Annotated in this window: 52 protein-coding genes and 1 pseudogene (2 of these 53 only partly in view); 28 read left to right on the forward strand and 25 right to left on the reverse strand. The window is 71.0% G+C overall.

Going from position 1 to position 56,949, the window contains the following annotated elements:
• On the forward strand, positions 1-1,150 hold the 3' portion of the coding sequence (locus tag QFZ82_RS09410; RefSeq protein ID WP_307711945.1) for an IS1380 family transposase. 227 nt of this gene lie to the left of the window's left edge; the window shows 1,150 of its 1,377 coding nt (coding positions 228-1,377); the start codon falls outside the window, past its left edge; it ends in the stop codon at positions 1,148-1,150.
• A gap of 358 nt (positions 1,151-1,508) precedes the next feature.
• Entirely contained in the window at positions 1,509-2,999 is a 1,491-nt protein-coding gene (locus tag QFZ82_RS09415; RefSeq protein WP_307712722.1) for a carboxylesterase/lipase family protein, read from the forward strand.
• A gap of 568 nt (positions 3,000-3,567) precedes the next feature.
• Here the strand turns inward: QFZ82_RS09415 and QFZ82_RS09420 are convergent.
• The gene (locus QFZ82_RS09420; RefSeq protein ID WP_307712723.1) at positions 3,568-5,733 is read right to left on the reverse strand and encodes a hypothetical protein; all 2,166 of its coding nucleotides are present in this window, start codon (positions 5,731-5,733) and stop codon (positions 3,568-3,570) included.
• A gap of 158 nt (positions 5,734-5,891) precedes the next feature.
• Between QFZ82_RS09420 and QFZ82_RS09425 the strand changes: the two genes are divergently transcribed.
• The 3 genes from QFZ82_RS09425 (at position 5,892) to QFZ82_RS09435 (ending at position 8,276) form a co-directional block, all read left to right on the forward strand.
• Positions 5,892-6,518, forward strand: coding sequence for a TIGR03086 family metal-binding protein (locus QFZ82_RS09425; RefSeq protein WP_307712724.1), 627 nt, complete (start codon positions 5,892-5,894; stop codon positions 6,516-6,518).
• A gap of 100 nt (positions 6,519-6,618) precedes the next feature.
• A complete protein-coding gene (locus QFZ82_RS09430) occupies positions 6,619-7,275 on the forward strand; it encodes an exonuclease (protein ID WP_307712725.1) in 657 nt (218 codons plus the stop codon).
• A gap of 143 nt (positions 7,276-7,418) precedes the next feature.
• Positions 7,419-8,276: a chitosanase gene (locus tag QFZ82_RS09435; protein WP_373429260.1), complete on the forward strand. Its 858-nt coding sequence runs from the start codon at positions 7,419-7,421 to the stop codon at positions 8,274-8,276.
• Between the two features lie 72 nt (positions 8,277-8,348).
• Here QFZ82_RS09435 and QFZ82_RS09440 read toward each other — a convergent pair whose 3' ends face one another.
• From QFZ82_RS09440 to QFZ82_RS09475, 8 genes and pseudogenes are all read right to left on the reverse strand, one after another.
• Entirely contained in the window at positions 8,349-9,776 is a 1,428-nt protein-coding gene (locus tag QFZ82_RS09440; protein ID WP_307717673.1) for a nucleobase:cation symporter-2 family protein, read from the reverse strand.
• A gap of 248 nt (positions 9,777-10,024) precedes the next feature.
• Positions 10,025-11,425 (reverse strand): 8-oxoguanine deaminase, encoded by a 1,401-nt coding sequence (locus tag QFZ82_RS09445; RefSeq protein ID WP_307712726.1) that lies wholly within the window; start codon positions 11,423-11,425, stop codon positions 10,025-10,027.
• Between the two features lie 62 nt (positions 11,426-11,487).
• Positions 11,488-11,790, reverse strand: a pseudogene (locus QFZ82_RS09450) (purine permease); the annotation flags it as partial.
• Positions 11,791-11,913: 123 nt separating this feature from the next.
• Positions 11,914-12,837, reverse strand: coding sequence for a factor-independent urate hydroxylase (gene pucL / locus QFZ82_RS09455; protein WP_307712727.1), 924 nt, complete (start codon positions 12,835-12,837; stop codon positions 11,914-11,916).
• A 5-nt stretch (positions 12,838-12,842) separates the two neighbouring features.
• A complete protein-coding gene (uraH, locus tag QFZ82_RS09460) occupies positions 12,843-13,235 on the reverse strand; it encodes a hydroxyisourate hydrolase (protein WP_307712728.1) in 393 nt (130 codons plus the stop codon).
• Complete coding sequence (uraD, locus tag QFZ82_RS09465) at positions 13,232-13,753, reverse strand: 2-oxo-4-hydroxy-4-carboxy-5-ureidoimidazoline decarboxylase (RefSeq protein WP_307712729.1); 522 nt, start codon at positions 13,751-13,753, stop codon at positions 13,232-13,234. The genes uraH and uraD overlap by 4 nt, the downstream gene beginning before the upstream one ends.
• Before the next feature lie 151 nt (positions 13,754-13,904).
• Positions 13,905-14,282: a helix-turn-helix domain-containing protein gene (locus QFZ82_RS09470; protein ID WP_307712730.1), complete on the reverse strand. Its 378-nt coding sequence runs from the start codon at positions 14,280-14,282 to the stop codon at positions 13,905-13,907.
• Positions 14,279-14,527 carry a hypothetical protein gene (locus tag QFZ82_RS09475; RefSeq protein ID WP_307717674.1) on the reverse strand — a complete coding sequence of 83 codons (249 nt, stop codon included), beginning with the start codon at positions 14,525-14,527 and terminating at the stop codon, positions 14,279-14,281. Before QFZ82_RS09475 ends, QFZ82_RS09470 begins: the two co-directional genes overlap by 4 nt.
• Positions 14,528-14,728: 201 nt before the next feature.
• Here QFZ82_RS09475 and QFZ82_RS09480 point away from each other — a divergent pair, with 201 nt between their 5' ends.
• The 18 genes from QFZ82_RS09480 (at position 14,729) to QFZ82_RS09565 (ending at position 34,287) form a co-directional block, all read left to right on the forward strand.
• Positions 14,729-15,772, forward strand: coding sequence for a lytic transglycosylase domain-containing protein (locus tag QFZ82_RS09480; RefSeq protein WP_307712731.1), 1,044 nt, complete (start codon positions 14,729-14,731; stop codon positions 15,770-15,772).
• Positions 15,773-15,902: 130 nt separating this feature from the next.
• Positions 15,903-16,922 (forward strand): RNA polymerase sigma factor, encoded by a 1,020-nt coding sequence (locus tag QFZ82_RS09485; RefSeq protein WP_307712732.1) that lies wholly within the window; start codon positions 15,903-15,905, stop codon positions 16,920-16,922.
• Between the two features lie 844 nt (positions 16,923-17,766).
• Positions 17,767-18,723: an ABC transporter ATP-binding protein gene (locus QFZ82_RS09490; protein WP_307712733.1), complete on the forward strand. Its 957-nt coding sequence runs from the start codon at positions 17,767-17,769 to the stop codon at positions 18,721-18,723.
• Entirely contained in the window at positions 18,720-19,490 is a 771-nt protein-coding gene (locus QFZ82_RS09495) for an ABC transporter permease (RefSeq protein ID WP_307712734.1), read from the forward strand. The genes QFZ82_RS09490 and QFZ82_RS09495 overlap by 4 nt, the downstream gene beginning before the upstream one ends.
• A gap of 3 nt (positions 19,491-19,493) precedes the next feature.
• Complete coding sequence (locus tag QFZ82_RS09500; protein ID WP_307712735.1) at positions 19,494-20,312, forward strand: ABC transporter permease; 819 nt, start codon at positions 19,494-19,496, stop codon at positions 20,310-20,312.
• A 6-nt stretch (positions 20,313-20,318) separates the two neighbouring features.
• Positions 20,319-21,587: an MCE family protein gene (locus tag QFZ82_RS09505; protein ID WP_307712736.1), complete on the forward strand. Its 1,269-nt coding sequence runs from the start codon at positions 20,319-20,321 to the stop codon at positions 21,585-21,587.
• Positions 21,584-22,621, forward strand: a complete 1,038-nt coding sequence (locus QFZ82_RS09510; RefSeq protein WP_307712737.1) for an MCE family protein — start codon at positions 21,584-21,586, stop codon at positions 22,619-22,621. Before QFZ82_RS09505 ends, QFZ82_RS09510 begins: the two co-directional genes overlap by 4 nt.
• Positions 22,618-23,622, forward strand: coding sequence for an MCE family protein (locus tag QFZ82_RS09515; protein WP_307712738.1), 1,005 nt, complete (start codon positions 22,618-22,620; stop codon positions 23,620-23,622). The genes QFZ82_RS09510 and QFZ82_RS09515 overlap by 4 nt, the downstream gene beginning before the upstream one ends.
• Positions 23,619-24,776 carry an MCE family protein gene (locus QFZ82_RS09520; RefSeq protein WP_307712739.1) on the forward strand — a complete coding sequence of 386 codons (1,158 nt, stop codon included), beginning with the start codon at positions 23,619-23,621 and terminating at the stop codon, positions 24,774-24,776. The genes QFZ82_RS09515 and QFZ82_RS09520 overlap by 4 nt, the downstream gene beginning before the upstream one ends.
• A complete protein-coding gene (locus QFZ82_RS09525) occupies positions 24,773-26,065 on the forward strand; it encodes an MCE family protein (RefSeq protein ID WP_307712740.1) in 1,293 nt (430 codons plus the stop codon). Before QFZ82_RS09520 ends, QFZ82_RS09525 begins: the two co-directional genes overlap by 4 nt.
• Positions 26,062-27,336, forward strand: coding sequence for an MCE family protein (locus tag QFZ82_RS09530; RefSeq protein WP_307712741.1), 1,275 nt, complete (start codon positions 26,062-26,064; stop codon positions 27,334-27,336). Before QFZ82_RS09525 ends, QFZ82_RS09530 begins: the two co-directional genes overlap by 4 nt.
• Complete coding sequence (locus QFZ82_RS09535; RefSeq protein WP_307712742.1) at positions 27,333-28,109, forward strand: hypothetical protein; 777 nt, start codon at positions 27,333-27,335, stop codon at positions 28,107-28,109. Before QFZ82_RS09530 ends, QFZ82_RS09535 begins: the two co-directional genes overlap by 4 nt.
• 46 nt (positions 28,110-28,155) lie before the next feature.
• The gene (locus QFZ82_RS09540; protein WP_307712743.1) at positions 28,156-28,938 is read left to right on the forward strand and encodes a hypothetical protein; all 783 of its coding nucleotides are present in this window, start codon (positions 28,156-28,158) and stop codon (positions 28,936-28,938) included.
• 117 nt (positions 28,939-29,055) lie between these two features.
• Positions 29,056-30,063, forward strand: a complete 1,008-nt coding sequence (locus tag QFZ82_RS09545) for an IS4 family transposase (RefSeq protein ID WP_307712744.1) — start codon at positions 29,056-29,058, stop codon at positions 30,061-30,063.
• Between the two features lie 26 nt (positions 30,064-30,089).
• Positions 30,090-30,392 (forward strand): hypothetical protein, encoded by a 303-nt coding sequence (locus tag QFZ82_RS09550; protein WP_307712745.1) that lies wholly within the window; start codon positions 30,090-30,092, stop codon positions 30,390-30,392.
• 218 nt (positions 30,393-30,610) lie between these two features.
• A complete protein-coding gene (locus QFZ82_RS09555; protein ID WP_307712746.1) occupies positions 30,611-31,450 on the forward strand; it encodes a TIM barrel protein in 840 nt (279 codons plus the stop codon).
• A 34-nt stretch (positions 31,451-31,484) separates the two neighbouring features.
• On the forward strand, positions 31,485-32,399 hold the full coding sequence (locus tag QFZ82_RS09560; protein ID WP_307712747.1) for a 2-hydroxy-3-oxopropionate reductase: 915 nt from the start codon (positions 31,485-31,487) through the stop codon (positions 32,397-32,399).
• A gap of 430 nt (positions 32,400-32,829) precedes the next feature.
• Positions 32,830-34,287 carry a catalase gene (locus QFZ82_RS09565; protein WP_177149046.1) on the forward strand — a complete coding sequence of 486 codons (1,458 nt, stop codon included), beginning with the start codon at positions 32,830-32,832 and terminating at the stop codon, positions 34,285-34,287.
• Positions 34,288-34,656: 369 nt separating this feature from the next.
• On the opposite strand, the gene QFZ82_RS09570 is transcribed toward QFZ82_RS09565, so the two are convergent.
• The gene (locus QFZ82_RS09570) at positions 34,657-34,899 is read right to left on the reverse strand and encodes a hypothetical protein (RefSeq protein ID WP_307712748.1); all 243 of its coding nucleotides are present in this window, start codon (positions 34,897-34,899) and stop codon (positions 34,657-34,659) included.
• Positions 34,900-35,209: 310 nt separating this feature from the next.
• A complete protein-coding gene (gcl, locus tag QFZ82_RS09575) occupies positions 35,210-36,997 on the reverse strand; it encodes a glyoxylate carboligase (RefSeq protein WP_307712749.1) in 1,788 nt (595 codons plus the stop codon).
• A gap of 268 nt (positions 36,998-37,265) precedes the next feature.
• On the opposite strand from gcl, the gene QFZ82_RS09580 reads away from it, so the two are divergent.
• Positions 37,266-38,003, forward strand: coding sequence for a hypothetical protein (locus QFZ82_RS09580; RefSeq protein ID WP_307717675.1), 738 nt, complete (start codon positions 37,266-37,268; stop codon positions 38,001-38,003).
• Between the two features lie 122 nt (positions 38,004-38,125).
• Entirely contained in the window at positions 38,126-38,923 is a 798-nt protein-coding gene (locus tag QFZ82_RS09585) for a TIGR04222 domain-containing membrane protein (protein WP_307712750.1), read from the forward strand.
• 74 nt (positions 38,924-38,997) lie between these two features.
• Here the strand turns inward: QFZ82_RS09585 and QFZ82_RS09590 are convergent, their stop codons facing one another.
• The gene (locus QFZ82_RS09590; protein WP_307712751.1) at positions 38,998-40,599 is read right to left on the reverse strand and encodes an AMP-binding protein; all 1,602 of its coding nucleotides are present in this window, start codon (positions 40,597-40,599) and stop codon (positions 38,998-39,000) included.
• The gene (locus tag QFZ82_RS09595) at positions 40,596-42,272 is read right to left on the reverse strand and encodes an AMP-binding protein (RefSeq protein WP_307712752.1); all 1,677 of its coding nucleotides are present in this window, start codon (positions 42,270-42,272) and stop codon (positions 40,596-40,598) included. The genes QFZ82_RS09590 and QFZ82_RS09595 overlap by 4 nt, the downstream gene beginning before the upstream one ends.
• A 142-nt stretch (positions 42,273-42,414) precedes the next feature.
• Between QFZ82_RS09595 and QFZ82_RS09600 the strand changes: the two genes are divergently transcribed.
• Positions 42,415-43,236, forward strand: coding sequence for a helix-turn-helix transcriptional regulator (locus tag QFZ82_RS09600; RefSeq protein ID WP_307717676.1), 822 nt, complete (start codon positions 42,415-42,417; stop codon positions 43,234-43,236).
• 35 nt (positions 43,237-43,271) lie between these two features.
• On the opposite strand, the gene QFZ82_RS09605 is transcribed toward QFZ82_RS09600, so the two are convergent.
• Complete coding sequence (locus QFZ82_RS09605; protein ID WP_307712753.1) at positions 43,272-44,408, reverse strand: winged helix DNA-binding domain-containing protein; 1,137 nt, start codon at positions 44,406-44,408, stop codon at positions 43,272-43,274.
• A gap of 20 nt (positions 44,409-44,428) precedes the next feature.
• On the opposite strand from QFZ82_RS09605, the gene QFZ82_RS09610 reads away from it, so the two are divergent.
• Positions 44,429-45,370, forward strand: coding sequence for a magnesium and cobalt transport protein CorA (locus tag QFZ82_RS09610; protein ID WP_307712754.1), 942 nt, complete (start codon positions 44,429-44,431; stop codon positions 45,368-45,370).
• Positions 45,371-45,491: 121 nt separating this feature from the next.
• Here the strand turns inward: QFZ82_RS09610 and QFZ82_RS09615 are convergent, their stop codons facing one another.
• The 6 genes from QFZ82_RS09615 to QFZ82_RS09640 form a co-directional block, all read right to left on the reverse strand.
• Positions 45,492-46,214: a hypothetical protein gene (locus QFZ82_RS09615; protein ID WP_307712755.1), complete on the reverse strand. Its 723-nt coding sequence runs from the start codon at positions 46,212-46,214 to the stop codon at positions 45,492-45,494.
• 858 nt (positions 46,215-47,072) lie between these two features.
• Positions 47,073-47,378, reverse strand: coding sequence for a cupin domain-containing protein (locus QFZ82_RS09620; RefSeq protein ID WP_307712756.1), 306 nt, complete (start codon positions 47,376-47,378; stop codon positions 47,073-47,075).
• Between the two features lie 236 nt (positions 47,379-47,614).
• Entirely contained in the window at positions 47,615-47,956 is a 342-nt protein-coding gene (locus QFZ82_RS09625; RefSeq protein WP_307712757.1) for a VOC family protein, read from the reverse strand.
• Positions 47,957-48,084: 128 nt separating this feature from the next.
• Complete coding sequence (locus QFZ82_RS09630; RefSeq protein ID WP_307712758.1) at positions 48,085-48,453, reverse strand: hypothetical protein; 369 nt, start codon at positions 48,451-48,453, stop codon at positions 48,085-48,087.
• A 175-nt stretch (positions 48,454-48,628) separates the two neighbouring features.
• Complete coding sequence (locus tag QFZ82_RS09635) at positions 48,629-49,168, reverse strand: GNAT family N-acetyltransferase (RefSeq protein ID WP_307712759.1); 540 nt, start codon at positions 49,166-49,168, stop codon at positions 48,629-48,631.
• 128 nt (positions 49,169-49,296) lie between these two features.
• Positions 49,297-49,935 carry a TetR/AcrR family transcriptional regulator gene (locus QFZ82_RS09640; RefSeq protein WP_307712760.1) on the reverse strand — a complete coding sequence of 213 codons (639 nt, stop codon included), beginning with the start codon at positions 49,933-49,935 and terminating at the stop codon, positions 49,297-49,299.
• 113 nt (positions 49,936-50,048) lie between these two features.
• Between QFZ82_RS09640 and QFZ82_RS09645 the strand changes: the two genes are divergently transcribed.
• Entirely contained in the window at positions 50,049-50,960 is a 912-nt protein-coding gene (locus QFZ82_RS09645) for an alpha/beta fold hydrolase (RefSeq protein WP_373429261.1), read from the forward strand.
• A gap of 149 nt (positions 50,961-51,109) precedes the next feature.
• Here the strand turns inward: QFZ82_RS09645 and QFZ82_RS09650 are convergent, their stop codons facing one another.
• From QFZ82_RS09650 to QFZ82_RS09670, 5 genes are all read right to left on the reverse strand, one after another.
• Positions 51,110-52,468 carry an alkaline phosphatase PhoX gene (locus QFZ82_RS09650; RefSeq protein ID WP_307712762.1) on the reverse strand — a complete coding sequence of 453 codons (1,359 nt, stop codon included), beginning with the start codon at positions 52,466-52,468 and terminating at the stop codon, positions 51,110-51,112.
• A gap of 174 nt (positions 52,469-52,642) precedes the next feature.
• Positions 52,643-53,350 (reverse strand): response regulator transcription factor, encoded by a 708-nt coding sequence (locus QFZ82_RS09655; protein WP_307712763.1) that lies wholly within the window; start codon positions 53,348-53,350, stop codon positions 52,643-52,645.
• A complete protein-coding gene (locus QFZ82_RS09660; protein WP_307712764.1) occupies positions 53,347-54,828 on the reverse strand; it encodes a HAMP domain-containing sensor histidine kinase in 1,482 nt (493 codons plus the stop codon). Before QFZ82_RS09660 ends, QFZ82_RS09655 begins: the two co-directional genes overlap by 4 nt.
• Positions 54,815-55,300: a hypothetical protein gene (locus tag QFZ82_RS09665; protein ID WP_307712765.1), complete on the reverse strand. Its 486-nt coding sequence runs from the start codon at positions 55,298-55,300 to the stop codon at positions 54,815-54,817. Before QFZ82_RS09665 ends, QFZ82_RS09660 begins: the two co-directional genes overlap by 14 nt.
• A 188-nt stretch (positions 55,301-55,488) precedes the next feature.
• On the reverse strand, positions 55,489-56,949 hold the 3' portion of the coding sequence (locus QFZ82_RS09670) for a SulP family inorganic anion transporter (RefSeq protein ID WP_307712766.1). It continues 12 nt past the right edge of the window; the window shows 1,461 of its 1,473 coding nt (coding positions 13-1,473); its start codon lies off the right edge, out of view; it ends in the stop codon at positions 55,489-55,491.

Consider the following 56,949-nt stretch of genomic DNA (forward strand, 5'->3'; position numbering starts at 1 on the left):
GGCCGATGTGGGCATGCTGCGGGCCGAGCCGGCCGTGTTCGGTCCGGTGGCCTCCGATCCCACCGTCTCCCGCCTCATCGATGTCCTCGCCTCGGCCGGGCCGAAGGCCCTGGCGGCGATCCGCTCCGCACGGGCCCATGTCCGCGACCGTGTCTGGAAGTTGGCCGGGGAAGCGGGACCGGATGCCGGCGGACAGGTGATCGTGGACATCGACGGGGTGCTCGTGCTGGCCCACTCCGAGAAACAGGACGCCGCCGCTACCTGGAAGAAGACGTTCGGACACCACCCGCTGATGGCCTTCGTCGACCACGGCCGAGGCGGCAGCGGGGAGCCGGTCGCGGGCTTGCTGCGGCCCGGCAACGCGGGCAGCAACACCGCCGTCGACCACATCACCACCGCCCAACTCGCCCTGGCCCAGCTGCCGAAGAAGTACCGGAGCGGGCGTCAGACACTGATCCGGACCGATTCCGGCGGCGGCACCCACGAGTTCGTGGCCTGGCTGGCCAGGCGCGGCAGGTGGCTGTCGTACTCGGTCGGCATGACCATCACCGAGCAGATCCACCACGCCGTCCTGAAGGTTCCCGCCTCGGCCTGGACCGCCGCCACCGAACCCGACGGAGAGATCCGTGACGGCGCCTGGGTCGCCGAGCTCGACGGCGACTGCCTCAAGGGCTGGCCGAAGGGAATGCGGCTGATCGTCCGCAAAGAACGTCCGCACCCCGGCGCCCAGTTGCGCTTCACCGACGCCGACGGACTGCGGCTGACCTGCTTCGCCACCAACACCACCGGCACGGCGATCGCCGCCCTCGAACTGCGCCACCGCCAGCGGGCGAGAGCCGAGGACCGCATTCGAGGAGCCCGTGCCACCGGCCTGCGCAACCTGCCCCTCCACGACACCGCGCAGAACCAGATCTGGCTGGAGATCGTCCAGCTCGCCCTGGACCTGCTCGCCTGGATGCCGATGCTCGCCCTGACCGGCCGGGCCCGGCTCTGGGAGCCCCGCCGCCTGCGGCTCCGCCTGTTCTCCGCCGCCGCCCAGCTCGTCACCACAGCCCGCCGCCGGCACCTGAAATTCGCGACGCACTGGCCCTGGACCGACGTGATCACCGACGCGATCGAACGACTGCAGGCCCTCCCGAACCCTGGCTGACCAGCAGCGACAACCCACCCCCACGACCAGAACCCGCACGCCGGAGCAGTGGAACCCGGCGCCCACCCGACGCGACAGCCGGGCCACTGGCCTGCCCGCACCCCACCCAACAAGCTGAAACGGCCCACCAGATGAACCGGCAAGCCGTCACGAAAGATCGAGGCTAGGGCCGGCGCAGGCGGTCCGGCATGAGCGGTGCAGCGCGGGCGACACGACGCCGGCGTGCTTTGCCCCCTCGATCGACAACACGGTTGCGTCAATCGCGGCGATCTTGGTGTTGGTGTCCGCTGCCGGTGCACGGGCATGCTGGCCGCCGGGGTCGCGGTCGGCGCGGCGGCGAGATCGTGGAGGTGCTTCGGTGGATGTCTTCCGGACGATGAGCGGGCCGGTACGGGGACGGCGCGTCGCGGACGGTGTGGTGGCGGTGCTCGGGGTGCCGTATGCCGCGCCGCCGTTCGGTGCCCGCCGGTTCCGGGAGCCTCAGGCCGTGGAGCCCTGGGTGGGGGTGCGGAAGTGTGTGCGCTTCGGGGCCGTCGCCCCGCAGTCGGCCGAGCTGCCGGGAGCGCCGTCGTGGTCGCCGGGCGACGAGGACATCCTGACGCTCAACGTCTGGGCACCGGTGGGCGCTTCCGCGCTGCCCGTGCTGGTGTGGATCCACGGCGGGGCGTACACCTTCGGGTCCTCGGCGCAGCCCGACTTCGACGGCACCGCCCTCGCCCGTGACGGCCGGCTGGTCGTGGTGACGGTCAACTACCGGCTCGGCTTCGAGGGCTTCGGGCACATCCCCCCGGCTCCCGACAACCGCGGCCTGCTCGACCAGGTCGCCGCGCTGCGCTGGGTACGGAAGAACATCGGCGCGTTCGGCGGCGACGCCGGCAACGTCACCGTGGCCGGGCAGTCCGCCGGAGCGACCTCCGTAGCCTGTCTGATGGCGATGGACCAGGCCCGGGGCCTGTTCCGGCGCGCGATCGCCCACAGTGCCGCGAGTCCCTGCTACTCCACCGTGCTCGCGCAGGAGATCACCGAGAGGGTCGCCGCCGCGGCGGGCGTGCCGCCGACGGCCGACGCCCTGGCCGCCGCCGCCCCGGAGGCGCTGGTAGCGGCCTCCGACGAGGTGGTCGACGGCTACCGTCGCGACCCGGCGTCGGGGCACCTCCACTACGACCCGGTGATCTACGGACCGGTCGCCGACGGTGTCGTCCTGCCCATGGAACCGCTGGCAGCGGTGGCGGCGGGTGCCGCACCGGACGTGGACCTGCTCGTGTGCCACACCACGCAGGAGTACTGGCTGATGGACGCCGTCGGCAGCAGTGCGAAGGTCACGACGGAGGACCGACTGCGGGAGTTCGCGGCCGACTTCGCACTGCCGGACGGCCTGGTGGCCGGATACCGGGAGCTCATGCCGGACGCCTCCGTGCTCGATGTCTACCTCTCCGTCTTCGGCGACCTGCTGTTCGCCGAGTACAGCAGCCGGCTCGGCGAGTCGCACGCGCAGGCAGGAGGGCGGGCGTTCATGTCCCGCTTCGACCGGCGGCGCACCGGCCCCCAGGGCGAGGTGAAGGCCTGGCACTGTGCCGACATACCCTTCGCGTTCGGCAATCCGGCCCTGCCCGCCGTCGAGTTCCTCATCGGCGGCCCGCCTTCCCCTGCGGATCACCGTCTGTCACGGCGCATGGTCGCGGCCTGGGCGGCGTTCGCCCGGTCCGGCGATCCCGGCTGGCGGCCTCTCGACGCGACCGGCGCAGGACCGGTCCACGTCTGGACGCCGGACGACGACCAGGCCCGTTCGCCGCTGCCGGACACACGGGCGCTGTGGCGGGGCATCGGCCATCTGCCGCTGCGGCCTTGAAACGAACGGGGGCGCGGCCTGCTGCAGCCCGCGAAGTACAGCCGGCGCTTCAGAGCTCGAGTGCCTTCGGCCAGAAATCCATCACGTACCGCTCCACCCCGTACGCGCCGCCCTCCGTGCGTGTTCACTCTCTCGACCTCCGCACGGCCGCTACACCCGACTCGGACCCTCCACATACCCGCCGAACCCAGGCGGATCAACTGCTGCGAGCGACCGAGAGTCGTCGTCCACACTGCGACATCGCCGGTGGTCGACTCGAAGTCAACCTCTCCCTGCTCGTCCCAGTCGGCCTTCTCCGCCTCCGGCTCGCCATCCCAGATGCGAACCGTCACCGCGGCCGTGTGGGTGTGCCCTGCGCTGAAGAGATCGAACCGGCGCACATGCCGGTTCAGGAACATCCCCCATTCGTAGTCGTGCCCGGATGGCACAGGTACCGCGCTGTCATCGGACTCCTGGAACCCGAACCCTCGGAACGCGACTTCGACATCCAACTGTTCCTGCCTCAACAACTCGGCCCATGAACGCGGACATGACGCCACGGTATCCGCAACTCCGTGGCGCCACGGGGTCAGCGGCGGCCGCGCCCGGCTGCCCGGTGTGCGGGCTTCAGGGCGTGCGCCGCGGCGTCCGACACCCGCTTGTCGGGGTGGTGGTCCCGCAGTGCGGTCAGGACGCGGTGGGCGGTGCCGGGGTCCTCGGCGGCGAGGGCCCGGATCAGGGCGGGAGCGCCTCCGGGCCAGGCGGCCGCCTCCTCGTCGAAGGAGGGGAGCAGGGTGGTGGGCGGGATCTCGTCCGGCCCGGGGACGCGGGCGCCGCCGTTCTCGTGCCGCTCCGCCACATGCGCGCGCATGTCGTCCGTCCACCGTGCGTCCAGCTCCTCCGCGAGCAGCGTCGCCCGGGCACTCGGCGGAACGCTCTCCCCGGGGACGTCCTCGCCGCGCGCGAGCAGGAGGCGGCGCGCCTCGGCGCCGGTCACCGGGTCGGTGAGCACGGCGCGCAGGGCCGCGTTCGGGATGCCGGCCCGGTCGAGGAGGGCGAAGCACTCGCGCACACGGGTCCCTTGGCGGTCGGCCGCCTTCGCCTCGGAGACCGCGGTGAGCAGCGGGACCCAGGCCGCGCCGCTCTCCTTGTCCGCGCCTTCCCGGCGGTCGGCCCAGGCGGCGAGCGTCCGTGCCGCGATGCGCGGGGGCCAGTTGCGGACCGCGGCGACGGTGTGCGCCGCGTCCCACCCGGCGACCGTGCCGGCGTCGGGCGCGGCGACCTGTCCCGCGGCCATCACGTGCCGCATGACCGCGCCGCCGAGCGGCGTCAGGCCGAAGGTGTCGCCCCGGCGGAACACGCAGCCGGTCTCGGCCAGGCGGTCGACGAGCGCGGCCAGGGGGCGGGCTGTGGCGTCGATCGCGTCGCGGTCGGCCTCGGTCCGGCCGGGCAGCCCGAGCAGCACCGACAGCTCCTCGGGGGACGGGGTCTCGTAGGCCGCCGGTGCGATGGCGGGGACCTGCGTCGGGGCGTCCTCCAGCTCGGGCGGGATCTCCGCGACGTCGGTGTCGGAGGCCTTGCGGGCCACCGAGTCCGGTGTGCTGCCGCGTTCGTAGAGGGAGTAGAGGATGTGGGCGCCGTCCAGGGACCAGTTGTCCTGCGGACCGCTCACGGTGGGCAGCATCTCGACCTGGGCGGCGAGGATGTCGGCGGCCAGCTCGACGAGCTCCTGCGGTGTGCCCTCGTCCCATACGGGGGTCGCGGGCCCGGGGAGGCCGCAGCGTTCGGAGATCTCCCGCCGTTCGTCGTCCAGGTCGCCGCCCGCGGCCAGGGCGGCGGGGAGCGGGGCGGCGTGCAGCAGGGCCCGGATGTCCCCGGGGGCGGGCACGCGGGCCGGGGGTGGCAGGGGGACCGACGACGCGCCGTAGTAGTCGAGGTGTTCGTCGAGCATGCGGTCCGCGAGTGCGGCGTGGGGCAGTGTCTCCGGGCTCGGCGCCAGGCCGGCGTGGGGCCCGGCGAGCGCCTCGGTCAGCCCGGCGGCGGTCCAGCGGCTGGTCAACGCGTCCGCGATGCGTTCCAGTTCGGCACCGAGCGCGTCGTCGGGCCGGTCGGCGTCGAGGGGCGGGGCCGGGAGCAGCGGACCGGCCGGAGAGGTCCCGGCGGTGTCCCGTGCGAAGGCCCCGAGCAGCGCCTCCGCGAGCCGTGCGCGGGTGGCGAAGGTGCGGCCGGCGATCTCGAAGCGGTGCAGCGGCTCGGGGAGCGCGGGCCGGTCGGCCCGCGGGGTGCGCTCGTTCGCGTCGAGCCAGGCCCGTACGGCGTGGGCGTCGTCCGGGTCCGTGCCGTCGGCCCTCAGGAGCGAGGCGTACCAGCGCGGCCACGTCAGGCCGGCGGGGTCGGCCATGGCGGCGCGGAAGCCGGGCACGGCGTCGTCGATCGCCGCGAGCAGCCGGGCGTGCCGCTTGGCGTTGAGACGGCCCGCCACGCGGACACGGTCCGCGAGCGCCGTCAGCACGGCCGGCACGGCGGCCAGCTCCTCGTCGGACGCCCACAGCAGCCCGGGCAGGTCCTCGTGGAGCACCTGGGCGACCAGCTGCGGTGTCGGTTCGGGCACGCCGCTCCTGCGGTCCGCGCCGCGCAGCGCGAGCAGGGTCAGCACCGCGTCCGCGGGGCGCGCGGGCAGGGCGGTGCCCCGCTCCCTGGCGGCCCAGGCGAGGAAGTCGTCGAGTCCGGTGTTCAGCGCAGTGGTACGAGTCACGCGGGGAGCGTATGAAACCGGGCAGGCCGTAGGCGGCTCCACCGGACGCGGGGTAGCCCGATCGAGCGAGCGACCGGCTCACCTGCGCCTCCTGCGGGGCGGACGGACTCCCCGGCGGTGCGCCGATGAGTTCCGGGGCCGCGGCCGGTCATCCCTGCATGACTGCCTCTGCCACACCTGCTGCCTCCGGGACGACACCCGTACCCGACCTCCGGTCCGCCGCCGACGGCATCGTGAGACTGCTCCCCCACATCGGCGACGAGAAGCTGGGCGACCCGACGCCGTGTCCCGCGTACGCCGTGCGGGAGATCCTGGCCCACATCCACGGGCTGGCCACGGCCTTCCGGGACGCCGCGCGCAAGGATCTCGGCCCGACCACCGCGGGCAGCCCGGACGACGAGCGTCCGGTGCTGGCCGACGACTGGCGCACCGCGATTCCGCAGCGCCTGGACGAGCTGGTCGAGGCCTGGAGGGGGCCGGACGCGTGGGAGGGCATGACCCAGGCCGGGGGCGTCACGCTGCCCGGGGCCGTGGCGGGCCGGGTCGCGCTGAACGAGCTCGTCATCCACGGCTGGGACCTGGCCCGCGCCACGGGCCTGCCGTACGCGCCCGACGAGGCGAGCATGGCCGTGTCGCGGGAGATGCTGACCCCGACGGGCGACGACGCGTTGCGGGAGGGCATCTTCGGTCCGGTGGTGGCGGTGCCGGACGGCGCACCGCTGCTGGACCGGATCGTGGGCCTGAGCGGCCGTCGCCCCGACTGGACGCCGGCGGACGCCCGCTGACCCCGTGCGGCAGGGTCCGGGCCCTGGCCCGGACCCTCCCGGCCTGCGGCTGCGCCGAAATCCGCGGGAGACGCCGGCCCGGCCCTGCCATGCTCCCTCCATGTCGCATACGTCACGCAGTTCACGCACGTCGCGCGCGTCGCGCCGTCCGGATCCGAAGCCCTCGCTCTACATCTCCGTCGACGTGGAGGCCGACGGCCCGATCCCGGGCCCGTACTCGATGATCAGCTTCGGCGCGGCCGTCGCGGGCCGTCAGGACGCGGACGGCTACGTGCCGGCCGATCCCGAGGCACGCACCTTCTACCGCGAACTGCGTCCCATCAGCGACGACTTCGTGCCCGAGGCCCTCGCTGTCAGCGGTCTTGACCGCGAGCGTCTGCTGCGCGAGGGCGGCGAACCGGAGGCGGTGATGGCCCAGTTCGCCGCCTGGGTGCGCGAGGCCGCTCGTGAGGCGGGTGCGCAGCCGGTGATGTGCGGGTATCCGGCGTCGTACGACTGGACGTTCCTCTACTGGTACCTGATCCGGTTCACCGGCGGGAGCCCGTTCGGCCACTCCGGCTGCCTGGACATGAAGACCCTGTACGCGACGAAGGCCCGCCTGCCGCTCCGTGCCGTGGCCAAGGGCACGATGCCGCCGGCGCTGCTGTCCGCGCGCCGGCACACCCACCACGCCCTGGACGACGCCGTCGAGCAGGCGGAGCTGTTCAGCAACCTCATGCTCTGGGAGCCGGAGACGAAAGCGGCGGAGGCTGACTGAGGCTCCTCCCGTCACCCGGACCTCCCACGCTCCGAACGATCGGCCGCAACCGGACCGCCCGCGGGGGTGTACGCGACCCGGTGCAGGCTGGTAGGAAAGTTTCCTAACAGAGCACTCCCCGGCGAACTCCCCCTGGAGGCACGGTGCCCACCCCCCACAAGCGCACCCGCAACCGGCTCGGACTCCTCCCACGCGTGGTACTCGGGGCGATTCTCGTCGCCCTTCCCGCCACCGCCGTCGCGGCGGTGGCCGCCGAACCGGAGCAGCACAGCAGTCCGGCGGCGGTGGCCGCCGTCGGTCTGGACGACCCGGCGAAGAAGGACATCGCCATGCGGATCGTCTCCAGTGCGGAGAACTCCTCGCTCGACTGGAAGGCCCAGTACACGTACATCGAGGACATCGGGGACGGCCGCGGCTACACCGCCGGCATCATCGGCTTCTGCTCCGGCACCGGGGACATGCTCGACCTCGTCGAGCTCTACACCCAGCGCAAACCCGGCAACGTACTGGCGAAGTACCTGCCCGCGCTGCGGAAGGTCGACGGCACCGACTCGCACGAGGGACTCGACCCGGGCTTCACCCGCGACTGGCGCAAGGCGGCCGAGGACCCGGCGTTCAAGAAGGCCCAGAACGACGAGCGCGACCGCGTGTACTTCGACCCGGCCGTGAAGCGGGGCAAGCAGGACGGCCTCGGTGTGCTCGGTCAGTTCGTCTACTACGACGCCATCGTGATGCACGGCGACGGCGGCGACAGCACGAGCTTCGGCAGCATCCGCAGGAAGGCGCTGGCGAAGGCCAGGCCACCGGCCCGGGGCGGCGACGAGAAGGCGTACCTGCACGCGTTCCTCGACGCCCGCGTCCGGGCGATGAAGCAGGAGGAGGCGCACGAGGACACCAGCCGCGTGGACACCGCGCAGCGGGTCTTCCTGAACAAGGGCAACCTCCGCCTGGACACGCCGCTGGACTGGAAGGTCTACGGCGACAGCTACCACATCGGCTGACGCCGCCCCCGAACGACGCGGCGGGCGGCCCGGGAACAGTCCCGGGCCGCCCGCCGCGTCGTGTCCGCGCGCTCAGTGCACGGCGGCCTGCGCCGGGACCTTGCCCGGCTCCGACGAGGCGTCCTCCGGCAACGTCTCCTTCTTACCCAGGTGGTTGAAGGCCAGGTTGAGCGCGATCGCCACGATGCACCCGGTGGAGATGCCCGAGTCCAGCACCACCAGCAGGTCCTTGGGGAAGGCGTGGTAGAACTCGGGCGCCGCGATCGGGATCAGCCCGACACCGACGGCGGCGGCCACGATCAGCGCGTTCTCGCCCTTCTCCAGGGCCGCCGTCGCCAGCGTCTGGATACCGCTCGACGCGACCGTGCCGAAGAGCACGATGCCCGCGCCGCCGAGAACCGGCAGCGGCACCAAGGCGATCACCGAGGCGGCCACCGGGCACAGGCCCAGCAGGATCAGGATGCCGCCGCCCGCGGCGACGACGAAGCGGCTGCGGACCTTCGTCATCGCGACGAGCCCGATGTTCTGGGCGAAGGCGCTGCACATGAAGCCGTTGAAGAGCGGGCTGATGGCCGAGCCGAGCGTGTCGGCGCGCAGGCCGCCCTCGATGGTGCGTTCGTCCGCGGGGCGTTCCACGATCCGGCCGAGCGCCAGCATGTCGGCGGTGGACTCGGTCATGCACACCAGCATCACGATGCACATGGAGACGATGGCGGCGATCTCGAACTGCGGTGCGCCGAAGTGGAACGGCGTCGGGAAGCCGACGAGGCCGGCGTCCTTGATGGCGTCGAGGTTCGTCATGCCGAGCGGCAGGGCGACGAGCGTGCCGACGACCAGGCCCAGCAGGATCGCGATCTGCTGGAGGAAGCCGCGCAGCAGTTTGCGCAGGGCCAGCACGACGACGAACGTGAGCGCCGCCATGCCGATGTTCTTCATCGAACCGTAGTCGTCGGCGGCGGGGTTGCCGCCCTGCGACCAGTTGAAGGCGACAGGCAGCAGCGAGACGCCGATCAGGGTGATGACCGTGCCGGTGACGACGGGCGGGAAGAAGCGGACGAGTTTCGAGAAGTACGGGGTCAGGACGAAGCCCAGGACGCTGGCGACGATGATCGCGCCGAAGATGACGGCGATCCCGTCGTATCCGCGGTCGCGGCCTATCGCGACCATCGGCGTCACACCGGCGAACGAGACGCCGTTGACGAACGGCAGCCGGGCGCCGACGCGCCAGAAGCCGAGCGTCTGCAGCAAGGTCGCGATTCCGGCGGTGAACAGACTCGCGCCCATGAGGAACGCGGTGTCCTTGGCGTCGAGGCCCACAGCGGGACCGACGATCATCGGCGGGGCCACCACACCCGCGTACATGGCGGCCACGTGCTGCAGCCCGGTGGTGAACATCTTGAACGGCGGAAGGGTCTCGTCGACCGGATGCTTCCGGTCTGGTGCCTCGGCGGTCGAGGTGTGCGCGGCCACGGCGGTGCCTCCGGTCGGGTAACACGTCATCGGGGACATGGGTGTCATGGAGGTGGTGCAGGTGATGCGGTCGTTGCTCTGATGCGGCGTGCACATACCGGATCGCCCAGACCGGTGGTGCGGAAGGTGACCGTGCCGGAACCTGTTGGCACGAGTCACCTTCGCCGAGGGGTACGCGCCTTTGTCGCGCGCACCCCCCGGCGAGGGCTGCCGTGGACCCCGCTCGGGTCCGCGGCCGCCGGCCGGGGGCCGTCCCCCCCGGCCGGACTTCCCTGGGGTCAGTCCTGCGCGGCGATCCGCGCGAGGCGCTGCGCCTCGTCCCGCGTGGTGCGGGCGATGGCGTCCTCGTCCACCGTGGTCAGGTGGCCGTTCTCGACGACGGTCCTGCCGTCGACGAGCGAGAGCGTGACGGGCGCCGCGGCGCCGAAGACGAGCGCGACGACCGGGTCGGCGATGGAGGAGTGCGCGAGCGTGTCGAGCTTCCACAGCACGAGGTCGGCGAGCTTTCCGGACTCCAGCGAACCGGTCTCGGTGGCGCGGCCGAGGACCTGGGCGCCGCCGTAGGTGCCGAGCCGCAGCGCCTGGCGGGCGTTGAGGGCGGCCTCGCGGTGGGCGCCGAGCCGGTTGATCAGCAGCGCGTTGCGCAGCTCGGTGTGGAGTTCGCCGGACTCGTTGGAAGCGGTGCCGTCGACACCGAGGCCGACCGGGACACCCGCCTTGAGCATGTCGGGGACGCGGGCGATGCCGGCGGCGAGGCGCGCGTTGGACGACGGGCAGTGCGCGACACCGGTCTTCGTGCGGGCGAAGGCCTCGATGTCGGAGTCGTTCATGTGGACGCAGTGCGCCATCCACACGTCCTCGCCGAGCCAGCCGGTCGACTCGAAGTAGTCGGTGGGGCCCATGCCGAAGAGCTCCTTGCAGAACTCCTCCTCCTCGACCGTCTCCGAGCCGTGGGTGTGCATGCGCACGCCCTTGCGGCGGGCCAGTTCGGCACCCTGGCGCAGCAGTTCGGTGGAGACGGAGAACGGGGAGCAGGGCGCGACGGCGATCTGCGTCATCGCGTCGAAGGAGGCGTCGTGGTGCTTGTCGATGGTCTCCTCGGTACCGGCGAGGGCGCCCTCGAGGGACTCGACGGCGAAGTCCGGCGGCAGGCCGCCGTCCGACTTCCCGCGGTCCATGGAGCCGCGGGCGAGGGTGAACCGTACGCCCATGTCGCGTGCGGCGCCGATGATCGCGCCGGACAGGTCGCCGGATCCCCGCGGGTAGACGTAGTGGTGGTCCATGGCGGTGGTGACGCCGCCGCGGGCCATCATCGCGAGCGAGCCCTGGGCGGCCGCGCGGACCATGGGCTCGTCGATGCGGGCCCAGGTCGGGTAGAGGGCGACCAGCCAGTTGAAGAGGTTGTGGTCGGTGGCCAGGCCCCGGGTGATCCACTGGTAGAAGTGGTGGTGGGTGTTGATCAGACCGGGCGTCGCGAGGTGACCGGTGCCGTCGACGCGGCGTACGACGTTCTCGAGGCCCTGGGGGGCGGGTCCCGCTCCTACCGACTCGATGCGGTTGCCGGCGACGACGATGTGCCCCGAGGCGTACTCGGTGTCACCGGCGTCGACCGTCGCGATCGCACAGTTCTCGACGACGATGCGCTCGACGGCGCTGTCGTGGGCTGCCGAAGGTGCCATGGTGCTTCCTTCTTCCGACGTGGCGGGTGGCGATGAGGGCACGGCAGGACCCTAGGAGGATTGAGTGCCACAGCCGGGCGGCTGCGGGTGCCGAGTTGGTGGAACAACAGGTTCAGCAGGACCGCGACGAGCGCTGCGGCGCTGATCCCGGAGCCGAGGACGGTCCGCGCCCGGGCGGGGAATTCGGCGTGGAAGGTGGGCGCGGCGAGCGGGACGATGCCGGCACCGCCGAGTGCGAGCATGCCGGCGCCGGACTCGGTCATCAGCGCGAGCATCACGATGCACAGGGAGAGGATCGCGGCGGGCTGGAACTCCGGGGCGCCGAAGGCGAAGGGGCTCGGCAGGGCGGCGACAGCCGCCGGACGAGGCCCTGTGCTCACCATGTGGGCACGGGAGCGTTCCTCAGTCTCCGGTACAAGCTGTGCCATGAGAGTCCTCCGGTCCGCCCCCGCCCCCGCCGGCCGCGGCGGGGGCGGATCGGTCCCGCGTCAGAGGTTGGTCATGTCGACCGGGATCTGCGGCTCGACGCCGTCCCGCAGGATGGTGGCCTCGATCAGGCCGTACGGGCGGTCCGCCGCGTAGTAGACCTCGTTGTCGTTCTTGAGACCGAACGGCTCGAGGTCGACCAGGAAGTGGTGCTTGTTCGGGAGCGAGAAGCGGACTTCGTCGATCTCGTTGCGGCTGTTGATGATGCGCGAGCCCATCTGGTACAGCGTCTGCTGCAGCGAGAGGGAGTACGTCTCGGCGAAGGCCTGGAGCATGTGCTTCTTGACCTGCTCGTAGGACTTCTCCCAGTTGGGCATCCTCTGCTCGTCGTCGGTCCAGTTGAACCGCCAGCGGCCGGAGACCTGGGTGGCCAGGATGCGGTCGTACGCCTCCTGGAGCGTCGTGTACTTGTCCTTGACGTAGCCCCAGAACTCGGAGTTCGTCGAGTTCATCACGATCAGGTCCTTGAGACCGGAGATGACCTGCCACGACGAACCGTCGTAGGTGATCTGCGTGACCCGGGTCTCCTGGCCCTTGCGGACGAAGGAGTGCTTGACCTCGTCGGAACCGATGAACTTCGAGTTGGCGTCGGACGCCTCGATGCGCTCCCAGGCGTACTCCTCGATCCGGATGCGCGCCCGGTGGATCGGCTCCTGGCTGGTCACGAAGTGACGGGCCAGGTGGATGCCGAACTGCTCGGCGGACTCGATGCCGTATTCCTTGGCGAACGCGTACACCGTGTTCTTGGTGGTGTCGGTCGGCAGGCAGTTGGCGTTCGAACCGGACAGGTGCACGTCGGACATGTCGCCGGAGAGGGCGACCGAGACGTTCAGGTCCTTGATGTGGTGGGTGTCGCCGTCCCGCGTGATCCTGACTACGCGGTTCTCTGCCTTGCCGTACTGATTCTGGCCGAGAATCGTGGGCATGTCTGCTAGCTCCCTCGGTAAACGGAGTAGCCGAACGGGTTGAGCAGCAGCGGTACGTGGTAGTGCTCGCCCGGTACGACGGCGAAGGTGATCGCCACCTCGGGGAAGAACACGCCGCTGTCCCGTAGCGCGGGGGCGTCCTGCTGTGCCTCGGCTTGCTTCTTCTTCACGAAGTACGTCTCGGTCTCGAAGTCGAGACGTACATGAGTCGTTCCCTCCGGCAGCGCCGGCAGGTCCTTGCAGCGCCCGTCCGCGTCGGTCGCCGATCCGCCGAGCGGCACCCACTCGGCGTCCGGGCCGCTGCGGGCCGACAGCGCGATGGCGACGCCCTCGGCGGGGCGGCCGATGCTGGTGTCCAGGATGTGCGTCGACACCGATGCGATTGTTTCCGTGCTCATGCGCTTTCTTCCCCTGCGAGCTCTACGAGGCGGGTCAGCCGGATACGGTTGATCTTGCCCAGTTCGGTGCGGACGATCTCCCGCTCCTGCTCGGGCGAGTTCTCGATCCGCTCGCGGACGGCGTCCCTCATCTGCTCACCGGTACGACCGGTGGCGCAGATCAGGAAGACATGACCGAACTTCTCCTGGTAGGCCAGGTTCAGTTCGAGCATCTCGGCCTTGAGCGCCTCGGACGCCTCGGCCATGCCGCTCTGTTCGCGGGAGGAGGTCGGGTCGCCGGGCTTCGGCCGGCCGATCGGCGGGTGACCGGCCATCGCCTCGGCCAGGTCGTCGGCGGTCAGCTCGGCCATGGCGGCGTCACTGGCCTCGAAGAGGGCTTCGGTGCCGGCGTACGGCCGCTGGGCGAGGATCTTGCTCCCCCAGGCCGAACTGGCGCACACCTCGTGCAGCGCGGCCTGGGCCGTGCTGTCCTCGGAGGCGTTGAACCGGGCGAGGCCCGGGTTCGAGAGTGACGTCACGGGAGCCTCCGTGGCTTGTTCATCGTGGTGCGTCGGACGGGCTGCGGATAGCTAACGCCCTCCGGAACACGACGTCAACACTTTGTTGAAAACTCGCGTACACAAAAGCCGCCGCCCGAAGAGCCGGACGGCGGCGACAGCTGGCCGGCGCTCAGTCGCCCTTGGCCGCGTTCTCCCTGTTCAGGTAGTTGTAGACGGTGAAGCGGCTGACGCCGAGAGCGCCCGCCACCGTCTCGACGCCGTGGCGTACGGAGAACGCGCCCCGCGCCTCCAGTGTCCTGACGACCGACTGCTTCGTCTTGCGGTCGAGTTCGGCGAGGGGCTTGCCGTGCTGCCGCTGCAGCGCCGCGAGGATGTGGTCGAGCGAGTCCGCGAGCTGCGGCAGGCGCACGGCGACGACCTCCTCGCCCTCCCAGCTCAGCACGACATCGTCCTCGGCGGCCTCGCCGGGGGTGATCAGCACTCCGCCCATGGCGTCGACGAGAGGCTTGACCGCCCGGGCGAGCGCGTGGTCCGCAGGCCCGGTCATCCCTCCCCCTCCACCACGTTGACCTGCAGAGACACCCGGGTCGCACCGGTCTCCAGCGCCTTGCGCAGCAGCGCGTCGACGGCGCCGAGCACCTGGTCGGCACCGCCCTCGGCGGTGTTGCCGAAGGGGCCGACGTCCACCTTGTCCAGACCCGCGCCCTGGACGACCTCGCGGACCGCCACCGCGTGGGCGGGCGGTTCGTCCAGGTCGAACGGCTCGGTCGTGAACTCCACTCTCAGTCGCACCATGCCCCCACGGTAGCCGCGGCCCTTCCGCGCGGGGACCCGGCCCCGGGACCCGGCTCCGGGGCCGGCCCGGGGGGCCTCTGCCTCGCGGAACGCGAAAAACGTGCGGGGCACGCGACGGACCCGCGGCGGCTGCGCGTAGAGCAGGTGACGGGAGCCGCGGACGGACGTCCGGTGGGCGGAGGCAGGAGGGGTCTGCAGATGACAGGACGTACGCGCAGAGGCGTCAGGGCGACGGCGGTCGCGACCGCGGCTATGGCGGCGCTCACCGCGTCGCAGGGGCCGGGGGCCGCCGCGCCCTCGGGGCAGCGGAGCGCCGAGCCCTCGCAGGGGCCGAGCGTGTCCGGGGACGGCACGTACCGCACCGAGCTTCCGCCGCTGCGGGTGCCGGGCGCGGGCGGCACCGGGGAACGGCCGGCTGGGACGCCGGCCACGGCGTCGGTCGGCTCGCTGCCCGCCACGGTGTTCGCCGCGTACCGGGCCGCCGAATCGGAGCTGGCCGGCAGTGCCCCCGGCTGCGGGCTGCGCTGGCAGCTCCTCGCGGCGATCGGGCAGGTCGAGTCGGGACAGGCCGGCGGCGGCCGGGTGGCCGCGGACGGCACCACGCTCACGCCGATCCTCGGGCCGCGCCTGGACGGCCACGGCTTCGCTCTCATCCGGGACAGCGACGGCGGCCGGTACGACGGGGACACCGAGTACGACCGGGCCGTCGGCCCCCTGCAGTTCATCCCCTCCACCTGGGCGAGTTGGGGCGCGGACGGCAACGGCGACGGGCTCCGCGACCCGGGGAACGTCTTCGACGCGGCCCTCGCCGCGGGGCGCTACCTGTGCGCGGGCGGGCGCGACCTGTCCGACGCGGGCGACCTCGACCGGGCCCTGCTCGGCTACAACCACTCCACCGCGTACCTGCTCACCGTGCGGGCGTGGTTCGCGTACTACCTCGACGGGCACACGGTGGTGCCCGACAGCGCGGCCGCCGGAGGGCCACGCGGCGAGGCACGTCCCTCGCCGGAGCCGACACGCACCGCGAAACCGGCGGCGTCCGGCGCGAAGAAGCCGTCGCCCGCGCCGTCGCCGTCGTCCGCGGGCCCGTCGCGGTCCGCGGCCCCCTCGCCGTCGCCGTCCGCGCGCCCGACCGATCCGGCCGGCACAACCGGTCCCACGCAGCCGCTGCCGTCACTGCCCGTCCCTGTCCCAGTGCCTCCTGGAGCCACTCTGCCCACCTCACTGACCAGCGGAGACTGATCCCCACGCCCCCTCCGGCAACAGAAAGGACTCGATGGGGCTCTCCCCCTCCACAACTCCGGATACCGGGCGGTAATGTCGCCATCCGCCGGACAAGCACGCGGACGGTGGTGAGAGCAAGGGGGCCCTCATGGCGACGGACACACAGCCTGAGCACTCCGGTGGACAGGGCGACGAGCAGGCGTATGAGCGCTGGCAACGCGCCTGGAGCCACCGGGAGCAGCTGCTTCGGGTCGCCCGGCGCCGGTCCGTCAGCATGGAGGACGCCGAGGACGCCGTGCACGAGGCGATGCTCCGTGCCGCGGAGCAGCCCCACCTGGACGACGAGCGGCTGGGCGCCTGGCTGACGACGGTGACGATGCGGCTGTGCGTCGACCGGCACCGCCAGGTCAGCCGCGAGGCCGAGGTCCGTACGAGCCCGACGCTGCACCCGCCGCGGCCGGCGCCGGTGGACGAGGCGGTGTGCGACCGTGCGGAGGCGCGCTGGCTGGCCGTACGCAGCGGTGAGCTGCCCGCCCGGCAGGCCGAGGCGCTGTGGCTGAAGTCGGAGGACCTGGACGTCGGGCAGGTCGCCGTGAAGATGGGCCTGAGCTACCGGACCGTCGAGTCCTTGCTGGCCAGGGCCCGGCGGACGCTGCGCAACTCGCTGGCGGCGACGCTCGGTCTTGCGCTGTGGCTGTGCGGCCGCGGCCGGCCGCGGGGTGGCCACGCGCAGGCGGTCGCCGTGGCGTCGACGGCGGCGACGCTGGCGGTCGCGGGTCTCGTTCTGCCGTACGCGCCCGGTGGGGACACACCCGGCCCGCGCCCGGCGACGCCGGCGGTCGCGACCTCGCAGGAGCCGGGGCCGGGTGGGCCCGGTCCGACCACACCGTCGCCTCTCGGCTCGCGGGAGGAGCAGCCGGTGCCGTCGGGCGGCGCCGAGCGGCGGTCGGAGTCCCTGCTGCCGGAGCTGCCGCTGCCGGAGGTGTCGCTGCCCCCGCTGCCGCTGAGGACGTCGTCGGTGCCGCGGCTGCCGGTGCTGCCGGAGGGCGTCGAGGTCCCCGAGGTCCCGGTCCCGGACGTCCCGTCCGCGACCTCGCAGCTCCCGGAGCTCACGCCTCCGCCGGTGCCGACGCCGTCGGTGCCGGTCCCGGTGCCGACGCTCCCGTAGGGGAGGTTTTCCCCTCCCCGCCCCTACCCGTAACTGGGGCTCCGCCCCAGACCCCGCACCGCGCCTCGCGCGCCGGACGGGAAAGGCGCACGGGCCCGGCAGCCCGCATTGCCGGGCCCTTTGCGTCAGCGACGTTGTGACTCCGCCCCGGCCCCTGCGCGCTGTCGTCCGCGCGCCTTGCGGCCCCGCCCCGGCCCGTGCCGCGCCTCGCACGGTTGCGCGCCTCGCGGCTCCACCCCGGCCCGATATCGAGCTTCGCATCGGTGGCCTCGAGTACCGGACGGGCCGACTTCGCGCAGCGAACGGCGCGCGGGTCCGGCAGCCAGCGCCCCCAGACCCTTTGCGTTCGCGACCTCGGGGCTCCGCCCAGCCCCGTACCGCGCCTCGCGCGATGTCCTCATCCCCTACGGCCTCGCGGTCGTGAGCCTTCAGAGCTCCGCCCCACCCCGGCACCTGCCCCCTGCCGGCCGCGCCTCTCGGGGCTCCGCCGCGGCCCCGTACCGCGCTCCGCGCGGCGGCCTCGCGCCGGACTTCACCCAGCGCAATCCAGCCCCGCCGGCGTTTGAGGCGCGGACTCGGGGCGGAGCCAACGAGCACGCCTCGGACCACAAGCCCCGCCGGCGATTGAGGCGCGGGGCTTGGGGCGGAGCCCCAACGGGGGTGGCGGCGCACAAGCAGCCCCACCTGCGACGGAGGCGCTGGGGGCCGGGGCAGAGCCCCCGGAGGCATCGCCTGGCACCCTCCCGTAACCCGCCCGAAAAAAATTTCGCTTCGGCGCGACGGACGCGGCGGCCCTCCCCGTAGAGCAGGTGTCGGACCGCTCCACAGCTGAAGGGTGAACCGGATGGGTGTCGAGATCTGTGTGGAAGGGCTCACGAAGTCCTTCGGGCACCAGGTCATCTGGCAGGACGTCTCCCTGACCCTGCCCGCCGGTGAGGTCTCGGTCATGCTCGGGCCCTCCGGCACCGGCAAGTCGGTCTTCCTCAAGACCCTCGTCGGACTGTTGAAGCCCGAACGCGGATCGATCCGCATCGCGGGCACGGACATCACCACACTGCGCGAACACGAGCTCTACGAGGTCCGCAAGCTCTTCGGCGTCCTCTTCCAGGACGGCGCGCTGTTCGGGTCGATGAACCTCTACGACAACATCGCCTTCCCGCTCCGCGAGCACACGCGCAAGCCGGAGAGCGAGATCCGCCGGATCGTCCTCGAGAAGATGGACATGGTCGGCCTCCTCGGCGCCGAGGACAAACTGCCCGGCGAGATCTCCGGCGGCATGCGCAAGCGCGCCGGACTCGCCCGCGCCCTCGTGCTCGACCCGGAGATCATCCTGTTCGACGAGCCGGACTCGGGACTCGACCCGGTACGCGTGGCCTACCTCAACCAGCTCATCGTCGACCTGAACGCCCAGATCGACGCCACGTTCCTCATCGTCACGCACGACATCGCCTCGGCCCGGCAGGTGCCGGACAACATCGGGCTGCTGTTCCGGCGGGAGCTGGTGATGTTCGGCCCGAGGGAGCAGTTGCTGACCAGCGACGAACCGGTCGTGCGGCAGTTCCTCAACGGCCGCATGCAGGGCCCGATCGGGATGGCGGAGGAGAAGGACGCCGCCCAGGTCGAGCAGGAACTCGCCCAGCTCGGGGACGCCGACGACGAGCAGCAGGGCATACCCGAGCTGACACCCCGGCTGCTGCCCACCAAGGGCATCGACCGGCCTCCCCGCTGGGAGGCGATCGCCGAGCGCGAGTCCCTGCGACAGATGCGCGCGGCTGTGCGCGGGAAGGCGGCGGGCGCATGAGCTGGTCCCCCACGGGTGCCCTGCGGCATTCCGGGAGTCTGTTCGCGATGGGACTGGACGTCCTGCGGACGATCCCCAAACGACCTTTCCAGGCACGGGAGTTCATCCAGCAGGCGTGGTTCGTCGCGAGTGTGACGATCCTGCCGACCGCCCTGGTGTCCATTCCGTTCGGCGCGGTGATCGCCCTGCAGATCGGCAGCCTCACCCGGCAGCTGGGCGCCCAGTCGTTCTCGGGCGCGGCCTCGGTGCTGGCCGTGCTGCGGGAGGCGTCGCCGATCGTCACGGCGCTGCTGATCGCAGGGGCGGGCGGCACGGCGATCTGCGCGGACCTCGGCGCGCGCAAGATCCGCGAGGAGATCGACGCGATGCAGGTGCTCGGCATCGACCCGATCCACCGCCTGGTGGTGCCGCGGGTGCTGGCCACGATGCTGGTCGCGGTGCTGCTCAACGGCCTGGTGTCGGTGGTCGGGGTGGCCGGCGGCTACTTCTTCAACGTGGTGCTGCAGAACGGCACTCCGGGCGCCTATCTCGCCTCGTTCACCACACTCGCCCAGCTCTCCGACCTGTGGGCGGCGGAGCTCAAGGCACTCGTGTTCGGGGCGATCGCCGCGATCGTCGCCTCGTACAAGGGCCTGACCGCGAAGGGTGGCCCGAAAGGCGTCGGTGACGCGGTGAACCAGTCGGTGGTCATCACCTTCATGTTGCTGTTCGTGACGAACTTCGTGATGACCGCCGTGTACTTCCAAATCGTTCCGCAGAGGGGCTGAGCGATGCCGCTGTTGAATCGTGTGCTGCCACCTCAGCTCGAGGAGCTGGGCCGGCAGCTGTCCTTCTACGGCCGTTCGCTGGCCTGGACCGGGCGCACCCTGCGCCGCTACAAGAAGGAGATCCTGCGACTGCTCGCGGAGGTGAGCTTCGGCCGCGGCGCGCTCGCCGTCGTCGGCGGCACCGTCGGTGTGATCGCGTTCCTGTCGTTCTTCACCGGCACCGAGGTCGGCCTGCAGGGATACGCGGCGCTCAACCAGCTCGGCACGTCGAACTTCGTGGCGTTCCTGTCCGCGTACTTCAACACCCGTGAGATCGCCCCGCTGGTGGCTGGCCTGGCCCTCTCCGCGACGGTCGGGGCCGGGTTCACCGCGCAGCTGGGCGCGATGCGGATCAGCGAGGAGACCGACGCGCTCGAGGTGATGGGCGTCCCGTCGCTGCCGTTCCTGGTGACGACGCGGATGATCGCCGGGTTCGTCGCGGTCATCCCGCTGTACGTGATCGGGCTCCTGTCCTCGTACTTCGCCGCCCGCACCATCACCACCGGCTACTACGGGCAGTCCACCGGCACCTACGACCACTACTTCCAGCAGTATCTGCCGCCGGTCGACGTGTTCTGGTCCTTCGGCAAGGTGATCGTCTTCGCCGTCGTGATCATCCTGGTGCACTGCTACTACGGCTACTACGCGAGCGGTGGCCCGGCCGGTGTCGGCGTCGCGGTCGGGCGTGCGGTGCGGACCTCGATCGTGGCGATCAACATTCTCGACTTCTTCCTCAGCCTGGCGATCTGGGGCGCCAACACGACCGTACGGATAGCGGGGTAGGGGCCGATGAGCATCGAAAGAGGCGCCGCGGCACGCAGTGGCAGGCTGCGGCTGTACGGCATCGTGTTCCTCGCCGTCATCGCCCTGCTGCTGTCGCTCTCCGTGGCCGCGTACCAGCAGGTGTTCACCTCGGTGGTGCGCATCACGCTCGAGGCCGACACGCTCGGCAACCAGCTCGACCCGCGGGCCGACGTGAAGCTGCGCGGACTGCTCGTCGGTGAGGTGCGCGAGGTGCGGGCCGACGGGGAGAAGGCGACGCTTGACATCGCTCTGAAGCCCGAGCACGTCGAACGGATCCCGGCCGATGTGCAGGCACGGCTGCTGCCGAAGACGCTCTTCGGTGAGAAGTTCGTCGATCTGGTGGCGCCGCCCGGCTCGTCCGGCCGGCACATCCGGGCCGGTGACGTGATCACCCAGGACCGCACCAGGGCCGGCATCGAGGTGCAGCACCTGATGAACGACCTGCTCCCGCTGCTGCGCACCGTGCGGCCCGCGGATCTCAACGCCACGCTGCACGCGTTCTCCACCGCGCTGGAAGGGCGCGGGGACCGCATCGGCGACAACCTGGTCCGGCTGGAGCGCTATCTGCGCAAGCTCAACCCCCATATGCCGTCCATGCAGGAGGACATCTCCCGCTTCGCCGATGTCGCCGAGGTCTACGGGGACGCGGCACCGGACCTGATGAACATCTTGCGCAACTCCGTCACCACGAGCCGCACGATCGTGGAGAAGCGCGACCAGCTGGCCGCCGCCCTGACGGGAACGGCGAAGGTCGCGGGCACGGCGGAGAAGTTCTTCGACGACAACGGGGAGCGGCTGATCACCCTGGGCCGTGTCTCCCGCCCCACCCTCGACCTGTTCGCCCGCTACTCGCCCGAGTACCCGTGTCTCCTGGAGGGCCTCGAGCGCCAGACCAGGGAGTCGGAGAAGGCGTTCAGGGGCGGCGAGATGCGTATCACCCTCGAATTCGTCCATCCGCGACCCGCGTACCGACCCGGTGAGGAACCGCGCTATGCCGATCGCTCCGGCCCCAACTGCAGAAGCCTCCCCAGCCCTTCCGTGCCGTCGGGACACACCAAGCTCGACGACGGTACGAAGGATGTCGCTGCCGGCGGCCCGCCCGGAGCCGGGCCGGTCTCGGCGACGGCGGCCGAGCAGCGGGCCGTCGGCTCGCTGGTCGCGCCGGTCCTCGGGGTGCCTGCCGACCGCGTGCCCGCGGTGGCGACGCTGCTCTTCGGGCCCATGGCACGCGGGACGGCGGTGAGTGTGGCATGAAGGCTTCACGGGCCACCGCGACCGCGGCACCGCTGGTCAAGTTCCTTCTCTTCGGCGTGGTGACGATCCTGGCGACGACGCTGCTCGCGGCGACGATCGTCAACCTCTCCTTCACCCCGGAGCACACCTACCGTGCGGTGTTCAGCGATGTCACCAGCCTGGAGGAGGGCGACGACATCCGCGTCGCGGGAGTGCGGGTCGGCGAGGTCGAGGACATCCGCATCAAGGACCGCACCCTGGCGGAGGTGACGTTCACCGTCTCCCACGACCGGCCGCTGCTGACCAGCACCGGTGCGGTCATCCGCTACCGGAGCCTGGTCGGCCAGCGCTATGTGGCGCTCACCGAGGGCGCGGGCGACGGGACGAGGCTGAAGCCGGGCGGGACGATCCCGCTGGCGCGGACGCAGCCGGCGCTCGACCTCAACGCGCTGCTGGGCGGCTTCAAGCCGCTGTTCGCCGCGCTCAGCCCGAAGGACGTCAACCAGCTCGCGACCGAGATCATCAAGACGCTGCAGGGCGAGGGCGGCACGGTCAACAGCCTGCTCGCGCACACCGCGTCCCTGACCACGACCCTCGCCGACCGGGACGAGCTGATCGGATCGGTGATCGACAACCTCAACACCACACTGCAGACCCTCGACAAGCGCGGCGCGCGGTTCTCCGGGCTGCTCAAGCAGCTGCAGCGGCTGATCTCCGGACTGTCCGCCGACCGCAAGCCGATCGGGTCCTCGCTGGAGAACATCGGCTCGCTGACCGAGGCGACCTCCGGTCTGATCGAGGACGCCCGGCCGCCGCTGAAGGGCGACATCGCCGAGCTGAGGGACCTCACCAAGACGCTGAACGACAACGAGAAGACCGTGGAGGGCGTGCTGAAGCGGCTGCCGAACAAGCTCAACAAGCTGACGGGGACCGCCTCGTACGGTTCCTGGTTCAACTTCTACCTCTGTGACTTCGACGGCCGGATCGTGCTGCCGAAGACCCGAGAGGTGATCACTCCGGAGCTGCACGTGGCACGGGCGAGGTGCGGCGGATGACGACACGGCACCTGCCCAGGCTCGGCCCGTTCCGCGACAGGAACCCGGTGGTGATCGGCGCGGTCGGCCTCACCACGCTCGCCCTGCTGGCGACGGCCGCGTTCAACGCCGACGACCTGCCGGTCATCGGCAGCGGCGACACCTACAGCGCCGCGTTTTCGGAGGCCGGCGGGCTCAAGCCCGGTGACGAGGTGCGCATCGCCGGGGTCAAGGTCGGCAAGGTCGACGAGGTCGATCTCGACGGCGACCACGTGAAGGTCGTCTTCCGCGTCAAGGGAGACCCGAAGTTCGGCACGAGGACCGGCGCGGCCATCCGGATCAAGACGATCCTGGGCTCGAAGTACCTGGCCCTGCAGCCCAAGGGGTCCGGACAGCTGCGGCCCGGCAGCGAGATCCCGCTGGAGCGCACGACCCCGGCGTACGACGTCGTCCAGGCGTTCAGTGATCTGACGACCACCAGCGAAAAGGTCGACACCGAGCAGCTGGCGAAGGCCCTGGACACCATCTCGACGACCTTCGAGGACTCGCCGGAGGAGGTACGCGCCTCGATCAAGGGACTGTCGAAGATCTCGAAGACGGTGGCCTCGCGTGACGAGGACCTGCGCGAGCTGCTGAAGCACTCCAACTCGGTCACCAAGGTGCTCGCGGAACGCTCCGGTGAGTTCACCACCCTGGTGAAGGACGGCGACGCACTCTTCAAGGAGATCTCCCGCCGCCGGGCGGCCATCCATGCGCTGCTCAAGAGTTCGGCGGCGCTCGGCATCCAGCTGTCGGGCCTCGTCAAGGACAACGAGAAGGAGATAGGCCCGGCGCTCAAAGGGCTGAACCAGGTGGTGCGGATGCTGGAGCGCAACCAGGCCAGTCTCGACCGCAGCGTCGCCCTGCTCGCCCCGTACGTGCGGGTCTTCACCAACACCCTCGGCAACGGCCGCTGGTTCGACAGCTACATCCAGAACATGGTCGCCGCACCGGTGGTCCCCCGGACAGGAGGGTCGCGATGAAGGGCCGCATCCGCTTCAACCCGAAGGGCCGTACGGCCCGGCTGACGGCCGCCGCCGTCGCCACCGCGCTGCTGGTCTGCGCCGCGGTCGTGCTGTGGCCGCGCGAGGAACCGATGCGCGTCACGGCGTACTTCCCGCGCACGGTGGGCATCTACCCGGGCTCCGACGTGCGGGTGCTCGGCGTACGCGTCGGTGAGGTCACCGAGATCGTCCCCGAGGGCGGCCGGGTGCGCGTGGAGCTCGAGTACGAGCCCGGGCGCAGGATCCCGGCCGATGCCCAGGCCGCCATCATCAACTCCTCGGTCGTCAGCGACCGTTACGTACAGATGCTGCCGGTGTACAAGGGCGGGCCCGTGATGCGCGACGGCGCGGTGATCCCCCAGAGCCGCACGGCGGTGCCGGTGGAGCTGGACCGGGTCTTCGACAGCCTGCACACGACGGCCGAGGCGCTCGGCCCGAAGGGTGCCAACAAGGACGGCTCGCTCTCGCGGCTGCTGGGGGTGAGCGCCGACAATCTGGACGGCCAGGGCGAACAGATGCACCAGACGGTGGAGGACCTGTCCCTCGCGGTCACCACGCTGTCCGACGGCCGGCAGGACCTGTTCGGCACCGTACGCAATCTGCAGGTGTTCACCGCGGCGCTCGCCGCCGACGACAAGAGCGTGCGGTCGTTCAACGACAGTCTCGCCGCGGTCGCCGATCAGCTCGCCGGGGAGCGCAAGGACCTCGCGGCGGCTCTCAAGCATCTGGGAGTGGCGCTCGGGGACGTGTCGAGGTTCGTGAAGAACAACAAGAAGGCGCTGACCGAGGACGTGAAGGGACTCAGCAAGGTCACCAAGGTGCTGGTCACCCAGCGGGCGGCGCTGGCGGAGCTGATGGAGGTCGCGCCCACCGGCCTGTCGAACCTCCAGAACGCGTACAACCCCTCGTCGGGCACCCTCGACACCCGCAACAACCCCGACCACCCGCAGGACCCGGCGGCGCTGCTGTGCTCGCTGCTGAAGACCACCGGCGACGCCGGGGGCAAGAACCCCGACTGCGCTGAGCTGGACAAGCTGTTCGACTCGCTGCCCAAGGTGCCGGCCTCCGGCCCCGTGCCGGGCACCGGCCAGGTCGACCGGACGCTCGGCGGAATCCTGGAGGCACGCGCATGAGTGCACCCCGCAGGCGCAGGGCCGTGGCCCTGGTGACGGCCATGGGCTCCGTGCTGCTCACCGGCTGCGACTTCAACGGCCTGTACGACGTGAACCTGCCCGGCGGCGCGGCCGCCGACGGCAACGCCTACCAGGTGACGGCCGACTTCAGGGATGTCCTCGACCTGGTCCCGCAGTCGGCGGTGAAGGTCAACAACGTCACCGTGGGCGCGGTCGAGAAGGTGGAACTGGTCGGCTGGCACGCCCGGGTGCGGCTGCGTATCGCCGACGATGTGAAGCTGCCCGGCAACGCGATCGCCGAGCTGCGGCAGACCAGCATGCTCGGGGAGAAGTACGTGGCCCTGTCCCCGCCGGTGGGCATCGAACCCAGCGGGCGGCTCACCGACGGTGCGCGCATCCCGCTGTCGCGCACCGGGCGCAACCCCGAGATCGAGGAGGTGCTCTCCGCTCTCTCCGCGCTGCTGAACGGCGGCGGTGTGGCGCAGCTCAAGACGATCACCGTGGAGCTGAACAAGGCGCTGGAGGGCCGGGAGAACCGGGTCAAGGACCTGCTCGGCGAGCTGGACACGTTCATCGGCGGGCTCGACGAGCAGCGCAAGGAGATCGTCCGGGCGCTCAAGGGCATCGACCGGCTGGCGAAGCGGCTGGCCGCGGAGAAGAAGACGATCGCGCAGGCCGTGGACACGATGCCCGGCGCGCTGAAGGTACTGGCCGACCAGCGCCGCAATCTGACGACGATGCTGACCTCGCTCTCGGAGCTGGGGAAGACGGGCACCAAGGTGATCAACACCTCGCGCGCGGACACGGTGGCCAACCTCAAGAGCCTGCAGCCGATCCTGCAGGAGCTCAACAAGGCAGGCAGCGACCTCCCCAACTCACTGGAGATCCTGACGACCTATCCGTTCCCACGGAACGCGACCGGCGCCATCAAGGGCGACTACGTCAACCTCAAGATCACCGCGGACCTGGACCTCGCGAGCATCTACGGCAACCTCGCGGAGGAACCGAAGAAGCCCGGCACCCCGCAAGAGCCCGGGCTGCCGGAGGTTCCCGGCACGCCCGAGGTACCCGACCTGCCACAAGCGCCTCTGCCGCAAGGGCCCCCCTCGGTTCCCGGCGCCCCGACGCCGGGCGCTCCTCCGCCCCCCGGCGGCGACGGACCGCTGTGTCCGCCGGTGTGCACCGGCAGCCACGCCTCCTACGAGGACGCGTCCGGCGACGGACGCCGGCTGCCCGCGGGGATCGACCTGGCACTGGCCGAGCTGATGCTGAAGGGGATGCAGCCGTGATCACACGTACGGTCAGGGGCCAGTTGATCGCCTTCGCCGCGGTCACCGCCGTGGGGTGCTCCTACGTCGGCGCCCAGTACACCGGCCTGGTGGACAGCCTGCTGGACCGCGGATACACCGTGCGGGCCGACTTCGCCGACTCCGGCGGCATCTTCCAGGGCGCCGAGGTCACCTACCGGGGCGTTCCGGTGGGACGGGTCGGTGACCTGCGGCTCGCCGGCGCGGACGGTGTCTCGGTGGCGCTGGACATCGAGGACGGGACCCGGATACCGGCGGACACGCTGGCCGTGGTGGCGAACCGTTCCGCGGTCGGCGAGCAGTACGTCGATCTCCAGCCGCGCCGCTCCAGCGGCCCGTTTCTGCAGGAGGGAAGCGAGATCCCGCGCGCCGACACCAGGGTCCCGCTGCCCACGACGGCGCCCATCCTCAGCCTGGACCGGCTGGTGAACTCGGTCGGCAAGGACGATCTGCGCGTCACGGTCGACGAACTCGGCAAGGCCTTCGCCGGCACCGGGCCGCATCTGAGCAAGCTGGTGGACTCCGGAAACCTGCTGGTCGAGTCGGCCTCGGAGAACCTGCCCGAGACGACCTCGCTCATCGAGGACTCGCGGGTGGTGCTGAAGACCCAGAGCGACAAGGGATCGGCGATCACGTCGTTCTCCCGCGACCTGGCCGCGCTGACCGCGGAGCTGAAGGCGCGTGACGGCGATCTGAGGCGGCTGGTGGGCAACAGCGCCCCGGCGGCACAGGAGGTCGACTCGCTGCTGAAGTCCAACGAGACGCATCTGCCGGTGCTGCTCTCCAATCTGATCAGCGGCGGCCAGGTCACCGTGGCCCGGCTGCCCGGGGTGGAGCAGGCGCTGGTGACGTTCCCGGTGATCGTCGCCGGCAGCTACACCGTGATCCCCGGCGACGGCACCACCCACTTCGGCATGGTCGTGAACGCCGACGACCCGCCGCCGTGCCGCCAGGGTTACGGCACCCAGCGGCGCGACCCGGCGGACGCCTCTCAGCGGCCCGCCAACACCAAGGCGCGCTGCACCGAGCCGCGCGGCAGTAGTACCTCGGTGCGCGGCGCCCAGAACGCGCCCGGCGCTTCCTCCGGGCCGGGCGGCGCGCGGCAGGCGGCGCACGTCACCCCGTACGACCCGGAGACCGGCACCCTCGCCGGGCCGGGCGGCACGCTCGTCGAGATCGGTTCGACGGGCGGCGAACAGAGCACGTTCGGAAAGGACTCGTGGCAATGGCTGCTCGTGGGACCGATGGCATGACCGACAACGCCACGGCGGCGCGCGACCGCCGCGAGGCGGCGCCCGAGGCGCCGGATGCACAGGCGGCTGGGGTCGCGACGCAGGACCGCGCCGACGTGGGCCCCGAGAGCTCGGGCGCGCAGGCGGCGCGGGCATCGTCGACCGCGGGCGCGCAGGACGAGCCGCAGGCCCCTGAGGCCGTCGGTGGGCAGGAGGACTCGGACACTCCGGGGGCGCGAGACGCTGACGAGGGCGAGGGGGCGGGCGCTCGCGGGGCCCGCCTGCGCGGGCTGCGGCGAGCCGCCGGACAGGTGGCGCACGGCCGGTTGACGGCCGCGGCGCTCGCCGTGGGGACCGTCGTCGTCACCGCGCTCAGTGGGTGGCTGTGCGTCGAGGTGTACGAGCAGCGGGCCGAGACGCAGCGGCAGCAGGACATCCTGGCCGCCGCCCGCCAGTCGGCGCTGAACTTCACCTCCCTCGACTACCGGCACTACGAGCGCGACAGCGCGAACGTGCTCAAGGGCGCGACCGGCGACTTCAAGGAGCAGTTCACCGCGCAGACCGCCGAGTTGACGAAGCTCGTCGCCGCCAACAAGTCGGTGTCGCAGGGCCAGGTGCTGGAGGCGGGCATCGCGCGGGCGGACGAGCGGTCGGCCCGGGTGCTCGTCGTCGCCGACAGCAAGGTGACCAACACCGCCGCACCCGAGGGACAGGCGCGCACCTACCGGCTGCAGCTCGACCTGGTGCTCGAGAGCGGTCGCTGGCTCACCTCCAACGTCGAGTTCGTCGGCTGACCGCCCCGACGCCCACCCCGTACCACCAGCAGTGAGGAGCAGGACCATGGCGAATCCGACGACCCGGGGGCGCGGCGCCGCGTCGGGGCAGCGCACGATGGCCGCGGCCGCGCGAGCGGCGGCCAAGAAAACCGAGCGCGTCAGGTCCGGTGCGCCGGGCTCCTCGGGCGGTCCGGGCGGTTCGGGCCTCGCGGCGGCGTCCCGTGCCGTGCCTCTCACGGAGGTCCCGGCCGAGGCCCCGGACGACGTCTCGCAGGCACGCAGGCCCGATGAGCAGCACGTCGGGCGGGTGCTGGTGGCCGCGGAGGTCACGCGGGGCCGCCGTATCACGCGCGGCCGGGTGTGCGCCGCGCTGGCGGTGCTGCTGGTGGCGGCCCTGGTCGCGGCCGGCGTGCTGGGCCGGGAATACGTCCACGGCCGGGACACCGACGCCGCGCGGACCGAGGCGCTGGCGGCGGCCCGCAAGGCGGCGCCGGTGGTGCTGTCGTACGACCACCGCCGGCTTGACAAGGATTTCGCGACCGCACGCACCTGGCTGACCGGCTCGTTCCGCGACGAGTACGGCAGGACCACGAAGACGGTGGTCGCGCCGACGGCGACGAAGTACCGCGGCACGGTCAAGGCCTCCGTGGTCCGCCCGCCGGACGGCGGCGCCCCGGCCGCGTCGGTGGTGTCGGCGTCGCCGGACAAGGTGGTCGTCCTGCTGTTCGTCAACCAGGTCACCACCAGCACCCAGGTGACAGGCTCGCGGGTCGACCTCAATCGGGTGCGGATGACGATGACGCGTACGGACGCCGGCTGGAAGGTGAGCGCCGTCGACGCCCTCTAGAGCCAACGCCGTTCAGTTAGGCGTGGAGGTCGCTCGTCAAGGCTTGGTGAACGAGGCAGCGGAGCTGCTGTAGAAGAGGTTGTCCTCCAAGACATCCTCACTACAGGAGCTCCGCTGTTGGAACAGACTGCCATAACCAGGACGGCCGGGGTGTTCGCGCCGGGGCATATCGGTGAGCTGACCCGGATCGTTCCGTTCGAGATGGTCGACGAGGTGTTGGCCGAGACCGGTGCGGTGCAGCGCAGGATCCGGCTGGTGCCGGCGCGGGTCACGGTGTACCTGCTGCTGGCCGGAGCGCTCTTCAACGGGCTGGGCTACCAGCAGGTTTTCGACCGGTTGTGTGCCGGGCTGGCGGGCCTGCCGCTGCTCCGGCCCAGCGGCAGCGCTCTTCGCCAGGCCCGCCAGCGGCTGGGGCCGGCACCAATGAAAGCGCTGTTCAATTTGGTGAGCGGGCCCGCGGCCACGACCGCTGCCGCCGGGCGGTGGCGGGGACTGAGGGTCGTCGCGGTCGACGGCACCTTACTGCCGGTCCCGGACTGCCCGGCCAACCTGGCGGTGTTCACACGGCAGCGGCTCGGCAACGGGACCTCTGGCTACCCGCAACTGCGTCTGGCCGCGCTGGTGGCCTGCGGGACCCGGTCATTGATCGGCGCCGTATTCGGTCCCGCCACGCATGGTGAGTTGGAATACGCCCGCCGCCTGGCGGACAGCCTGCGGCCCGGAATGCTGCTGCTGGGCGACCGGAACTTCTCCTCCGCTGCCCTGCTGAACCAGCTGGCCTCCACCGGCGCCGATCTGCTGGTCCGCTGCAAGACCAATCGGAAGCTGCCCCTGGTGGCCCGCTGCCGCGACGGCTCGGTACTCACCCGGATCGGGCCGCTGACTATGCGAGTCATCGACGCCGAGATCACCATCCGCACCGCCCAGGGCGCCCGCGCCGGCCACTACCGGCTGCTGACCACCCTCACTGACCCTGCCACCCACCCGGCCGGGGAACTCATCCGGCTCTACCACGAGCGCTGGGAGATCGAGACCGCCTACGCCGAGCTGAAATCCACGATCTTGGGCGGACGCGTCCTGCGGGCCCGCACCCCCGCATCGAGCAGGAGGTCTGGGCACTCCTGACCGCCTACCAGGCATTACGCACGGCAATGACCGACGCTGCCGACAGTGCCGCGGGCACCGACCCGGACCGGGCCGGCTTCACCACTGCCCTCGCCGCTGCCCGGGACCAGCTCGTCTTGGCCGCCGGCGTCATCACCGACACCGACATCGACCTCGTCGGCACCATCGGCCGCCACGTCCTGGCCCACCTCCTGCCAGCCCGGCGGGTCCGCACCAAAGACCGCATCGTCAAACGAGCGATCTCCAAATACAACGCGCGCGGACCCGCCATCGACCGCACCACCTACAAAGCCACCATTAGCATCACCATGCTCACGAGCAGCCCTTGACACCACCGAGCCCGCCTTAACTGAACGGCGTTGCCTCTAGAGCCCCAGTCTCCCCCTCCCGCGCCTCCGGGCCGGGACGGCAGCAGCCCCGCAGGCCGCGCCGTCCCAGCTCGGAGGCGCTTTTTTGCGTCCGCGTCTTGACAGCTCAGGCCACCGCTCGACAGAATTCCATTAAGCAGAAAGAAACTTCCGCAATACGGAAGGAGCGCACAGCCCTCATGGGATACGCGGACCAGCGCTTCGATGTGAACCTCTCGATCCTCTTCACGGAACTCCCGCTCCTGGAGCGTCCCGCGGCAGCCGCCGCGGCGGGCTTCACGGCGGTCGAGCTGTGGTGGCCCTGGATCGAGACCCCCACCCCGCCGCAGGCGGAGCTCGACGCCCTCAAGAAGGCGCTCGACGACGCCGGCACCCAGCTGGTGGGCCTGAACTTCTACGCCGGGCAGCTGCCGGGCCCCGACCGCGGCGCGCTCTCCGTGCCGGGTGAGGAGTCCGACCGCTTCCGGGCCAACATCGAGGTGGCCGCCGACTTCGCCGCCTCGGTGGGCTGCAAGGCGCTCAACGCGCTCTACGGCAACCGCGTCGACGGCGCCGACCCGCAGATCCAGGACGCTCTCGCCCTGGAGAACCTGGTCCTCGCAGCCCGCGCGGCCGACCGCATCGGCGCGATCCTGCTGGTCGAGACCCTGAACAAGCCGGAGTCGCCGCTCTACCCCCTGGTGAGCGCGCCCGCCGCGATCGAGGTCGTCGACAAGGTGAACGCGGCGACGGGCCTCGGCAACGCCAAGTTCCTCCTGGACATCTACCACCTGTCCATGAACGGCGAGGACGTATCCCAGGTCATCGCGGCCCACGCGGACAAGACCGGTCACGTCCAGATCGCCGACAACCCGGGCCGCGGCGCTCCGGGCACCGGCTCGCTCCCGCTGGAGCAGCTCCTCGACGAGCTGAAGAAGGCCGGATACGAGGGCTGGGTCGGCCTGGAGTACAAGGCCGGCGACCGCCCGAGCGCCGAGTCGTTCGACTGGCTGCCCGCGGCGGCCCGAGCGGCCAACTGACTCACCCCGCAAGCTTTTTGAAAGAGGTACCCTCATGAGCACTCTCGCCGATTCCTCCCGCCCCACCCGCCCGGCGGTTGCCTGGATCGGGCTCGGCATCATGGGCTCCCCCATGTCCGAGAACCTGCTGAAGGCCGGTTACCAGGTCACCGGCTTCACGCTGGAGCAGGACAAGCTGGACCGCCTCGCCGCGGCCGGCGGCACCGCGGCCTCCTCGATCGCCGAGGCGGTCCGGGACGCGGACGTCGTGATCACCATGGTTCCGGCGTCGCCCCAGGTGGAGGCCATCTGCTACGGCCCCGACGGCATCCTGGAGAACGCGAAGCAGGGCGCGCTGCTGATCGACATGTCCTCGATCACCCCGCAGACCTCCATCGACCTCGCGAAGGCAGCCGCCGACAAGGGCATCCGCGTGCTCGACGCCCCGGTCTCCGGCGGCGAGGCGGGTGCCGTCGAGGCGGTGCTGTCCATCATGGTCGGCGGCGAGCAGGCGGACTTCGAGACCGCCAAGCCGATCCTGGAGGCCCTCGGCAAGACCATCGTGCTGTGCGGTCCGCACGGCTCGGGCCAGACGGTGAAGGCCGCCAACCAGCTGATCGTCGCGGTCAACATCCAGGCGTGCGCCGAGGCCGTGGTCTTCCTGGAGAAGTCCGGCGTGGACCTGAAGGCCGCCCTCGACGTCCTGGGCGGCGGTCTGGCCGGTTCCACCGTACTGACGCGCAAGAAGGACAACTTCCTGAACAGGGACTTCAAGCCCGGCTTCCGGATCGACCTCCACCACAAGGACATGGGCATCGTCACCGACGCCGCCCGCAACGTGGGCGCCGCCCTGCCGGTCGGCGCGGTCGTGGCCCAGCTGGTCGCCTCCCTGCGCGCCCAGGGCGACGGCGGCCTGGACCACTCGGCCCTGCTGCGCGCCGTCGAGCGCCTCTCGGGCGCGCAGGTCTGACGACCTGCCACGGCTGCGCCAAAGCGCAGGCAGGAGCGGTCCACCCCGGGATCAGCCCCCACCGGGCAGCAACCACCGAGGCCCCTGCCCAGGCAGGCACGGCCCCGTAGACCCCCGCCCCACCCCGGGATCAGCCCCCACCGGGCAGCAACCACCGAAGCCCCTGCCCAGGCAGGCACGGCCCCGTAGACCCCCGCCCCACCCCGGGATCAGCCCCCACCGGGCAGCAACCACCGAAGCCCCTGCCCAGGCAGGCCACGGCCCCATGAGCTCCGGTCGGTGTCGGCGCTGACACCTGTCCTGTCGCGCCCAGGCGCCGGCACCGGCCGGAACACCCTCCTTCAATTTCAACAAACTGTTGACGTGAGGTCGGGGGCGTCCTTACGCTCCTCGCACCGCCAGCAGCTCCCGTACGTATCGGAAGGTCACGATGTCGAAGCGCGTGCTTACGACCGAGTCCGGCGCCCCGGTCGCCGACAACCAGAACTCCGCCACCGCCGGCGTCGGTGGCCCGCTGCTCCTGCAGGACCAGCACCTGCTGGAGAAGCTCGCCCGCTTCAACCGTGAGCGCATCCCGGAGCGCGTGGTCCACGCCCGCGGCAGCGGCGCGTACGGCTACTTCGAGGTGACCGACGACGTCACCGGCTGGACGAAGGCCGACTTCCTCTCCGAGGTGGGCAAGCGCACCGAGACCTTCCTGCGCTTCTCGACCGTGGCCGACTCGCTCGGCGGCGCGGACGCGGTCCGCGACCCGCGCGGCTTCGCGGTGAAGTTCTACACCGAGGAGGGCAACTACGACCTCGTCGGCAACAACACCCCGGTGTTCTTCATCAAGGACCCGATCAAGTTCCCCGATTTCATCCACTCGCAGAAGCGCGACCCCTTCACGGGCCGTCAGGAGCCGGACAACGTCTGGGACTTCTGGGCGCACGCCCCCGAGGCGACGCACCAGGTGACCTGGCTGATGGGCGACCGCGGCATCCCCGCCTCGTACCGCCACATGAACGGCTACGGCTCCCACACCTACCAGTGGACCAACGAGGCGGGCGAGGCCTTCTTCGTGAAGTACCACTTCAAGACCAACCAGGGCATCCGCTGTCTGTCGTCCGAGCAGGCGGCCGAACTGGTCGGCAAGGACGCCAACTCGCACCAGACGGACCTGCTGCAGGCCATCGAGCGCGGTGTGAACCCGTCCTGGACCCTCTACGTCCAGGTCATGCCGGCCGCCGAGGCGGCGGACTACCGCTTCAACCCGTTCGACCTCACCAAGGTGTGGCCGCACAGCGACTACCCGCTGCAGCGCGTGGGCCGCCTGGTCCTCGACCGCAACCCGGACAACGTCTTCGCCGAGGTCGAGCAGGCCGCGTTCTCCCCGAACAACTTCGTGCCCGGCATCGGTCCGTCCCCGGACAAGATGCTCCAGGGCCGCCTCTTCGCCTACGCGGACGCCCACCGCTACCGCCTCGGCGTCAACCACACGCAGCTGCCCGTGAACGCGCCCAAGGCGGCGGTCGCGGACAACTACGGCCGCGACGGCCTCATGGCCACCCGCAACGGCTCGCGCCACGACAAGAACTACGAGCCCAACTCGTACGCGGGCCCCGCCCAGACGGACGCGGCGCTCTCCGCCCCGCTGGCCGTCACCGGCTGGACCGGCACCCACGCGGCGCCCGCGCACGTCAAGGACGACGACTTCTTCCAGGCGGGTGAGCTCTACCGCCTGATGTCAAAGGAGGAGAAGCAGCGCCTGGTCGCGAACATCGCCGGCGGCCTGTCGCAGGTCACCCGCGACGACGTGATCGAGAAGAACCTGGCCCACTTCCACGCCGCCGACGCCGACTACGGCAAGCGCGTGGAGGAGGCGGTCCGCGCCCTGCGCGAGGACTAGTCACCGACGGCGCACCGGAGCCGGCGTCCTGCCGGCGACGGTGCGCGGTCCGGATCGGTGGCCCGGATGAGGGGTGGTCACCGGTGCGGACAGCTTGAGGACCGCGGCGGACGTGCGATGCCAGTGCGGTGGTGAAGGCGCCGGTCCCCCTCTCCGACCTGACGTGAGGAGGACCGGCGGCCGATCGCCCCGCCGCGGTCCCGGGCGATTCCCAGGTCCCGCCCGGCGGCGCGAACGTCCTGTCGCGCCAGCCTCGCACCGTCGGGCGGCAACAACTTCACAGACAGAGCGCGGAGTCGGTTACGGTCCCGTACTTCGCGCTCGGCGATCAGGGCCCGGTCTGCGCACAGAGACCGGGCCCTGATCCGTCTACGCCTCGCCGCCCCTGTCCCCGCCGGCGGCTCCGTCGCCCCCGCGGTGACGCCCGCGCCAGTGTTCCCACGCGTCCTCCGCCACGGAGAAGACGCACAGGAACCCCGCCGCCACCACCGCGGTCACGGTGGCCTCCCTGATCCCCATGTCCTCGATGCAGGCGACCCACAGCCACAGCACCGCCGCCACCGGCGGCAAGGCGACGAGCAACCCCCGCCGGTCCGGCCGGAATCCCGCCACGGCGCCCTCCCCCGTCGATCCGCGTCGCCGCGGTGACCGCGGGCGGCGTGTGCCGCCCGGGGAAGAGACAGAGCGGGAGCCGTGGCGGTTCCCCGCACGCCCGGGATCTGCCCCGCCCGCGTTCCCGCACCTCCGCCGCCAGGGCCCCGACGGCCTCGACGACAGCGACGACAGCGACGACAGCAAAGCGCGAGGTGCGAGAGCCGGCGGCCCCCTCAAGGGCCCCTGCCGGCCGCGCCGGGCGCCCTGGAACGACGAAGGCCCGGTCCGCGGCTGCGGACCGGGCCTCCTCGCCCCGGAGGGCGGCGGATCAGACCTTCAGGGGCTTGATCGCGGTCGGGGCGTGGCCGGGCTCGGTGGCCAGCTCCTCGAACTCCGTCACGTCGCTCATGTCGACCGTCTTGCTCATCGAGATGTTGGTGACACGCTCCAGGATGGCCTCGACGACCACCGGGACGCTGTATTCGGCGGCGAGCTTCTTGGCCTCCTCGAAGGCGGCGCCCAGCTCGTTCGGGTCGGTGACGCGAATCGCCTTGCACCCGAGGCCCTCGACTACCTTGATGTGGTCGACACCGTAGACGCCGATCTCCGGGGTGTTGATGTTCTCGAACTCCAGGTTGACCTGGAAGTTGATGTCCAGGCCGATCTGGGCCTGCCGGATCAGGCCCAGGTAGGCGTTGTTCACCAGGACGTGGACGTACGGGATCTTGTGCTGCGCGCCGACCGCCAGCTCCTCCAGCATGAACTGGAAGTCGTAGTCGCCGGAGAGCGCGACGATCGGGGTCTTAGGGTCGGCGGTGGCGGCGCCCAGCGCGGCGGGGATCGTCCAGCCGAGCGGGCCGGCCTGGCCGCAGTTGATCCAGTGGCGCGGCTTGTAGACGTGCAGCATCTGCGCGCCGGCGATCTGGGAGAGGCCGATGGTGGTGACGTAGCGGGTCTCCGGACCGAACGCCTTGTTCATCTCCTCGTAGACGCGCTGCGGCTTCATCGGGATGTTGTCGAAGTGCGTGCGGCGCAGCAGGGTGGCCTTGCGCTCCTGGGTGGAGGCGGCCCACTCGCCGAAGTCGGGCAGCTTGCCCTCGGCCTTGAGGTCCTTCGCCACCTCGATGAAGAGCTCCAGGGCGGCCTTTGCGTCGGAGGCGAAGCCGTAGTCCGGGGCGAAGATCTTGCCGATCTGGGTGGGCTCGATGTCGACGTGGACGAACTTCCGGCCCTTGGTGTAGGCGTCCAGGTTGTAACCGGTGTGGCGGTTGGCCCAGCGGTTGCCGATGCCGAGGACGAAGTCCGACTCGAGGAACGTCGCGTTGCCGTAGCGGTGCGAGGTCTGCACACCGACCATGCCGGCGCTGAGCTCGTGGTCGTCCGGGATGGTGCCCCAGCCCATCAGGGTGGAGATGACCGGGACGCCGGTCAGCTCGGCGAACTCGACCAGCAGGCCGGAGGCGTCGGCGTTGATGACGCCGCCGCCGGCGACGATCAGCGGACGCTCGGACTCCAGCAGGAACCGGATGGCCTTCTCGGCCTGGGCCCGGGTGGCCTGCGGCTTGTAGACCGGCAGCGGCTCGTAGGTCTCGGGGTCGAAGTCGATCTCCGTCTGCTGGACGTCGATCGGCAGGTCGATGAGGACCGGGCCGGGGCGGCCGGAGCGCATCAGGTGGAAGGCCTCCTGGAACACGCCCGGGACCTGGGCGGCCTCCAGGACGGTGGTGGCCTTCTTGGTGACGGGCTTCGCGATCGCGGCGATGTCGACGGCCTGGAAGTCCTCTTTGTGGAGCTTCGAGACCGGGGCCTGGCCAGTGATGCACAGGATCGGGATCGAGTCCGCGATCGCCGAGTACAGGCCGGTGATCATGTCGGTGCCGGCGGGGCCGGAGGTACCGATGCAGACACCGATGTTGCCCGCCGTGGCACGGGTGTAGCCCTCGGCCATGTGGGAGGCGCCCTCGACGTGACGCGCGAGCGTGTGGTCGATGCCACCGCCCTCCTTGAGCGCCCGGTAGAAGGGGTTGATCGCGGCGCCCGGCACTCCGAACGCGTGGGTGACGCCTTCACGCTTGAGGATCTCAACTGCCGCTCGGGCGGCGGTCATACGAGGCATGGGGTGCTCCTGCTCCGGCCTTGGGGATCGGCTCTGTCGCGCCACCTGAGAGCGTCGTCCCGCGTCGGCGTCCAGTTTAGATTCCGCAATGCGGAAGTTTAGTTCTGCTATACGGAAGCAATGTAAAACGAGCCCGGTCCGGCGTCAAGGGAGGCGGGGGCGAGGGAGCGGCGCCGGAGCGCAGGGGGCGCAGTCCGGGAAGTGGCTCGCCAACTCCCGGCCGTTGGTGGACGATGGACGGCAGCCACGAGGGGGAGGCGTCGTGACGATCGAAAGCGTGCCGGTGCGCTGTCCGGCCTGCCGCCGTGACCATCTGTACGCGCCGCCCGTCTACCCGTGCGCCTGCGGCGCGCCGCTCGCTCCCCCGCTGCTGCGCGGCGCACCCCCCGAGCCGATCACCCATCGCACCTGGACGGACGACTGGGTGACCGTGCGCTGCCCCTTCTGCGAGCGGCAGGACCAGTGGCCGCAGCCGGAGCTCGGCTGCCCCTGCGGAACCGTGCTGCGCATCCTGGTGCGCCCGGTGAGCGCACCCGCCCCGGACTGCGGCCGGGCCGCCGCGACCGCGAGGCCTGACGCCCCCGGCCCCGCGCACATACCGCTGCCCCCCACCGCGACGGCGGCCCGTCCCGTGTTCCGTCCGGTGACCATCCGCACCGCACGCGACGCGGTGACGGCCGCCGCGATGTATCTGAGGTGGCTCGGCTTCAAGGACGTCGTCCAGCCGGAGGTCAGACCCGTGTCCGGCATCGACCTGCGCGGGCAGGGCGTGGTGGCCCAGGTCGATCCGTCGACCCGGCCGGCCGGCCTCCGCGACATCGAGTGCCTGTGGCTGAACGGACTCAGCGCGTCCGCGCAGAGCGTCTTCTTCTCCCTCGCGGGCTACGCGGACGACGCGCGGGCTCGTGCGGACAGGCTGGGCATCCCGCTGTTCGTCATGGATCTCACGGGCTGTCCCCAGCCGGTCAACGCACCCGCGGACGAGCTGCTCACGATCGGCACGTAGCCTGCGCAACCGGTCCGAATCTCAAATAAAGCTCAGAATCGGCCGTTTCGGGCTTCGGGCCCCCGTACGGACGGGCACATATCTCCTACAGCCGCGGACACGGCTCGGGGGAGGTGGGCGTGATGCCCCTCGACATGTGGTGGTTCACCGGAGCGGCGTGCGTGGTGCTCGCGGCGGCGGCCGTGCTCCTGAGGTCCGGTACGCCCGGCGCGGACGCGACCGGTGCGCCCGGCCCGCAGTCCGTCGCCCTCCTGCGCGGCGGTCGCCGGGCAGCCGTGACCGTGGCGCTCGTCGCCCTCCATCAGCGCGGTGTCGTCACGAGCGGGCGCAGGGGCACGGTACGGATCGACGGCTGGGGGACCGCGGTCCGCGATCCCCTGCAGCTCGCCGTCCACACCTCCCTGCGCCGCGCGGTGGGCATCCAGGTGCTGCTCACCGTGCCCCGGGTGCAGCGCGCCCTCGACGGCCTGCGCGACCAGTGCGCGGCCCAGGGCCTGCTGCGGCCCCGCAGGCGCTGGCACGCGGCCCGTGCGCTGCTGGTTGCGGTGCCGGTGACGGTCGTGGCCGGCCTGATGGTCACGACCGGCTCCCCGGCGGCGACGGCGGCCGCGGCGGTGCCGGTGGCGGGAGCCGTCGCGCTCTGGTTCGTGCCGCGTCAGACACCGGCGGCGCGCCACCTGCTGGCCTCGCTGCGCGAGGCCCACCCGCTGCCGGACCGGCCGCTGCGCGGCAGCGCGAGCGTGCCGCGGGTGCAGATGTCGGTGGCGCTGCACGGCGACCGGGCGCTCCTGCTGCACCTCCCCCACTTCGCGCGGGACGGCGGCCTTCTGGGGCGCGGCAGCCGCGAGAGGGGCTTCATGGCGGACGAGACGTCGCCGGGCCGGGGCGGGGCGCCGTCGTGCGGGGGCGGCCCGGGGTGACGGGCGGGTGTCCTCCCCCACCCCCACCCCCACCTTCTCCGAACCGGGGGCTCCGCCCCGGGGGGGCGCCCGGGTCAGCTGAAGCGGTCGCGGAGTTCGACCTTGCGGACCTTGCCGCTCACCGTCATCGGGAAGTCCGGCAGGATCTCCACCCGGCGCGGGATCTTGTAATGCGCCAGGCGCTCCCGGCAGAACTCCGTGATCTCCTCCAGCGTCGGCGGGTCCTCCGCGTCGCGCGGGATCACGCAGGCGAGGATCTCCTCTCCGTACCGCTCGTCCGGCACCCCCACCACCTGCACGTCCGCGATCTTGGGGTGCGTGTAGAGGAACTCCTCGATCTCGCGCGGGTACACGTTCTCCCCACCCCTGATGATCATGTCCTTGATGCGGCCCACGATCTGGACGCAGCCGTCCTCGCGCATCACGGCCAGGTCACCGGTGTGCATCCAGCGGCCCGCGTCGATGGCCTCCGCCGTCTTCTCCGGCTCCTCCCAGTAGCCCAGCATGACGCTGTAGCCGCGCGTGCATAGCTCGCCCGCCTCTCCGCGCGGCAGCGTCACGCCGGTGACCGGGTCGACCACCTTGACCTCGACGTGGGGCATGACGCGGCCGACCGTGCCCGTACGGCGTTCCAGGTCGTCGTCGCGACGCGTCTGCGTGGAGACGGGGGACGTCTCCGTCATGCCGTAACAGATCGACACCTCCGCCATGTTCATCTCCGCGACGACCCGCTTCATCACCTCCACCGGGCACGGGGAGCCCGCCATGATGCCGGTGCGCAGCGAACCGAGGTCGTAGGCGGCGAAGTCGGGGAGGTTGAGCTCCGCGATGAACATGGTCGGCACCCCGTACAGCGACGTGCACCGCTCGTCGGCGACGGCCCGCAGGGTCGCGGCCGGGTCGAAGGAAGGCGCGGGGATCACCATGCACGCGCCGTGCGAGGTGGCCGCGAGGTTGCCCATGACCATGCCGAAGCAGTGGTAGAAGGGCACGGGGATGCAGACGCGGTCCTGCTCGGAGTAGGCGATCATCTCGCCCACGAAGTACCCGTTGTTGAGGATGTTGTGGTGGGAGAGCGTCGCTCCCTTGGGGAACCCGGTCGTCCCCGACGTGTACTGGATGTTGACGGGGTCGTCGCAGGACAGCTCCGCCTCACGCGCGGCGAGCCGGTCCCCCGTGACGGACGCGGCCGCCGCCACCAGCGCGTCCCAGGAGGCGTCGCCGATGTAGTGCACGGACCGCAGCCGCGGACACGAGGCGCGGACGGCGTCGGCCATCGCCCGGTAGTCGCTCGTCTTGTGCGTCTGCGAGGCGACGAGGACCGAGATCCCGGCCTGGTTCAGGACGTACTCGAGCTCGTGGGCGCGGTAGGCCGGGTTGATGTTGACCATGATGGCGCCGATGCGGGCGGTGGCGTACTGGATCAGCACCCACTCCGCGCAGTTGACGGCCCAGATGCCGACCCGGTCCCCCTTGGCGACGCCGGAGCCGAGCAGTCCGCGCGCCAGCAGGCGCACGGCCGCGCCGAACTCGGCGTACGTCCAGCGGCGGCCCGACGCCACGTCGACGAGCGCCTCCCGGTCGGGCCAGGCCGCGACCGCGCGGTCGAGGTTCGCGCCGATCGTGTCGCCGAGCAGCGCGGTGCCGCTCGTGCCGTGCGCGTAGGACAGGTTCATCGCAGGTCCCCTTCCACGTACTCGGCGGACGAGCCCTCCGCGGTGAGACGGCGCAGCTCGACGCGGCGGATCTTCCCCGACACCGTCTTGGGCAGCTCGGCGAACTCCAGCCGGCGGATCCGCTTGTACGGGGCGAGGACCGCGCGCGAGTGCTCGAAGAGCACCTTGGCGGTGTCGGGCCCCGCCTCCCAGCCCTCGGCGAGGACGACGTACGCCTTCGGCACGGCGAGGCGCACCGGGTCGGGGGCGGGCACGACCGCGGCCTCGGCCACCGCCTCGTGTTCCAGCAGCGCGCTCTCCAGCTCGAAGGGGCTGATCTTGTAGTCGCTCGCCTTGAACACGTCGTCGGACCGGCCCACGTACGTCAGGTACCCGTCGTCGTCCCGGGCGGCGATGTCCCCGGTGCGGTAGTAGCCCCCGGCCATGGCCTCGGCCGTACGCTCCGGGTCGCCGTGGTACCCGGTCATCAGGCCGACCGGGGCGGTGGACAGGTCGAGCGCGATCTCGCCCTCCTTCGCGCCCGGCTCGCCGGTGACGGGGTCGAGGAGCTCGACCGTGTAGCCGGGGCTCGGGCGGCCCATGGAGCCCGCCTTGAGCAGCTGGCCGGGGCTGTTGGAGACCTGCACGGCGGTCTCCGTCTGGCCGAACCCGTCGCGGATGGTCACGCCCCACTCGCGCCGCACGGTCTCGATGACCTCGGGGTTGAGCGGCTCACCGGCGGCGACCACCTCGCGCGGGCGCCGGGCGAGACCGCCGAGGTCGGCCTGGATCAGCATGCGCCACACGGTCGGCGGCGCGCAGAAGCTGGTGACGCCCGCGCGGTCCATCTCGGCCATGAGCCGGGCCGCGTCGAAGCGGGTGTAGTTGTGGATGAAGACGGTCGCCTCCGCGTTCCACGGGGCGAAGAGGTTGGACCAGGCGTGCTTGGCCCAGCCGGGCGAGGAGATGTTCAGGTGCACGTCGCCGGGCCGGAGGCCGATCCAGTACATCGTCGCCAAGTGGCCTACGGGGTACGACACATGGGTGTGCTCGACGAGCTTGGGCCGGGCGGTGGTGCCGGAGGTGAAGTACAGCATGAGCGGGTCGTCGGCGCGGGTGGGCCCGTCGGGCACGAAGGGCGCGCCCGCCCCGTACGCGTCCTCGTAGGCGATCCAGTGGGGGACGCGGTCGCCGACGGCGATCCGGGTGTAGTCGCCCGGCACCTCCGCGAACTTGGCGGCGTCCTCCGAGCGCACGATCACATGGCGCGCCCGGCCGCGCTCCACCCGGTCCCGCAGATCGGCCGGCCCGAGGAGCGGCGTCGCGGGGATGACGACGGCCCGCAGCTTCATCGCGGCGAGCGCGGTCTCCCACAGCTCGACCTGGTTGCCGAGCATGACGACGACCCGGTCGCCGGGCCGCACCCCCAGCCCGCGCAGCCAGTCGGCGACCCGGTCGGAACGGTCCGCCATCTCGGCGAAGGTCCGCCTGACCTCGCCGCCGTCCTCCTCGACGATGTGCAGCGCGGTGCGGTCGTTGTCCCGGGCGATGGCGTCGAACCAGTCGAGGGCCCAGTTGAAGTGCTCGAAGCGGGGCCAGGCGAAGCCCTCGTAGGCGCCCGCGTAGTCCTCCCGGTGCTCCAGCAGGAAATCCCGGGCAGTCCGGAACCTCTCGGTCGCGCCGCCAGACGTCATGTTTCCTCCTCGTTGCGGGACGGGCCTCGCACATCGTGTAATCGGTGACCTGGGTCTCACTACCCCCATACGGGGGTGTCGTCCCGGAGCTGGGCACCGGCGGGAGGAGCTGCGCGTGGGCGGACCGGACGAAGCGGTCGAGATGCGGGCAGCACTCGTACGCCTGCGGCGGGCGACCGGGCTGCCCGTCGCCTTCGGCGGACTCGTGCACGACGCGCGCCCGCTGCGCATCGCCGAACTGACCGGAGCGGCGACGAACGCGCTGCGCGGACTCGCCATCCGCACCGGCAACGGGCTCGGCGGGAAGTCGATGGCCCTGTCCCGGCCGTGCACCGTGACCGACTACCCGACCGCCCGGCACATCAGCCACGAGTACGACGCGGCGGTCGCGGCGGAGGGACTGCGGTCGGTCGTCGCGGTGCCGGTCGTCGTACGCCGCCGGGTGCGCGGCGTGCTGTACGGCGCGCTGCGCCGGCCCGTGGCGCTCGGTGACCGGGTCCTCGACGAGGCCGTGGCCGCGGCGCGCGACGTGGAGCAGGCGCTCCTCCTGCGGGACGAGGCGGGGCAACTGCTGGCCTGGGTACGCGGACCGGGAACGGGCGCCGGCCCGGGGGCGGACGGGGACCGGCGGTCCTGGGAGACGGTCCGCGAGGTGCACGGTGACCTGCGGGCGATGGCCCCGAAAATCGCGGACCCGGCGCTGCGCGCGGAGCTGCTGGCGGTGTGCGGCCGGCTGGCCTCCGCCGACGCCGCCGCGCCTGCGGCGGGGGTGCCGCTCGCCCCGCGCGAGGTCGACGTGCTCAGCTGCGTGGCGTCGGGTGCGACGAACGCGGCGGCGGCGGAACGGCTGGGTCTGAAGCCGGAGACGGTGAAGGCGTATCTGCGCTCGGCGATGCGGAAGCTGGGCGCCCACAGCCGGGGCGAGGCGGTCGCTGCGGCACGCCGGGGCGGCGTACTGCCGTAAGCGGTGGGGTGAAGGCGGGGCGCATCCCGCGACGGTCAGCCCGTCTCCGCCACGGCCCCGAAACGGACGTCGTGCGTCCGTGCGGAGGTCATGGTGGTGAGCAGACCGGCGGCCTCCTCGGTCAGTTCGGCGCGCTGCTCCCGAGTCAGCGGGGCGAACGGCTGGACCGTCAGCGTCGCGATGTCCTTCGTCTCCTCCAGCCGCCAGATGCCCGCCAGGAAGCCGTCGACGAGGAAGGTGCGGTAGGCCTGGTTCCCCTTCCAGGTGCGCGTCCGGTGCTCCGCGGGCACGACCCGGCTCCGGTCCGCATGCGAGAGCAGCAGGTTGTCGAACTCCGGCAGGAAGCGCGGCGGCGCCGGAGTGTCCTGGTCCGGCCGGGGCGCCTCCGGCACGTCGAACAGTTCGGTGCCCTGGCCGTCCTGGAAGACGAGGAGATCCGGCCGCAGCCGCTCGAACGCCTCGCGCGTCCGGGTCAGCCCCGACCACGTCTGGAAGTCCTTGACGGAGGCGGGCCCGAAGGCCGCGAGGTAGCGCAGGACGGTGTCGTCCGGTGCCGGCACCGGCTCCGTCTCCCTGCCGAACCAGTGCTCCGCCGTGGTCAGCGCGACCTGCCCGCTGCTCCCCCACAGGCCGCGCGGGGTGACCTGCACGAGAGGCAGAGTGCAGCGGGCTGCGACCGAGAGGGCGAACGGGTCGGCGTCCGGCCAGTGCACGAGCAGTGCCTCCCGCAACTCCTTCATCGTCCGCGGCTCCTCCTCCACGAGGTCGCGCGCGACGGCCGCGAGCCGTCCCAGGTCCACGCCCGCGAGCCCCTTCCTGAACTGGCCCAGTTCGCGGTCGCGCGCGGCCTGCACCAGGGGTCGCAGCGCCATGCAGTCGTCGGCGGTGTGCGTGTGGATGGTGGAGCGCATGGTCACCATGCGGGCGACCCGGCGGTCGGCCATCGCCGCGGACAGCTCACCCGGGTCGAAGCCCTCGAGGCGGGCGGCGAGCGCGTAGTACGGCGGCTTCACGTTCTGCGCCTGGAGCCCGACGAGGTGCCGCACGGCTCCCTCGGCGGTCGTCGCCGATCGGGGTGCGCGACGCAGCAGCATCTGCCGCTCCAGAGTGGCGCGGTTGAGCGCGCGGGTGCCGAGCCTGGGATACGTGGTCTTCACCGTCTTGGTCGCCATGGCGCGTACGCTACCCAGCCTTGCGGACAGCCTCTGTCCTCGACGGGTCCGGGGCCGGTCACGTGTGCGGATATCCTGCTGAACTGCACTCCCTGGCCGCCGAGTTCGACCTGCACGAACTGGCGGTCGAGGACGCGCTGGAGGCCCATCAGCGGCCCAAACTGGAACGCTACGGCGACACGCTGTTCGTCGTCCTGCGGGCCGCCCGCTATCTCGACGCCCAGGAGGAGGTCGACTTCGGCGAACTTCACGTCTTCGTCGGCAAGGACTTCCTGATCACGGTCCGCCACGGCGCGGCCCCCGACCTGTCCGCGGTGCGCCACCGCATGGAGCAGACGCCCGAACTGCTCGCGCTGGGCCCGGAGGCGGTGCTCTACGCGATCCTGGACGCGGTGGTCGACGGCTACGCCCCGGTCGTGGCCGGAGTGCAGAACGACATCGACGAGATCGAGACGGAGGTATTCGGCGGCGACCCGGCGGTCTCGCGCCGTATCTACGAACTGTCCCGCGAGATGGTCGAGTTCCAGCGCGCCACCCGGCCCCTCGTCTCGATGCTGCACGGGTTGATGGCGGGCTTCGCGAAGTACGGCACGCACGAGGAACTGCAGCGCTATCTGCGCGACGTGGCCGACCACGTGACCCACACCAGCGAACGCGTGGACGGCTTCCGCCAGGCACTCGCGGACATCCTCACGGTGAACGCGACGCTGGTGACCCAGCAGCAGAACGCGGAGATGCGGGCGCTGGCGGAGGCGGGCTTCGAGCAGAACGAGGAGATCAAGAAGATCTCGTCGTGGGCTGCGATCCTGTTCGCCCCCACGCTGGTCGGGACCATCTACGGCATGAACTTCGACGCGATGCCGGAGCTGAACTGGACGTTCGGCTATCCGTTCGCGATCGGCCTGATGGCACTGGTGTGCACGAGTCTGTACTTCATCTTCAAGCGGCGGGACTGGCTGTAGGCAACGTGGCCGAAACGTCGCGTCGGTAGGTGAAGTGACGCTTATGAAGCAACTTCTTCGAGGCCGCGACGTGGAGGGGCAGCCGGTGGGCACGAGGGCGGTTCACCGACGGCGCGTGGGCTCAATGGTCGTGGCCGTCTTCGTGCCCGGGCCCCTCGCTGGGGTGAGCGTCCTTCGCGGGCGTGGTGGGCTCGGAGGTCGGATCGGCGGTGCCGTTGCCGTCGTCGCCCTCATGTCCTTCGTCGCTGCCCTTCTCGGTCTCGGCGTCGCTGTGGCTGTGTCCCCCTCCGGCTCCCTCGGCCATGGTGGGGGCAATGTGGCGCAGGCCCGCGAAGGTGAGCGCTGTGACGACAAGGACGGCCAGACCCATGAGACCGAAGATGCGCCGCCACGGTCTCTTGTCCTCCTTCAGGAAGTAAGCGACGAAGGACAGGACGATGCCCAGCGGTATCAATACGGCACAGCGGTCCGGGAGGTCTGCGAAATGCTGCATGCCGCCGCTGAGCATGCCGAGGCCGAACGAGAGCATGGTCGACGTGCCGAGCACTCGCATCATGCGTGACAGGGCGGGCTTCTCGGTGGCGAGGATGATGTCATTGAGGACGGTTGCGACCAGGAAGACCAGTACGCCGGATCCGGCGATCATCGAGTAACGGGTCGGGTCCATGGGGTGGTGCACGACCGCGCCGCTGATGAGTCCGGCACCCACGTAGTAGCCGACGTAGCCCAGGTAGCGCCACGGGAGGGAGGCGCCTTCTCGCCTCCTGGCGGAGCGGCGGTGGCTGGGGACCGGCTGTGACGGGGTGGGGGGCGGGGTGGTGGCGAGACCGGATGAGGAGGACAAGAGCTGCTGGCCTTTCAAGGGTGGTTCGATGGCATGGGAACTGATCGCCTTGGGCTCTCGACGAGACATGGATGCGCCGTTCGGGGCCGAAAGCGGGATTGCCCGGGAACAGCAGAAGCCGAGCGCGACCCACGGCTCCGTACCGTCACATGGGGACGGCAGAGGGGCCCGCTTCCGACACGTGGGCGGAGGCAGCGCGGGGTGCGGCCAACGATCCGTCGAGGGTTCGAAGGCGCGAAGAGTTAAATCCGTAGAACCGCGGAGTCCGGCAAAGGGGGAGGCGCCCAAGGGGCACCGGCAGGTCGACCGTCGAGGGGTACGTACGCGTGCGGAGGCCGAATCACATGAGGCTCGCACGGGGCAGACAGCGCAGCACCCTGCTCGGGCTGGCCGGACACGCACTGGTGAGCCTCGTGGCTGGTGTCCGGGGCATCGTGATGGTCGGCGTGTCGCTGGTCGGCGTGCGCGCCGGGCCCGTCGTGGCTGTGCTCGGCCGCACTGGCATCCTGGGTGCCCAGGGTCACCGAGCTTGTCGCCGCGGGGTGCGCATGGCCTGCGGCGCTCTCCGCGCTGACACCATGTGTGTACGTCAGTGCGAAGAGTAGCGCGACCAGCACCCACATCCGCGACGGACCCGTTGCACCTGAACGGGACCGCAGCGCGCTGAGGGTCGGCCCGGCCGCGAACATGACGGGGAGCATAGCTGTACCTCAGGGTGGACGACCAACACCCCTTCGGGCGCGTGCTCGCTCCTGCCCGTCTGTCACTGCAGCAGGTGATCGCCACAAGGGCCGCGCTCTGGCACGCCACCTCCGGACGGCCTGGTGGGGGAGATCGCCCGGGCCGACCGAGCTGCTCTCACCCCTCGGGGCCTTCCACGATCACCAGAGTGCCCCGGCTCCCCGTGCGAACGGCATGTCGGGCGCCTGCCGCCACCACGTACATCTCCCCCGGCCCCACCGTCACCTCGGCACCCTCCACGCTCAGTTCCAGCCTGCCTTCGAGTACGAGCAACACCTCGGTGGTGCTGTGTGTCTCCTCCTCGACTGGCAGTTCGTCCATGCGCAGCACCTTGACGCAGGCCGTCCCCACCTCGCCCAGTGGGCGAGAGCTCCAGGCATCCGACAGCGCGGCCGCGGTCTGGCACAGGTTGACCACACTCATGACATGCCTCCCAGCGGGCCCCTCCCGTCATTCCGGGAGAGTCCGCACATCACGTTCAATGGATGCTGGGAAGCTATCCGAACTGGAGCATCAGGTGATCGACCGTTCGGTAAAGCCTGTCACCGTGCTCAGCCGACCACCGGGTGAAGGTTCCGAGACGGGCAGTGAGTGCGTTTCGAGCCGCTGCTGCACGTCCTGGGGCCGACCGGGCCGAGACGTCGACGTGAGCGACGAGCTCAGGGGCCGACGTACTCGAAGACCCCGCCATAGGGGTGCCGCAGCACCGCGCGGTGGCCGTTCGGGGTGGGCTGGATGGGCATCACTATCTCGGCGCCCTCCGCTGTCACCTCGTCAACGGCGGCTTCCAGGTCGGCGACGGTGAGAGTCGCCGCCACACCCGCGACCCGCTGCACCGCTTCGTCCGTACCGCTGAAGAGAAGGATGGGGCCGATGCTTGCCAGGGTGACCCCGGCAAAGGCGAAGCGTGCGGCCGTGCTTCCGGTCAACTTCTCGTAGAAGGGCACAGCTGCGTCCAGGTCGTCGACGCGCTGCCGCACGACCACTGATTCGATAGCCATGGTCGACATCTTCACACCCTCACATCCGCACGGTGAACACCGCCCCCGCGTACGGCAGTTGGGACGAGCATCGAAATCCCGGAGGGGTCGGCACCGCCAGTTGGACGACGAGCGTGAGCGCCCGCGGATCACGTGTTGCCGGGAGAGGCACCCAGAACCCGGAGCGTGGCGCTGCGCAGGGCGGCCGCGGCTTCGTCGGCGGGCATCCGGCCTGCTGCAACCTCGCGGCCGGCGGCGTGGCCCAGCGCTGTCACGGCGGCCACCAGCCAGGCCGCTGACGGCGCGGGGTCGAACTCCCCGGCTTCCTGCCCTCGCTCGATGAGGCGGGTGAGCCGGGCGCCGACCGGCTCATGGCGCGCCTCGTCGTCCTCGCGGGACATGGGCAGCGCACCAGCCTGGGCCAGGACCGGATGACGCCGGAAGAGCTGCCAGCCGATGTCTTGGAGCCGCAGCAGCGCCTCCGCCGCCGGACACTCGTCGAGTTCGGCCGCGTCCATGGCAGCGACCGCCTCGGACCATCTCCACGGAAGTCCACTTCATCGGAGAGTTCACCCCGGACGGCCGGATGCTCCGGGCCCATCAGCTCACCCGCGTACTCCCGGAGCCGAAGCAGGAACAGCTGCCCCGAGGAGCCGTCCCTCGACCTGCGGGCCGAGAGGCGCGACACGTTGTTCAGTTCGGGAGTTTCGCCGCATAGATCCAGTCGGGGCCGTCGCATCCGATGGCGTCGAGGTGCGCCGCCCGGGTCAGGCCGGCCCGGATCGCCACGCGCTGGGAAGCGATGTTGGCCGGCCGCACCCGTGCGATCAGCGGAAGTTCGGGACCGCGGCGGGACACCCAGGCGGTGACCTCGCCGGCGGCTTCGCCCGCGAAACCCTGACCCCATGCCGAGGTGGCGAAGCGGTAGAAGAGGTTGAGGACCTGCCTCCCGTGCAGATCCATGGGCTTGATCCCGCAGAAGCCCAGCTGCTGATCGGAGCCGTGGCGTCGGACGACCCAGTACCCGTAGCCGCACCGCTGCCACTGATCGTTCCAGCGCTGATAGAGCTCCTCGGCCTCCTCGAACCGGGCGAGAGCATCCGAGGGATTGTGCAGGCAAGCCCCAGGGTCATTATGGATCTCGAAGATCGCATCGATGTCGGCTTCGGTCGGGCGCCGCAGCGACAGCCGAGCGGTCCGCAACTCCTCGGCTGCCGAGCTCTGGTCACTCATATGAAGATCGTAGATCCCGACTTGGGTTCAACGGCGACTGGCTTCCTTCACTCCCAACGACAGTGCTGCCCAGTGACTTTGGGAGTCAGGTGCTGATCACCGGGCTCACAGAGATCCGGGGCATGACGTCACTCCGGCGTCCGCCGCGTCGGGGAACCGCGCCGACCTCCCTGGAAGATCCGGTTCAGGTGGTGATCCAGGACTGAGACGGCGGATGGTGAGCTGCGCTGGCCGACAAGGATGCTGGTGCCGAGTCCGGCAGACATGGCGAGGAGGCCGACTGCCTCCAACCGGACGTCCACACCGGGCTGAATGAGATCCGCTCCCTGTGCCTGCCGGAGGAGTTCGGTCAGGGCGTCCTCGGCTGCGTCGGGGTTCTGAATGAACGGCTGGGCGGCGAGTGCCTTCTCGGTCACGGCGAGAATGGCGTACGAGGTGTAGACGAGGTGGAAGGCGCGGCTCTCCTCATCGGTCGGCAACGACGCCATCAGCAGCGCCTCGATCTTCGCGCGCGGTCCCGGCCTCTCCCCGGCGGCCCGGCACCGGGCGGCGACCCGTTCCCCGAATCGCTCCGCCAGATGCTGCAGCCCGTAGAGCAGCAGCTTTTCCTTGGTCTCGAAGTAGTACTGCACCAGCCGCAGCGACACCCCCGCTTCCGCTGCGACGTCGCGCATCCCCACGGCATGCAGGCCGCGTCGCCCGGCGACCCGGACGAGGGCCTCGGCGATCTCGGTACGCCGTTCTGTGTGGTCCACCCGCCTGGGCATCGGCTGCCTCCCCGCTCATCGGTCGCCCTGGCTTGGGGCTCTCCTCGGTCACGATGATACAGCCGTACCACCAACGTGGTACGTTCGTATCACGAAGAATCGCTATCCCGGAGGTGGCCGTGTCCACGACCCGTACCCAGCCCGATGTCGGCCGCTACACGAGCGAGGCCTTGCGCGACCGCTACTTCGCGGCCTGCGACGCGGTCTATGCACGAGGGGCGCCCGCGCTCGCGGAAACGGATGTGGAGACCTCCTTCGGCACCACGCACGTCTACCAGTACGGCCCTGCGGACCCGGCCGCCCGGTCACGCACCCCCGTCGTCCTGGTGCACGGAGCGGGCTCCTGCTCCGCCATGTGGTACCCCAACACCGCCGCTCTCAGCGCCGATCGCCCCGTCTACGCGATCGACACCCCAGGCGATCCGGGACGCAGCGTGCAGCGCGAACCCATCCACCAACCCGAACGCGCCGCACAGTGGCTGGAGGAGACGCTCACCGGCCTCGGACTCGACCGTGTGCACCTCGTCGGTTCCTCCTACGGAGGATGGCTCACCCTCAACCAAGCGCACCGCAGGCCCGGCCGCCTCGCCTCGGTCACCCTGCTCGATCCCGGCGGGCTGGAGAAGGTGGGGCTGCGCTTCTTCGTCTGGATCTTCGTCAGCCTCTTCGCGACCTTCGCACCGAAGGCGCTGCGCCCCCGACTGGCGGCCTGGCTGGAGCAGCCGGTCCTCATCGTCCCGGAGCTGCGCACGATGATCAGACTGGGCGTCCGCGCTTACCGCATACGCCGCCCGGCTCCACTGCCCCTGTCCGACGACGAACTGTCCACCATCCGCACCCCGCTCTACCTGGTACTCGGCAAGCGCAGCCTCCTCGTGCACCCACAGCGGCAAGTGGAGCGCATCCCGCGCCTGATACCCGGCGCCCGGGCCGAAATCGTCTCGAACACCGGCCACGGACCGCAGATCGACCACGCCGAGGCGGTCAACCGCCGGATGCTGAGCTTCATGGACTCCGTCAGCTGACCGATGCCGAAGCCGAACTCGTCCAGCCGTCGCAGGACCTGCGGGCCGTGAGCAGGGGTGGCGGCACGGAGGGCTGCCGGACCTGTCTCTGACTCCGGCCCGGCAGCCCTGCGCGCCACGACGAGCGGACGGCGCGCCCGGCGGACGGATCAGAGGGCGCCCTGGGACCAGGAGCCGGTGATCGCGAACGTGATGCCGGGGGTCTGGATGTTCACGAACAGCCAGTTGCCGTTCTTGGGCTCGAAGACCGAACCGGCCCACTCGGACCCCCGGTGGTCGGCCGCCGCGACGTTCTTGCCGGCGGTCCCGCCTCGCAGGTCCACGTTGTTGGCGGCGAAGCGGAAGATCTCGCCCTCCACGGTGAGCCCGTGGACGTACTCGGTGCCGCCGCCGTCCTCGCAGAGCACCAGGCCTCCGCGGGGGCTGACGCACATGTTGTCCGGCGCGTTGAGGACGTCGGAGCCCGGGGAGGCGAAGAGCACCCGGAACTCGTCGGTCGCCGGGTCGAGTTCGAAGACCTGGCCCTGCCGGGCGGGACCACCGTCGGTCGTGATCACGTAGATGCGGTCGTTGCCGTACCAGGCGCCCTCGAGACGGCTGAACACCGCGGCGCCGTTCGCCTGTGCCTGGAGCCGCACCGTGTCCGTCGCCGGGTCGACGTCGTCCACGGGCACCCAGGAGACGGTGCCGTACGCCTTCTCCCCGTCGCCGCGGGTGTCGTACGTGGTGGTGCCGATGCGCAGGGCCTCGAGCCGGCCACCCTTGGACAGGTCGCCCGGGACCGCCGGAACGAACCGGTAGAGCGATGCGTCGCCGCGGTCCTCGGTCTCGTAGACGTAGCCGGTCGCCGGGTCGATGGCGACGGCCTCGTGGTTGAACCGGCCCATGGCCCTGTAGGGCTCAGGGTTGCCCTTGCCCTCCGAGGCCACCTCGAAGATGTAGCCGTGCCGCTTGCCGGCGGTCGTGGAGAAGGTCTCCTCGCAGGTGAGCCAGGTGTTCCACGGGGTGGGACCGCCGGCGCAGTTGCGGATGGTGCCGCCGAGGCTGCCGTAGGACTCCAGCCACTGGCCGGCGTCCGGGTCGAAGACCAGCGTGGTGGTGCCGCCGCCGGCCTCGGGGTTGTAGGCGGGGGCGGTGAAGGCGGGTCCGGCGCCGCGCTCGTGGTTGCGGACGAGGTGGACCCGGTCCCCGTACCGGAAGGCGGCCATCCCGTCGTGCGCGCTCGGGGTGGGCGCCCCGTCGTCCATGCGGTCGTTGGTCCAGCCGTAGGAGATGTACTCGAACCCGCGCGGCAGTTGCAGCAGTTCCAGGCCGGTCGCCTGGTCCTTGACCGGGCTCAGCGGGCCGTACCCGGCATCGAATTCCAGCTTGACCGGCGCGGCTGTTGCTGTCCGCGCCGTGAGGGCCTGGAAGGGAACGGACGCGGCCGCAGCCACGGCAGCCCCGCGCAGGAGGGTGCGTCGTTCAAGACCGGAACCGGTCGGTCTTCCGGCGGACTTGCCTGTCATGGGAGTCCTCTCGATGCATCTGACCAGGGGCGGCGCGAGCAACCCTAGGAGCAGTCGCTCGCTCCCTCTCCCAACGGAAAGTGAGCGTTGGGAGAACCTCTTTCAGCCACCGTTCGGGGACCGTCCGGCCGTGCGTTCACCGGGTCCACGACCATGCCCTCGGCCTGCGGGAGGTCACCGGGGTCGGCGCACGGGGTCCAGTTCGTCACTCTCCAGCCGATAGCCCTGCCCCCGCACGGTGGTGATCCTGGACGCGCCCAGCTTGCGGCGGAGGTAACGGACGTACACATCGACGATGTTGGAGCCCTCCGACGCCTCGTACCCCCAGACGTCGGAGAGCAGGTCTTCGCGGCCGAGCACCCTCCCGGCGTTGCGCATGAGGTGTTCCAGCAGGGCGGCCTCTCGGGCGCTGAGCTGGATGATCCGGCCGTCGACATACGCCTGGCGGGTGCGGGTCTCCAGGGCGATTCCGGCGCGGCGCAGGACGGAGCTGTCGGTCTCGCGCAGGCGCAGGCGCAGGCGGACTCGGGCGAGGAGTTCTTCGAAGCTGAAGGGTTTGGTCATGTAGTCGTCGGCGCCGCCCTCGAGGCCGTACACCGTGTCGGCGACGGTGTCCCGGGCCGTGAGGATGATGACCGGGAGGGCGCTGGATGCCGCGCGGAGGCGGGTGACGACGGTGAAGCCGTCCTCGCCGGGCAGTCCGATGTCCAGGACCATCAGGTCGTATCTGCCCGACATGGCCGCGCGCCGGGCCGTCTCCCCGTCGGTGACGACAGTGGTGCGGAAGCCGTGGGCGGTGAAGCGTTCCGAGAGGTAGGAGGCTATGTGGGCCTCGTCCTCGGCGATGAGGAGATGGCGGCGGGGCTGTCTGCTCTGGCTCATGGTTTCCGAAGGCCGCCGTTCAGGGCGTGCGTGACATACGGGATGCGCAGGGTGAAGGTCGCGCCTCGTCCCGGACTGCTGTCCACCTGGACCTCGCCGTGGTGCGCTTCGGCTATGGCCTTGACGATGGCGAGTCCGAGCCCGGCCCCTGTCCGGCCGCGGCTTTCCTCCGCCCTCGTGAACCTCTCGAAGATGCGTTGCTGGTCGGCGAGCCGAATGCCGGGACCGGTGTCCTTGACCCACAGCTCGAGCCTGTCGGCTCCGGCCCGGCCGCCGATCCAGATACGGCCGTGCTCCTCGGTGTGCTGAGCGGCGTTCTGGGCCAGTTGGATCATGGCCTGGGTGAGGAGCTGGCGGTCGGCGTGGAGGGTGTCGCGGTGCGGGTCCTCCACGAAGTCCAGGAGCCAGCGGCGTTCGGCCAGCGCGGCTGCCTTCACGTACACCTCCTCGATCAGTTCGGAGAGGCTGAGGTCCTCGGGGCGCAGGGCGTCCGGGCGGCGGGCCTTGGCCAGCATGAGGAGTTCCTCCGCCATGCGGTGCATGCGCTGCAGTTCGTCGGTGATGACCGCCACCGTCTGGGCGCGGTCCGCCGGGTCGTCAGGGAGTGTCTCCAGCTGGCTGAACACGATCGTGATGGGGGTGCGCAGCTCGTGACCCACGTCGTTCATGAACTGGCGCTTGGTCGTGAAGGCGTCGTCCAGGCGGTCGAGCATGTCGTTGAAGGTTCCTGCCAGTTGACCGATCTCGTCTCGGTCCTGGACGGGGATGCGGCGGGTGATGTCCGACTCGTGGATCGAGCGGGCGGTGTCCCCCAGGACCCGCAGCGGAGCGACGATACGGCTGGCGAAGATCCAGCCGACGCACGCGGAGAGCAGCATGGCGCCGAGGCCGAGATAGGTCTGGATGCGGATCGAGTCGTTGATGTGGTCGCGTTCCTGCTGGGTGAAGGTGGCGATGACGAGCACGCCCCGCGCCGGATCGCCCGCCACCACGACGGGCACGGCCACGAACCGCACGGGGCCCGCAGGGCTGTTGGCATCGCCGTAGGAGGGTGAGCGGACGGCGGCGGCCCGGCCCATCAGCGCGTGGTCGGTGTCCAGGCGGGCCGGCGGCTCCTCGGCGGAGCGGCGGTACGGATCTCCGGCGACCAGGGTGATCAGGGTCTGGCCATGCTCCGGTATGTAACCCTCCAAGTAGGAGACGAAGAGTGCGCGGACTGTGCCGGGGGCCGGCCCCGTACCGCCCGCGGGCCCGGTCGCGAAGGCGCGGAACGCCTCGATGTCGTGGGCGAGTTCGCGGTCGACTCGTTCGTTCAGGCGGGCCGTGAGGATGAAGGATTCCGCACCGGTGAGGCTCGCCAGGGTCAGTCCGACGAGCAGCACCATCCGCCCGAGCAGGCGCGCGTGGATCGACCGGAGGGGGTGGCGCCCGGGCGTTCCGACGGCCTGCTTCGGCGGTGCGGGCTCAGCCGTCCTCACCGGTGTCATCGTCGTCTCCGTCGTCGCCCGCCGGTGTGCTCGGCGTCCCAGGGGTGGCCGGTTCCGCGGGGCTGTAGGTGGGCGTCCGATCGTCGTCGGAGGCATCCCCGGCGGGCACGGGGGGCTTCGGTGACACGGGCTGCGCCGTGTCCGTCCGGTCGGGGTCCGTGGCGTCCGCCTGTTCCGCACCGTTGGGCGCGGAAGCGACGGCATCCTCGCCGCCGTACTCGTCCTCGTGCGCGTCCGCGATCCCTGTCGTCGCGCCGGGGGACGGTGAACGGGTCGGGGCCCGCTCCGTCGCCCGGCCGTCCGGAGACGGTACGGAGCCGCTCGTGTGGTGGGGTCCCATGCGGCCGACGACGACGGGCTCGCCGAGATCCGGAGGCGGCACCTGATGGGCTCCGGAGACGGGGATCCCGACGAGCAGAATCGCGCCGGCCGCGAGAGCGGCGAGACGCTGGCTGCGGGTCACGCGGATACAACCTCCTCAGTGTCCTTACGCAAGGGCCTTCCGACTTCGGACCCGTCCTGAACAGCTACCAGCGGAGCCCGGCGGCGGCCTGCTCGGCGCATGACCTGCTCCTGAACTTTGTGTATGAGCCATGCGCCGACCGTGTGCGCGGGGGCGGCATCCCGTTCGGCGCCGCCCCCGCGTCCCGCTCAGGCGGCCATGATGACCTTGGCCGATGCGGTGTCGGCCGCTCCGTGCCGCTCCGCCCAGTTCTCCAGGGCCGTACGGCAGGCGTGGTCGAGGTGGTGCACCCGGGACAGATGCAGGTCGACGGGGCGGTCCTGCGGGATCGCCTCCAGGGCGTCGAGGATCTTCGGGAGCCTGAGGAAGGTCGCGTTGCCGCTCAGGTGCGCCTGCACGGGACCCGCGCCCTTGTCGACGATCTCCAGCTTGACGTGGGACGCCTCCCAGGCCGTCTTGACCACCGCGAGGGCGAGACCGATCAGTACGCCCTCGAACATGCTGATCGCGACGATGGACACCGCGGTGACGACGAGGATCACGGCCTCGCCTCGGTGGCCGCGCCAGAGCGAGGCGAGCCCCTTCAGGGGGATCAGCTTGAAGCCGGAGAAGACCAGGACGCCCGCGAGCGCCGGGATCGGGATGACGCCCAGCGCGGCCGGGAGCAGCGCCGCGAACAGCAGCAGCCAGGCGCCGTGCATGACCCGGGACGCCTTGGTCTTGGCGCCGGCCTGGACGTTGGCCGCGCTGCGCACGATCACCGCGGTCATCGGCAGCGCGCCGAGCAGACCGCACACGGTGTTGCCCGCGCCCTGGGCCATCAGCTCCTTGTCGTAGTCGGTCCGGGTACCGTCGTGCAGCCGGTCGACCGCCGCCGCGCTGAACAGGCTCTCCGCCGAGGCGATCAGCGTGAACGCCAGCACAGTGGTGACCATCCCGACGTCCGCGAGCTCTCCGAACCCGGTGAGCGTGGGCGGCTGGATCGCCGCGAACAGCCCCTTCACCGTCACGTTGTGGACAGGCAGCGCGAAGGCGAGCGAGGCGATGGTCGCGAGTGCGACGGCGGCGAGCGGGCCGGGCACGATCCGGACCTTCTGCGGCAGCTTCGGCCACAGCACCAGGACGGCGATCGTGCCCGCGCCGAGCAGCAGGGACGCCACGGCCGTGGCCGAGCTGGGCACATGGGCCAGCATCCCGGGCAGCCCGAGGATCTTGTCGATGCCGGAGGACGGCGCCTTGGCGTCGGTCATGGCGTACAGCTGGCCGGCTATCAGGACGAGCCCGATGCCGCAGAGCATGCCCTCGACCACGGCGACCGAGATGGCCCGGAACCAGCGTCCCCAGCGCAGCGCGCCCATGCACAGCTGGAGCAGACCGGTCGCGAGGACGATCACGCCGAGCGCCGGCAGCCCGTGCTCGCGGACCGCTTCGAAGCAGAGCACGGTCAGACCGGCGGCCGGGCCCGACACCTGGAGCCGGCTGCCCGGCAGGAAGCCCGTGACGAGGCCGCCGACGATGCCGGTGACGATGCCGAGTTCGGCCGGCACGCCCGAGGCGACGGCCACGCCCACGCACAGCGGCAGGGCGACGAGGAAGACGACGACGGAGGCGGCGAAGTCCTGTTTCAGAGTCTTCGGGGTCTTCGGGAA

Source organism: Streptomyces sp. V4I23 (assembly GCF_030817975.1).
In the GTDB taxonomy this organism is placed as follows: domain Bacteria; phylum Actinomycetota; class Actinomycetes; order Streptomycetales; family Streptomycetaceae; genus Streptomyces.

Coding starts and splice junctions, on each gene's coding strand:
- QFZ82_RS09425 (WP_307712724.1), top strand. CDS start 5,892: ATGACTGCCTCTGCCACACCTGCTGCCTCCGGGACGACACCCGTACCC.
- QFZ82_RS09430 (WP_307712725.1), top strand. CDS start 6,619: ATGTCGCATACGTCACGCAGTTCACGCACGTCGCGCGCGTCGCGCCGT.
- QFZ82_RS09440 (WP_307717673.1), bottom strand. CDS start 9,776: ATGACGTGTTACCCGACCGGAGGCACCGCCGTGGCCGCGCACACCTCG.
- QFZ82_RS09445 (WP_307712726.1), bottom strand. CDS start 11,425: ATGGCACCTTCGGCAGCCCACGACAGCGCCGTCGAGCGCATCGTCGTC.
- pucL (WP_307712727.1), bottom strand. CDS start 12,837: ATGCCCACGATTCTCGGCCAGAATCAGTACGGCAAGGCAGAGAACCGC.
- uraH (WP_307712728.1), bottom strand. CDS start 13,235: ATGAGCACGGAAACAATCGCATCGGTGTCGACGCACATCCTGGACACC.
- QFZ82_RS09470 (WP_307712730.1), bottom strand. CDS start 14,282: ATGACCGGGCCTGCGGACCACGCGCTCGCCCGGGCGGTCAAGCCTCTC.
- QFZ82_RS09480 (WP_307712731.1), top strand. CDS start 14,729: ATGACAGGACGTACGCGCAGAGGCGTCAGGGCGACGGCGGTCGCGACC.
- QFZ82_RS09485 (WP_307712732.1), top strand. CDS start 15,903: ATGGCGACGGACACACAGCCTGAGCACTCCGGTGGACAGGGCGACGAG.
- QFZ82_RS09490 (WP_307712733.1), top strand. CDS start 17,767: ATGGGTGTCGAGATCTGTGTGGAAGGGCTCACGAAGTCCTTCGGGCAC.
- QFZ82_RS09495 (WP_307712734.1), top strand. CDS start 18,720: ATGAGCTGGTCCCCCACGGGTGCCCTGCGGCATTCCGGGAGTCTGTTC.
- QFZ82_RS09500 (WP_307712735.1), top strand. CDS start 19,494: ATGCCGCTGTTGAATCGTGTGCTGCCACCTCAGCTCGAGGAGCTGGGC.
- QFZ82_RS09505 (WP_307712736.1), top strand. CDS start 20,319: ATGAGCATCGAAAGAGGCGCCGCGGCACGCAGTGGCAGGCTGCGGCTG.
- QFZ82_RS09510 (WP_307712737.1), top strand. CDS start 21,584: ATGAAGGCTTCACGGGCCACCGCGACCGCGGCACCGCTGGTCAAGTTC.
- QFZ82_RS09515 (WP_307712738.1), top strand. CDS start 22,618: ATGACGACACGGCACCTGCCCAGGCTCGGCCCGTTCCGCGACAGGAAC.
- QFZ82_RS09520 (WP_307712739.1), top strand. CDS start 23,619: ATGAAGGGCCGCATCCGCTTCAACCCGAAGGGCCGTACGGCCCGGCTG.
- QFZ82_RS09525 (WP_307712740.1), top strand. CDS start 24,773: ATGAGTGCACCCCGCAGGCGCAGGGCCGTGGCCCTGGTGACGGCCATG.
- QFZ82_RS09535 (WP_307712742.1), top strand. CDS start 27,333: ATGACCGACAACGCCACGGCGGCGCGCGACCGCCGCGAGGCGGCGCCC.
- QFZ82_RS09540 (WP_307712743.1), top strand. CDS start 28,156: ATGGCGAATCCGACGACCCGGGGGCGCGGCGCCGCGTCGGGGCAGCGC.
- QFZ82_RS09550 (WP_307712745.1), top strand. CDS start 30,090: ATGACCGACGCTGCCGACAGTGCCGCGGGCACCGACCCGGACCGGGCC.
- QFZ82_RS09555 (WP_307712746.1), top strand. CDS start 30,611: ATGGGATACGCGGACCAGCGCTTCGATGTGAACCTCTCGATCCTCTTC.
- QFZ82_RS09560 (WP_307712747.1), top strand. CDS start 31,485: ATGAGCACTCTCGCCGATTCCTCCCGCCCCACCCGCCCGGCGGTTGCC.
- QFZ82_RS09565 (WP_177149046.1), top strand. CDS start 32,830: ATGTCGAAGCGCGTGCTTACGACCGAGTCCGGCGCCCCGGTCGCCGAC.
- gcl (WP_307712749.1), bottom strand. CDS start 36,997: ATGCCTCGTATGACCGCCGCCCGAGCGGCAGTTGAGATCCTCAAGCGT.
- QFZ82_RS09585 (WP_307712750.1), top strand. CDS start 38,126: ATGCCCCTCGACATGTGGTGGTTCACCGGAGCGGCGTGCGTGGTGCTC.
- QFZ82_RS09590 (WP_307712751.1), bottom strand. CDS start 40,599: ATGAACCTGTCCTACGCGCACGGCACGAGCGGCACCGCGCTGCTCGGC.
- QFZ82_RS09595 (WP_307712752.1), bottom strand. CDS start 42,272: ATGACGTCTGGCGGCGCGACCGAGAGGTTCCGGACTGCCCGGGATTTC.
- QFZ82_RS09600 (WP_307717676.1), top strand. CDS start 42,415: ATGCGGGCAGCACTCGTACGCCTGCGGCGGGCGACCGGGCTGCCCGTC.
- QFZ82_RS09605 (WP_307712753.1), bottom strand. CDS start 44,408: ATGGCGACCAAGACGGTGAAGACCACGTATCCCAGGCTCGGCACCCGC.
- QFZ82_RS09620 (WP_307712756.1), bottom strand. CDS start 47,378: ATGAGTGTGGTCAACCTGTGCCAGACCGCGGCCGCGCTGTCGGATGCC.
- QFZ82_RS09625 (WP_307712757.1), bottom strand. CDS start 47,956: ATGGCTATCGAATCAGTGGTCGTGCGGCAGCGCGTCGACGACCTGGAC.
- QFZ82_RS09630 (WP_307712758.1), bottom strand. CDS start 48,453: ATGGACGCGGCCGAACTCGACGAGTGTCCGGCGGCGGAGGCGCTGCTG.
- QFZ82_RS09635 (WP_307712759.1), bottom strand. CDS start 49,168: ATGAGTGACCAGAGCTCGGCAGCCGAGGAGTTGCGGACCGCTCGGCTG.
- QFZ82_RS09640 (WP_307712760.1), bottom strand. CDS start 49,935: ATGCCCAGGCGGGTGGACCACACAGAACGGCGTACCGAGATCGCCGAG.
- QFZ82_RS09650 (WP_307712762.1), bottom strand. CDS start 52,468: ATGACAGGCAAGTCCGCCGGAAGACCGACCGGTTCCGGTCTTGAACGA.
- QFZ82_RS09655 (WP_307712763.1), bottom strand. CDS start 53,350: ATGAGCCAGAGCAGACAGCCCCGCCGCCATCTCCTCATCGCCGAGGAC.